Annotated in this window: 54 protein-coding genes, 2 tRNA genes and 1 pseudogene (1 of these 57 running past the window's edge); 27 read left to right on the plus strand and 30 right to left on the minus strand. The window is 74.6% G+C overall.

From position 1 onward, the window contains the following. Positions 1 to 139: 139 nt before the first annotated feature. Positions 140 to 790: an amino acid ABC transporter permease gene (locus tag AC4OR8_RS00005; RefSeq protein WP_492163518.1), complete on the plus strand. Its 651-nt coding sequence runs from the start codon at positions 140 to 142 to the stop codon at positions 788 to 790. After that, complete coding sequence (locus AC4OR8_RS00010; RefSeq protein ID WP_492163519.1) at positions 787 to 1,653, plus strand: amino acid ABC transporter permease; 867 nt, start codon at positions 787 to 789, stop codon at positions 1,651 to 1,653. The genes AC4OR8_RS00005 and AC4OR8_RS00010 overlap by 4 nt, the downstream gene beginning before the upstream one ends. 12 nt (positions 1,654 to 1,665) lie before the next feature. On the opposite strand, the gene AC4OR8_RS00015 is transcribed toward AC4OR8_RS00010, so the two are convergent. The 3 genes from AC4OR8_RS00015 to AC4OR8_RS00025 form a co-directional block, all read right to left on the minus strand. Then, a complete protein-coding gene (locus tag AC4OR8_RS00015) occupies positions 1,666 to 2,142 on the minus strand; it encodes a hotdog fold domain-containing protein (RefSeq protein WP_492163520.1) in 477 nt (158 codons plus the stop codon). Positions 2,143 to 2,398: 256 nt separating this feature from the next. After that, positions 2,399 to 2,791, minus strand: coding sequence for a VOC family protein (locus AC4OR8_RS00020; protein ID WP_492163521.1), 393 nt, complete (start codon positions 2,789 to 2,791; stop codon positions 2,399 to 2,401). Next, the gene (locus AC4OR8_RS00025; protein ID WP_492163522.1) at positions 2,788 to 3,576 is read right to left on the minus strand and encodes a methyltransferase domain-containing protein; all 789 of its coding nucleotides are present in this window, start codon (positions 3,574 to 3,576) and stop codon (positions 2,788 to 2,790) included. The genes AC4OR8_RS00020 and AC4OR8_RS00025 overlap by 4 nt, the downstream gene beginning before the upstream one ends. A gap of 109 nt (positions 3,577 to 3,685) precedes the next feature. On the opposite strand from AC4OR8_RS00025, the gene AC4OR8_RS00030 reads away from it, so the two are divergent. Next, positions 3,686 to 4,171, plus strand: coding sequence for a MarR family winged helix-turn-helix transcriptional regulator (locus tag AC4OR8_RS00030; RefSeq protein ID WP_492163523.1), 486 nt, complete (start codon positions 3,686 to 3,688; stop codon positions 4,169 to 4,171). Positions 4,172 to 4,188: 17 nt separating this feature from the next. Here the strand turns inward: AC4OR8_RS00030 and AC4OR8_RS00035 are convergent, their stop codons facing one another. The 7 genes from AC4OR8_RS00035 to rsmI all read right to left on the minus strand — a co-directional run bounded on the left by AC4OR8_RS00035 (position 4,189) and on the right by rsmI (position 12,117). Then, the gene (locus tag AC4OR8_RS00035; protein ID WP_492163524.1) at positions 4,189 to 5,964 is read right to left on the minus strand and encodes an ABC-F family ATP-binding cassette domain-containing protein; all 1,776 of its coding nucleotides are present in this window, start codon (positions 5,962 to 5,964) and stop codon (positions 4,189 to 4,191) included. 1 nt (position 5,965) lies between these two features. After that, complete coding sequence (locus AC4OR8_RS00040) at positions 5,966 to 6,937, minus strand: 4-(cytidine 5'-diphospho)-2-C-methyl-D-erythritol kinase (protein ID WP_492163525.1); 972 nt, start codon at positions 6,935 to 6,937, stop codon at positions 5,966 to 5,968. After that, positions 6,934 to 7,818, minus strand: coding sequence for a 16S rRNA (adenine(1518)-N(6)/adenine(1519)-N(6))-dimethyltransferase RsmA (gene rsmA, locus AC4OR8_RS00045; RefSeq protein WP_492163526.1), 885 nt, complete (start codon positions 7,816 to 7,818; stop codon positions 6,934 to 6,936). The genes AC4OR8_RS00040 and rsmA overlap by 4 nt, the downstream gene beginning before the upstream one ends. 71 nt (positions 7,819 to 7,889) lie before the next feature. After that, complete coding sequence (locus AC4OR8_RS00050) at positions 7,890 to 9,056, minus strand: resuscitation-promoting factor (RefSeq protein WP_492163527.1); 1,167 nt, start codon at positions 9,054 to 9,056, stop codon at positions 7,890 to 7,892. Positions 9,057 to 9,443: 387 nt separating this feature from the next. Beyond that, on the minus strand, positions 9,444 to 10,430 hold the full coding sequence (locus tag AC4OR8_RS00055) for a TatD family hydrolase (RefSeq protein WP_492163528.1): 987 nt from the start codon (positions 10,428 to 10,430) through the stop codon (positions 9,444 to 9,446). Further along, a complete protein-coding gene (locus AC4OR8_RS00060) occupies positions 10,427 to 11,296 on the minus strand; it encodes an alpha/beta fold hydrolase (protein ID WP_492163529.1) in 870 nt (289 codons plus the stop codon). The genes AC4OR8_RS00055 and AC4OR8_RS00060 overlap by 4 nt, the downstream gene beginning before the upstream one ends. Further along, positions 11,293 to 12,117, minus strand: coding sequence for a 16S rRNA (cytidine(1402)-2'-O)-methyltransferase (gene rsmI / locus AC4OR8_RS00065; protein ID WP_492164452.1), 825 nt, complete (start codon positions 12,115 to 12,117; stop codon positions 11,293 to 11,295). The genes AC4OR8_RS00060 and rsmI overlap by 4 nt, the downstream gene beginning before the upstream one ends. Positions 12,118 to 12,291: 174 nt before the next feature. Between rsmI and AC4OR8_RS00070 the strand changes: the two genes are divergently transcribed. Then, positions 12,292 to 14,022 (plus strand): dolichyl-phosphate-mannose--protein mannosyltransferase, encoded by a 1,731-nt coding sequence (locus AC4OR8_RS00070; RefSeq protein ID WP_492163530.1) that lies wholly within the window; start codon positions 12,292 to 12,294, stop codon positions 14,020 to 14,022. 95 nt (positions 14,023 to 14,117) lie between these two features. Beyond that, positions 14,118 to 14,552, plus strand: coding sequence for a pyridoxamine 5'-phosphate oxidase family protein (locus tag AC4OR8_RS00075; protein ID WP_492163531.1), 435 nt, complete (start codon positions 14,118 to 14,120; stop codon positions 14,550 to 14,552). Positions 14,553 to 14,561: 9 nt separating this feature from the next. On the opposite strand, the gene AC4OR8_RS00080 is transcribed toward AC4OR8_RS00075, so the two are convergent. Then, positions 14,562 to 15,380, minus strand: a complete 819-nt coding sequence (locus AC4OR8_RS00080) for an alpha/beta hydrolase family protein (protein ID WP_492163532.1) — start codon at positions 15,378 to 15,380, stop codon at positions 14,562 to 14,564. A 249-nt stretch (positions 15,381 to 15,629) separates the two neighbouring features. On the opposite strand from AC4OR8_RS00080, the gene AC4OR8_RS00085 reads away from it, so the two are divergent. Further along, entirely contained in the window at positions 15,630 to 16,733 is a 1,104-nt protein-coding gene (locus AC4OR8_RS00085; protein WP_492163533.1) for a hypothetical protein, read from the plus strand. Between the two features lie 40 nt (positions 16,734 to 16,773). Here the strand turns inward: AC4OR8_RS00085 and AC4OR8_RS00090 are convergent, their stop codons facing one another. Then, on the minus strand, positions 16,774 to 18,900 hold the full coding sequence (locus AC4OR8_RS00090) for a DEAD/DEAH box helicase (RefSeq protein ID WP_492163534.1): 2,127 nt from the start codon (positions 18,898 to 18,900) through the stop codon (positions 16,774 to 16,776). 630 nt (positions 18,901 to 19,530) lie between these two features. Between AC4OR8_RS00090 and AC4OR8_RS00095 the strand changes: the two genes are divergently transcribed. After that, the gene (locus AC4OR8_RS00095) at positions 19,531 to 19,824 is read left to right on the plus strand and encodes a YiaA/YiaB family inner membrane protein (protein ID WP_492163535.1); all 294 of its coding nucleotides are present in this window, start codon (positions 19,531 to 19,533) and stop codon (positions 19,822 to 19,824) included. A 51-nt stretch (positions 19,825 to 19,875) separates the two neighbouring features. On the opposite strand, the gene AC4OR8_RS00100 is transcribed toward AC4OR8_RS00095, so the two are convergent. The 7 genes from AC4OR8_RS00100 to AC4OR8_RS00130 form a co-directional block, all read right to left on the minus strand. Next, a tRNA-Ala gene (locus AC4OR8_RS00100) sits at positions 19,876 to 19,948 on the minus strand. A 119-nt stretch (positions 19,949 to 20,067) separates the two neighbouring features. Next, positions 20,068 to 21,099, minus strand: coding sequence for a divisome protein SepX/GlpR (gene sepX, locus AC4OR8_RS00105; RefSeq protein ID WP_492163536.1), 1,032 nt, complete (start codon positions 21,097 to 21,099; stop codon positions 20,068 to 20,070). A gap of 194 nt (positions 21,100 to 21,293) precedes the next feature. After that, positions 21,294 to 21,905, minus strand: a complete 612-nt coding sequence (locus AC4OR8_RS00110; protein ID WP_492163537.1) for a GNAT family N-acetyltransferase — start codon at positions 21,903 to 21,905, stop codon at positions 21,294 to 21,296. Beyond that, complete coding sequence (locus AC4OR8_RS00115) at positions 21,902 to 22,390, minus strand: MogA/MoaB family molybdenum cofactor biosynthesis protein (RefSeq protein ID WP_492163538.1); 489 nt, start codon at positions 22,388 to 22,390, stop codon at positions 21,902 to 21,904. The genes AC4OR8_RS00110 and AC4OR8_RS00115 overlap by 4 nt, the downstream gene beginning before the upstream one ends. Continuing rightward, positions 22,383 to 22,883, minus strand: coding sequence for a cyclic pyranopterin monophosphate synthase MoaC (gene moaC / locus AC4OR8_RS00120; protein WP_492163539.1), 501 nt, complete (start codon positions 22,881 to 22,883; stop codon positions 22,383 to 22,385). The genes AC4OR8_RS00115 and moaC overlap by 8 nt, the downstream gene beginning before the upstream one ends. After that, positions 22,883 to 24,112, minus strand: coding sequence for a molybdotransferase-like divisome protein Glp (gene glp, locus AC4OR8_RS00125; RefSeq protein ID WP_492163540.1), 1,230 nt, complete (start codon positions 24,110 to 24,112; stop codon positions 22,883 to 22,885). Before glp ends, moaC begins: the two co-directional genes overlap by 1 nt. Then, positions 24,105 to 25,505: a UTP--glucose-1-phosphate uridylyltransferase gene (locus tag AC4OR8_RS00130; protein WP_492163541.1), complete on the minus strand. Its 1,401-nt coding sequence runs from the start codon at positions 25,503 to 25,505 to the stop codon at positions 24,105 to 24,107. The genes glp and AC4OR8_RS00130 overlap by 8 nt, the downstream gene beginning before the upstream one ends. Before the next feature lie 23 nt (positions 25,506 to 25,528). Between AC4OR8_RS00130 and AC4OR8_RS00135 the strand changes: the two genes are divergently transcribed. Then, positions 25,529 to 26,140, plus strand: coding sequence for a 5-formyltetrahydrofolate cyclo-ligase (locus tag AC4OR8_RS00135; protein ID WP_492163542.1), 612 nt, complete (start codon positions 25,529 to 25,531; stop codon positions 26,138 to 26,140). A gap of 1 nt (position 26,141) precedes the next feature. On the opposite strand, the gene AC4OR8_RS00140 is transcribed toward AC4OR8_RS00135, so the two are convergent. Then, on the minus strand, positions 26,142 to 28,841 hold the full coding sequence (locus AC4OR8_RS00140) for a penicillin acylase family protein (RefSeq protein ID WP_492163543.1): 2,700 nt from the start codon (positions 28,839 to 28,841) through the stop codon (positions 26,142 to 26,144). 98 nt (positions 28,842 to 28,939) lie between these two features. Between AC4OR8_RS00140 and AC4OR8_RS00145 the strand changes: the two genes are divergently transcribed. From AC4OR8_RS00145 to AC4OR8_RS00155, 3 genes are all read left to right on the plus strand, one after another. After that, the gene (locus AC4OR8_RS00145; protein WP_492163544.1) at positions 28,940 to 29,296 is read left to right on the plus strand and encodes an FmdB family zinc ribbon protein; all 357 of its coding nucleotides are present in this window, start codon (positions 28,940 to 28,942) and stop codon (positions 29,294 to 29,296) included. Positions 29,297 to 29,364: 68 nt separating this feature from the next. Continuing rightward, entirely contained in the window at positions 29,365 to 30,060 is a 696-nt protein-coding gene (locus AC4OR8_RS00150) for an SAF domain-containing protein (protein ID WP_492163545.1), read from the plus strand. A gap of 41 nt (positions 30,061 to 30,101) precedes the next feature. Then, entirely contained in the window at positions 30,102 to 30,491 is a 390-nt protein-coding gene (locus AC4OR8_RS00155) for an MscL family protein (protein ID WP_492163546.1), read from the plus strand. A gap of 10 nt (positions 30,492 to 30,501) precedes the next feature. On the opposite strand, the gene AC4OR8_RS00160 is transcribed toward AC4OR8_RS00155, so the two are convergent. Next, positions 30,502 to 30,696 carry a hypothetical protein gene (locus tag AC4OR8_RS00160; RefSeq protein ID WP_492163547.1) on the minus strand — a complete coding sequence of 65 codons (195 nt, stop codon included), beginning with the start codon at positions 30,694 to 30,696 and terminating at the stop codon, positions 30,502 to 30,504. After that, positions 30,693 to 31,910, minus strand: a complete 1,218-nt coding sequence (locus tag AC4OR8_RS00165) for an LCP family protein (RefSeq protein WP_492163548.1) — start codon at positions 31,908 to 31,910, stop codon at positions 30,693 to 30,695. The genes AC4OR8_RS00160 and AC4OR8_RS00165 overlap by 4 nt, the downstream gene beginning before the upstream one ends. A gap of 181 nt (positions 31,911 to 32,091) precedes the next feature. Here AC4OR8_RS00165 and AC4OR8_RS00170 point away from each other — a divergent pair. After that, positions 32,092 to 32,164: transfer RNA gene (locus tag AC4OR8_RS00170), tRNA-Arg, on the plus strand. Between the two features lie 622 nt (positions 32,165 to 32,786). After that, positions 32,787 to 34,658 (plus strand): M48 family metallopeptidase, encoded by a 1,872-nt coding sequence (locus AC4OR8_RS00175; protein ID WP_492163549.1) that lies wholly within the window; start codon positions 32,787 to 32,789, stop codon positions 34,656 to 34,658. 319 nt (positions 34,659 to 34,977) lie between these two features. On the opposite strand, the gene AC4OR8_RS00180 is transcribed toward AC4OR8_RS00175, so the two are convergent. Next, positions 34,978 to 35,316: a MarR family winged helix-turn-helix transcriptional regulator gene (locus tag AC4OR8_RS00180; protein ID WP_492163550.1), complete on the minus strand. Its 339-nt coding sequence runs from the start codon at positions 35,314 to 35,316 to the stop codon at positions 34,978 to 34,980. Between AC4OR8_RS00180 and AC4OR8_RS00185 the strand changes: the two genes are divergently transcribed. From AC4OR8_RS00185 to AC4OR8_RS00200, 4 genes and pseudogenes are all read left to right on the plus strand, one after another. After that, positions 35,292 to 35,456: a hypothetical protein gene (locus AC4OR8_RS00185; RefSeq protein ID WP_492163551.1), complete on the plus strand. Its 165-nt coding sequence runs from the start codon at positions 35,292 to 35,294 to the stop codon at positions 35,454 to 35,456. The two genes, AC4OR8_RS00180 and AC4OR8_RS00185, sit on opposite strands and share 25 nt — an antisense overlap. 283 nt (positions 35,457 to 35,739) lie before the next feature. Further along, complete coding sequence (locus AC4OR8_RS00190) at positions 35,740 to 36,084, plus strand: VOC family protein (RefSeq protein ID WP_492163552.1); 345 nt, start codon at positions 35,740 to 35,742, stop codon at positions 36,082 to 36,084. A 74-nt stretch (positions 36,085 to 36,158) separates the two neighbouring features. After that, positions 36,159 to 36,668: pseudogene (locus AC4OR8_RS00195) on the plus strand (mycothiol transferase). A gap of 56 nt (positions 36,669 to 36,724) precedes the next feature. Continuing rightward, positions 36,725 to 37,345: a maleylpyruvate isomerase family mycothiol-dependent enzyme gene (locus AC4OR8_RS00200; protein WP_492163553.1), complete on the plus strand. Its 621-nt coding sequence runs from the start codon at positions 36,725 to 36,727 to the stop codon at positions 37,343 to 37,345. A gap of 9 nt (positions 37,346 to 37,354) precedes the next feature. Here AC4OR8_RS00200 and AC4OR8_RS00205 read toward each other — a convergent pair whose 3' ends face one another. Both AC4OR8_RS00205 and AC4OR8_RS00210 read right to left on the minus strand, forming a co-directional pair. Next, positions 37,355 to 37,852: a hypothetical protein gene (locus tag AC4OR8_RS00205; RefSeq protein WP_492163554.1), complete on the minus strand. Its 498-nt coding sequence runs from the start codon at positions 37,850 to 37,852 to the stop codon at positions 37,355 to 37,357. Positions 37,853 to 37,913: 61 nt separating this feature from the next. Then, complete coding sequence (locus AC4OR8_RS00210) at positions 37,914 to 39,089, minus strand: saccharopine dehydrogenase family protein (protein WP_492163555.1); 1,176 nt, start codon at positions 39,087 to 39,089, stop codon at positions 37,914 to 37,916. Between the two features lie 55 nt (positions 39,090 to 39,144). Here AC4OR8_RS00210 and AC4OR8_RS00215 point away from each other — a divergent pair, with 55 nt between their 5' ends. From AC4OR8_RS00215 to AC4OR8_RS00225, 3 genes are read left to right on the plus strand one after another with little or no spacing between them, the layout of a single operon-like run. Further along, positions 39,145 to 41,088, plus strand: coding sequence for a beta-propeller domain-containing protein (locus AC4OR8_RS00215; RefSeq protein ID WP_492163556.1), 1,944 nt, complete (start codon positions 39,145 to 39,147; stop codon positions 41,086 to 41,088). 60 nt (positions 41,089 to 41,148) lie between these two features. Next, positions 41,149 to 41,418: a DUF2277 domain-containing protein gene (locus AC4OR8_RS00220; protein WP_492163557.1), complete on the plus strand. Its 270-nt coding sequence runs from the start codon at positions 41,149 to 41,151 to the stop codon at positions 41,416 to 41,418. Next, a complete protein-coding gene (locus AC4OR8_RS00225) occupies positions 41,415 to 42,314 on the plus strand; it encodes an NAD-dependent protein deacetylase (protein ID WP_492163558.1) in 900 nt (299 codons plus the stop codon). The genes AC4OR8_RS00220 and AC4OR8_RS00225 overlap by 4 nt, the downstream gene beginning before the upstream one ends. A gap of 55 nt (positions 42,315 to 42,369) precedes the next feature. Here the strand turns inward: AC4OR8_RS00225 and AC4OR8_RS00230 are convergent, their stop codons facing one another. Beyond that, entirely contained in the window at positions 42,370 to 43,056 is a 687-nt protein-coding gene (locus AC4OR8_RS00230; protein WP_492163559.1) for an iron-dependent transcriptional repressor DtxR, read from the minus strand. A gap of 123 nt (positions 43,057 to 43,179) precedes the next feature. Here AC4OR8_RS00230 and AC4OR8_RS00235 point away from each other — a divergent pair, with 123 nt between their 5' ends. The 3 genes from AC4OR8_RS00235 to AC4OR8_RS00245 all read left to right on the plus strand — a co-directional run bounded on the left by AC4OR8_RS00235 (position 43,180) and on the right by AC4OR8_RS00245 (position 47,047). Next, the gene (locus AC4OR8_RS00235; protein WP_492163560.1) at positions 43,180 to 44,538 is read left to right on the plus strand and encodes a cryptochrome/photolyase family protein; all 1,359 of its coding nucleotides are present in this window, start codon (positions 43,180 to 43,182) and stop codon (positions 44,536 to 44,538) included. A gap of 4 nt (positions 44,539 to 44,542) precedes the next feature. After that, the gene (locus tag AC4OR8_RS00240; protein WP_492163561.1) at positions 44,543 to 45,358 is read left to right on the plus strand and encodes a hypothetical protein; all 816 of its coding nucleotides are present in this window, start codon (positions 44,543 to 44,545) and stop codon (positions 45,356 to 45,358) included. A gap of 69 nt (positions 45,359 to 45,427) precedes the next feature. Beyond that, positions 45,428 to 47,047 (plus strand): glycoside hydrolase family 13 protein, encoded by a 1,620-nt coding sequence (locus AC4OR8_RS00245; RefSeq protein ID WP_492163562.1) that lies wholly within the window; start codon positions 45,428 to 45,430, stop codon positions 47,045 to 47,047. 27 nt (positions 47,048 to 47,074) lie between these two features. Here AC4OR8_RS00245 and AC4OR8_RS00250 read toward each other — a convergent pair whose 3' ends face one another. The 3 genes from AC4OR8_RS00250 to AC4OR8_RS00260 form a co-directional block, all read right to left on the minus strand. After that, entirely contained in the window at positions 47,075 to 47,530 is a 456-nt protein-coding gene (locus AC4OR8_RS00250; protein ID WP_492163563.1) for a MarR family winged helix-turn-helix transcriptional regulator, read from the minus strand. Then, positions 47,527 to 49,077 carry an MFS transporter gene (locus AC4OR8_RS00255; RefSeq protein WP_492163564.1) on the minus strand — a complete coding sequence of 517 codons (1,551 nt, stop codon included), beginning with the start codon at positions 49,075 to 49,077 and terminating at the stop codon, positions 47,527 to 47,529. The genes AC4OR8_RS00250 and AC4OR8_RS00255 overlap by 4 nt, the downstream gene beginning before the upstream one ends. Before the next feature lie 154 nt (positions 49,078 to 49,231). Beyond that, positions 49,232 to 50,506 (minus strand): NAD(P)/FAD-dependent oxidoreductase, encoded by a 1,275-nt coding sequence (locus tag AC4OR8_RS00260; protein ID WP_492163565.1) that lies wholly within the window; start codon positions 50,504 to 50,506, stop codon positions 49,232 to 49,234. A 238-nt stretch (positions 50,507 to 50,744) separates the two neighbouring features. Between AC4OR8_RS00260 and AC4OR8_RS00265 the strand changes: the two genes are divergently transcribed. The 3 genes from AC4OR8_RS00265 to AC4OR8_RS00275 all read left to right on the plus strand — a co-directional run bounded on the left by AC4OR8_RS00265 (position 50,745) and on the right by AC4OR8_RS00275 (position 53,846). Next, positions 50,745 to 50,924 carry a hypothetical protein gene (locus AC4OR8_RS00265; RefSeq protein ID WP_492163566.1) on the plus strand — a complete coding sequence of 60 codons (180 nt, stop codon included), beginning with the start codon at positions 50,745 to 50,747 and terminating at the stop codon, positions 50,922 to 50,924. A 1,051-nt stretch (positions 50,925 to 51,975) separates the two neighbouring features. Next, a complete protein-coding gene (locus tag AC4OR8_RS00270) occupies positions 51,976 to 53,043 on the plus strand; it encodes an ATP-binding cassette domain-containing protein (protein WP_492163567.1) in 1,068 nt (355 codons plus the stop codon). Next, complete coding sequence (locus AC4OR8_RS00275; protein ID WP_492163568.1) at positions 53,040 to 53,846, plus strand: ABC transporter permease; 807 nt, start codon at positions 53,040 to 53,042, stop codon at positions 53,844 to 53,846. Before AC4OR8_RS00270 ends, AC4OR8_RS00275 begins: the two co-directional genes overlap by 4 nt. Positions 53,847 to 53,879: 33 nt before the next feature. Here the strand turns inward: AC4OR8_RS00275 and AC4OR8_RS00280 are convergent, their stop codons facing one another. Next, entirely contained in the window at positions 53,880 to 54,311 is a 432-nt protein-coding gene (locus tag AC4OR8_RS00280; protein ID WP_492163569.1) for a ribonuclease H family protein, read from the minus strand. Between the two features lie 217 nt (positions 54,312 to 54,528). Here AC4OR8_RS00280 and AC4OR8_RS00285 point away from each other — a divergent pair, with 217 nt between their 5' ends. Continuing rightward, positions 54,529 to 55,529 carry the 5' portion of a glycosyltransferase family protein gene (locus AC4OR8_RS00285; RefSeq protein ID WP_492163570.1) on the plus strand. The gene runs 199 nt beyond the window's last position, so 1,001 of the gene's 1,200 nt are visible here — the first part of the coding sequence; its start codon is at positions 54,529 to 54,531; the stop codon falls past the right edge of the window.

Genomic DNA, 55,529 nt, shown 5'->3' on the forward strand with positions numbered 1-55,529 from the left:
GGGGGGGGGGGGGGGGGGGGGGGGGGGGGGGGGGGGGGGGGGGGGGGGGGGGGGGGCCCCCCCCCCCCCCCGCGACCGCACGACCCCGCACGACCCAGCCGCCACCCCGCCCGCCGACCGGCCGACCCCGAGGACCCGCGTGGACGACATCACCTCCCAGCCCGACCTGGTGCTGCAGGCCTTCTGGCTGACCCTCCAGCTCACCCTGATCGCGGGCCTGACCTCGCTGGTCCTCGGCACGGTGCTGGCCGCGATGCGCGTCGGGCCGGTGGCGGTGCTGCGGAAGGCCGCGGCGACGTACGTGAGCGTCGTGCGCAACACCCCGCTGCTGATCGTCTTCGTGTTCGTCTTCGTGGCGTTCCCCAACATGGGGCTCTTCGTCGACACCCCGTTCCTGCTCAAGGGCGTCATCGCCCTCACCTTCTACACCGCGGCGTTCGTCGCCGAGGCGCTGCGCGCCGGCGTCAACGCGGTGCCGCTGGGCCAGGCCGAGGCGGCCCGCGCGATCGGGCTGACCTTCGGGCAGAACATGACCAACGTCGTGCTGCCGCAGGCCTTCCGTGCGGTCGTGCCGCCGATGGCCAGCGTGCTGATCGCGCTGACCAAGAACACCTCGGTCGCGGCGGTCTTCGGCATCCTGGAGGCCACCGCACGCATGCGGACCTTCACCAACAACAGCGCCGACGACACCGTGATCTTCCTCGTCTTCGCCCTCGGCTACATCGTCATCGTCGAGGCCATCTCCGCCGGGGCCTGGGGCCTCGAGCGTCGCTGGAGGGTGGCGCGATGACCAGCGTCCTGTTCGACGTCCCGGGCCCGCGCACCCGCGCACGCCACCGCGTCTACACCGTCGTCGCCCTGCTGGGGCTGCTCGGGCTGCTGGCGGCGTTCGGCTGGCTGCTGGCCGACCAGGGCGAGCTCGAGTACGAGCTGTGGGAGCCGTTCCTCACCCCCGACTACCTCCGGGTGCTGCTCGTCGACGGGCTGCTGAAGACCCTGCAGATGGCCGCCACCGCGATCCTGCTCGCGGTCGTGCTGGGCGTGCTCCTGGGCGTGGGCAAGCTGTCGGAGCACCGCGCGCTGCGCTGGCCCTGCTGGCTGGTCGTGGAGTTCTTCCGCGCGGTGCCGCTGCTGCTGCTGATCGTCTTCATCTTCTTCACCTACGGCACCGGCGACGGCATCGGCTCCTACTGGTCGGTGGTCATCGGCCTCGCGCTCTACAACGGGGCCGTGCTCGCCGAGATCTTCCGTGCCGGGGTGCTGGCGCTGCCGTCGGGCCAGGCCGAGGCGGCGTACGCCCTCGGGATGCGCAAGACGCAGGTGATGACGCAGGTGCTGCTGCCGCAGGCGGTCAAGATCATGCTGCCGGCGATCATCAGCCAGTGCGTGGTGGCGCTGAAGGACACCAGCCTGGGCTTCTACGTGCTCGCGCCCGGGCTCACCACCGTCGGCCGCGCCGTCTGGGGCGAGTTCGGCAACCAGCTGCAGACCGCGGTCGTGCTGGCGGCGCTCTACATCGTGGTCAACCTGCTGCTCTCGGGTGTGGCCACGCTCGTGCAGCGGCGGCTGGTCGGCGAGCACAGCCCGCTCGACCTCACCCGCGTCGGGAACATGGACGGCGGGCAGAACGCCGGCGGGGCCGCCGGGACCTGACCGGCCGGACCCCTACTTCTTGGGGGTGACGTGCAGGTGGATGACGCCCTGGATCACCACGGTGCCGTCGTCGCGCACGCCGCGCACCCGCACGGGCAGCGCGGGGTCCTCGGAGGTCCACTGCTCGGGGTCGGTCTCGGCGACGCAGGTGATGTCGCTGGTGGCCTTGGCGGTGTAGGACACCTCCATTCCCTTCGGGATCCAGCGCTTGTCGGCGGGGATCGTGGCCTCGGCGAGCGCACCCATCGCCGCCTCGAGGCCGTTGCAGAGCGCGATCGCGTGCACGGTGCCGAGGTGGTTGTGCACGGCACGCCGCTTCGGGATGACCAGCTCGGCGCGGTTGGGCTCGAGCACCGTGAAGCGGGGGCGGATGGTGGCGAAGTACGGCGCCTTCTGCCCGAACAGCACGGAGAACACGCGGGTGCCGACGGCCTGGCCGATGACCGGCAGGGTGCTGGTGGTGCGCCACAAGGAGAGGACCTGACTCATGGCGCGCACATTACTCTGGAGTAACTTGAGGCGCCACCCGCGTCTCTCCCCCACGCCCTCCACGCCGCGCCACGGCCGGATGCGGTCGCGGCCGATCGTGGCGCCCGGCCCCGCCGGTGCTAGCGTTGTGGCACCGCCTCGTCGCGGCGCCCGCACCTGGCGGCGCCGGCCGTGGACGGCCCCTCGGGACGTGCTCCCCCCGCTCGGCTCGAGGGGTCGCCCTCGGCCGGCGCTCCTGCGCGGCCGAGGCGCCCGGTCACCGGCTCGCCAGCAGCTCCACCCGGTTGCCCGCGGCGTCGCGCACGTGCACCCGCCGGTAGCCCGGAAAGGTGTCCTCCTCACGCCGGTCGACCTCGTGGCCCAGCGCCTCGAGCCGCTGCGCCGCCGCCGTCAGCGCGGCGTCGTCGTCGAGCAGCAGGGCCGGGTGGGCACGGCGCGCCGGCACCGTCTCGGCCTCCGCGCCGACGTGCACCTCGGCGGTGACGGCGCCGGCGTCGTCCAGGGCGCGGAACCACGCCCCACCGCGGGCGCGCAGCGCCGGCGGCTTGTCCACCTCGACCAGGCCGAGCCCGTCGACCCAGAAGCGGCGCGCGGCGTCCTCGCCCCCGGGCGGACAGGACAGCTGCACGTGGTGCAGCCGGGCGCTCACGCCGCCCTCCGGGCCACCGCGAAGACCCGGCGGAACGGCAGCAGCACGCTGCCGTCGGCGCGCCGGGGGTAGGCGAGGTCGAGGCGGCGGCGCAGCTCGGCCTCGAAGTCGGGGCGCAGCGCGTCGGGCAGCGCCTGCAGCGTCGGGCGCGCGCCGGTGGCGGAGATCCAGGTGAAGACCGGGTCGTCGCCGGTGAGCACGTGCACGTAGGTGGTCTCCCACGCGTCGACCTCGACGCACCCCGCCCCCGCCAGGGCGTCGAGGTAGGTGACGGCGTCGTGGCTGGCGGGGGCGGCCACGTCGCGCAGGTGCGCGGCGTACGGCGCCTCGCCCGCCAGCTCGCGGCGCAGCTCGTGGCTCGGCTCGCCCATGTTGCCCGGCACCTGCAGGGCCAGCCAGCCGCCGGGGCGCACGGTGTCGACCAGCGCCGGCAGCAGGTCGAGGTGTCCGGGCACCCACTGGAGCGTGGCGTTGCTCAGCAGCACGTCGACCTCGCCGGGCGGGGCGGCGGTCACCCAGTCGCGCAGGTCGGCCACCCGGTGCTCCACGCCGGGCGTGGCCCGGGCGGTGCCCGCCGCGACCATCTCCGCGCTGGAGTCGACGCCGACCACGCGGGCCTGCGGCCAGCGCCGGGCGAGGAGGTCGGTGAGGGTGCCGGGCCCGGCACCGAGGTCGACGACCAGCCGCGGTGCGTCGGCGCCGACCCGGGCGAGCAGCTCGACGAAGGGCCGGCCGCGCTGGTCGGCGTAGGTGAGGTAGTGCTCGGGGTCCCAGGTGTGGGTCATCGCGGCTCCAAGTGTCTTGACGTCAAGACAGTTTGTCCTGCGGTCCGTCCAGCGGCAAGGGGCTCGACCTCTTGACATCAAGATTCTCGATCTGCCCTATCCTGGGAGGGTGCGGGACGAGGTGGACGAGCTGATCGAGGCGTGGGCGCGCGAGCGCAGCGACCTCGACCTCGCACCCGTCGCCGTCTTCAGCCGCATCTCGCGGCTCGCCCGCCACCTCGACCTCGCCCGCCGGGCCGCGTTCACCGCCGCCGAGGTGGAGCCGTGGGAGTTCGACGTGCTGGCCGCGCTGCGTCGCGCCGGGGCGCCGTACGAGCTGTCCCCCGGCCGGCTGCTGCGCGAGACGCTGGTGACCAGCGGCACGATGACCAACCGGGTCGACCGGCTGGTCGCGCGCGGCCTGGTGGAGCGCTATCCCGACCCCGCCGACCGGCGCGGGGTGATCGTGCGGCTGACGCCCCAGGGCGGCACGGCGGTCGACACCGCCTTCTCCGCGCTGCTCGCCGCCGAGCACGAGCTGCTCGCCGACCTGCCCACCCGCGAGCGCGAGCAGCTGGCGCGCTTGCTGCGCACCCTGCTCGTGCCCTTCTCCTGACCGCTCCGGCCCCTGGGCTACTCCAGCAGCTCTGCGGCCTCGAGCCACTCCAGCTCGAGCTCCTCGCGCTCCGCGGCGAGGGCGTGCAGCGACGCCGACAGCGTGGCCAGGCGCTCGTAGTCCTGGGCGTGCTGCACCACCTCGGCGTTCAGGGTGGCCTCCTGCTCGCTGATGCGCGCCAGCCGCTTCTCGATGCGCGCCACCGACTTGCGGGCGGTGCGCTCCTCGGCGCTGCCCGCCTTCGCCCCGCCCGAGGGCGCGGACGCCGACGCGGGGGTGCCGGTGGCCATCGGCACGTCGAGGGAGCGGGCGCGCCGCTCCAGGTACTCGTCGACCCCGCGGGGCAGCATCGAGATCTGGCCGTCGCCCAGCAGCGCCCACACCGTGTCGGTGACCCGCTCCAGGAAGTACCGGTCGTGCGAGACCACCACCAGCGTGCCGGGCCAGCCGTCGAGGAAGTCCTCGAGCACGTTGAGGGTGTCGATGTCGAGGTCGTTGGTGGGCTCGTCGAGCAGCAGCACGTTGGGCTCGGTGAGCAGCAGCCGCAGCAGCTGGAAGCGTCGCGCCTCGCCACCGGACAGGTCGCCGATGCGGGCGGTGAGCTTGTCACCGGTGAAGCCGAAGCGCTCCAGCATCGAGGTGGCGGTCAGCTCGGCGCCGTCGAGGGTCTTCGCGACGCGACGGATCGCCTCCACGGTGGGCAGCACCCGCCCGTCGGGGTCGAGGTCGTCGAGCTGCTGGGTGAGGTGCTGCAGCGCCACGGTGCGCCCGTGCTTGACCTTGCCGCCCGCCGGGGCGAGGTCCCCGGAGAGCAGCGAGAGCACCGAGGTCTTGCCGGCGCCGTTGACGCCGACGATGCCGACCCGGTCGCCGGGGCCCAGGCGCCAGGTGGCGTGCTGCAGCAGCCGCCGCTCGCCGCGCACCAGGTCGACGTCCTCGAGGTCGATCACGTCCTTGCCCAGGCGCTGGGTGGCGAAGCGCTGCAGCTCGAGGCGGTCGCGCGGGGCCGGCACGTCCTCGATCAGTGCGTTGGCGGCGTCGATGCGGAACTGCGGCTTCGACGTGCGCGCCGGCGGGCCGCGTCGCAGCCAGGCCAGCTCCTTGCGGGCGAGGTTGGCGCGGCGGCTCTCGCTGGCCGCGGCCTGGCGGGAGCGCTCCGCCTTGGCGAGCACGAACGCGGCGTAGCCGCCCTCGTAGGCGTCGACCTGGCCGTCGTGGACCTCCCAGGTGAACTGGCAGACCTCGTCGAGGAACCACCGGTCGTGGGTGACCACGACCATCGCCGAGGAGCGCTGGCGCAGGTGGGCCGCCAGCCACGCCACGGCCTCGACGTCGAGGTGGTTGGTGGGCTCGTCGAGCACCACCAGGTCGTGGTCGCCGAGCAGCAGCGCCGCGAGGGAGCACCGGCGCCGCTCGCCGCCGGACAGGCCGAGGACGGGCCGGTCGAGGGCGACCCCGGCCAGCAGCACCTCCACGACCTCGCGGGTGCGGGAGTCGGCGGCCCACTCGTGGTCGGAGCGACCGGTGAGCACCGCCTCGCGCACGGTGTGGGTGTCGTCGAGCTCGTCGCCCTGGTGGAGGTAGCCGACCAGCAGCCCGCGCTGGCGCGAGACGCGGCCGGTGTCGGGCGCCTCGAGGCCGGTCATCACCTCGAGCAGGGTGGTCTTGCCGTCGCCGTTGCGGCCCACGATGCCGATGCGCTCGCCGGCACTGATGCCGAGGGAGACCTCGGTGAGCAGGGGGCGCACGCCGTAGGACTTCGAGACGCGCTCGAGGTTCAGGAGGTTGGCCATGTCAGGCGTATTCGACCACGTGGGCGCCCGAGACCGGACCGGGGGCCGTCAGCACGGCGGCGCGACCGCCGGTGCCCGGGGACCCGTCGGGGGCGTCGTCGGGGTGCTCCTCGAGGTGGGTGGCCAGCCGGGCGGTCACCTCCTGGGCGTGCTGCCTGTCGTCGCACAGCATCAGCACCGTGGGGCCGGAGCCCGACAGCAGCGAGCCCAGCGCGCCGGCCTCCGCGCCGGCGGCGAACACCCCGGCGAGGTCGGGGCGCAGGTCGAGCGCGGGATCCTGCAGGTCGTTGGCCAGTGCCTCGGCCAGGCGGACCGGGTCGCCCTGCTCGAGCGCGGCCACCAGTGCGGCGGGCACCACCGGGTCGGGCAGCGCCGCACCCTCGGGGACCCGGGCGGCCAGCCGCTCGTCGAAGCGCCGGTAGACCGCCGGTGTGGACAGCCCGCGACCGCTGACCACCGCCACCCACCACCAGGACCCGCGGTCGGCCAGCGGGCTCACCCGCTCGCCGTGGCCCAGGCCGAGGGCGGTGCCCCCGAGCAGCGCGAACGGCACGTCGCTGCCCAGGCGCGCGGCGAGGGCGAGCAGGTCGTCGTCGGAGGTCTGCAGGTCCCAGAGCCGGTCGAGGGCCACCAGCGTGGCGGCGGCGTCGGCCGACCCGCCCGCCATGCCGCCGGCCACCGGGATGCCCTTGTGGATGTCGATGCGCGCCGCCCGCCGCAGGCCGTGGTGGGCCAGCAGCGCGCGGCCCGCGCGCACGGCGATGTTGTCGTCGTCGCCGGGCACGTCGCCCACGGCGACGTGGCGCTCGGCCTGCACCGTCACCGACCAGGTGTCGGCCTCGCTCACCGTGACGTCGTCGTAGAGCCCGATGGCCTGGTAGACGGTGGCCAGGGGGTGGAAGCCGTCGTCGGCCAAGGACCCGACGCCGAGGTGGAGGTTGACCTTCGCCGGCGCCCGCACGGTGACGCTCATGCGACGCCCACCCCGTGCAGCGCCTCGGTGACCCGCACGAACTCGTCGACGCCGAGCTGCTCGCCGCGCGCCATCGGGTCGACGCCGGCCGCCTCCAGGGCGGCGGTGGCGGCCTCCGCCGAGCCGGCCAGCCCGCGCAGCACCCCGCGCAGGGCCTTGCGCCGCTGCGCGAACGCGGCGTCGACGACCGCGAAGACCTGCTCGCGGCTCACCGGGGTCACCGGCGGCTCGCGCCGGGTCCAGGCCACCAGCCCCGAGTCGACGTTGGGCGCGGGCCAGAACACGTTGCGGCCCACGGCGCCCGCGCGGCGCACGTCGGCGTACCAGGACGCCTTCACCGACGGCACGCCGTACACCTTGGAGCCGGGGCCGGCGGCGAGCCGGTCGGCCACCTCGGCCTGCACCATCACCAGCCCGCGCTCGAGGCTGGGCAGCAGGGCCAGCAGGTGCAGCAGCACCGGCACCGACACGTTGTAGGGCAGGTTGGCCACCAGCGCGGTGGGGGCGGGGCCGGGCAGCGCGGTCACCCGCATCGCGTCGGCGAGCACGACCTCGCAGCGCGCGGCCTGCGCCGGGGCGTACGTCGCGATGGTCCGGGGCAGGCGGGTGGCCAGGGCCTCGTCGACCTCCACGGCCACGACCCGGCCCGCCACCTCGAGCAGCGCCAGCGTCAGGGAGCCCAGCCCGGGGCCGACCTCCAGCACGGTGTCGGCGGGCCCGACCTGCGCGGCCCGGACGATGCGGCGCACGGTGTTGGCATCGATGACGAAGTTCTGCCCGCGCTGCTTGGTGGGTCGCAGGTCGAGCTCGGCCGCGAGCAGACGCACCTCCGCCGGCCCGAGCAGTCGCGGGACTGCGGGGCCGGCGGTGGTGTCAGACATGCTGACCAGCGTAGTGGGCGGCACGGAGCCGCCCGGCCCACCGGCCGGGGTCGACCGGGGGGCGGCGGTGCTCAGGTGGGCAGGCCCAGCGAGGCCGCGCAGCCCGGCCAGGCGCCGTAGCCGCCGGAGGCGTCGCGCAGCTTGGTCGCGATCGCGATCTGGGTCTCGCGGGAGGCCTCGCTCGGCAGGCCGGGGCCGCCGTAGGCCTGCCACGTGCCGAGGCTGAACTGCAGGCCGCCGTAGTAGCCGTTGCCGGTGTTGATGGCCCAGTTGCCACCCGACTCGCACTGCGCGAGGGAGTCCCAGACGGTGCTGCCGCCGGAGAAGTCGGCGGCCGGGGCGGGCGCCGGCTCGGGCTCCGGCTCCGGCTCGGGGCGGGCCTTGGTGCCGACCTGCACGACGCGGTCGAGCGGGTTCAGCGTGATCGTGGCGCGCAGCTCCTTGCGGCTCACCTCGGCGCCGTTGCGCAGCACGACGGCGTAGGTCACGGTGCGGCGACCGGTGCGACCCTCCTGGGCCACGGCGGTCTCGCCGACGAAGAGCGAGGAGTCGTCACGCTCGACGGTGCCGAAGCCGATGGCCTGGCCCTTCACGGTGCGCTCGACGCGGCGCACGTCGGTGAACACGATGCGGTCGCCGTCGGTGACCTCGCGGCCGAGGCCGGGGCGCACCTGGTCGCGGTCGTGCACCTTCACACCGATCTCGGCGAGCGCGTCGCCCACGGTGAGGGCGGTGAGCTGACGCTCGACGGGCTTCTTGCCGGCCAGCGCCAGCGTGAGCCGCTTGGGCGTCACCACGGTGAGCGAGGCACCGCTGCGGTCGATGCTTCCACCGCGGCTGAGCGAGAGGTCGGCGTCGGTGAACCCGCGACCGATCTGGTCGAGCGCGCCGGCCACGTCGGTGGCGGTCACCCAGTAGGTCTGCTGCACGCCGTCGACCTCGACCTCGAGGGGCCGGCCGTAGCGGACGCTGATCGCGCTGCCGTCCTCGACGTCGTCGCCGAGCTCGGGCACGACCTCGTCGTGCTCGCCGACCTCGATGCCCTCGGCGGCCAGCACCTCCCCCACGGTGCCCGCGCGCGAGGTGACCTCGCGCGGCTGGCCGTCGAGGGAGACGGTGACGGACTTGCTCATCGAGGCGTAGCCGAGGGTGGTGCCCCCGACGGCCAGGACCACGAGGGCGACGAGACCGACCATGAGGGCGCGGCTGCGGCTGGCTCCGGCGAGGCGAGCGCCCACCCGGTGGGCGAGGCTGCGTCGAGTCTGGGAAGGCACACTGCTCCGAACGTCGTGCTGTCCGGTCCTCGGGGAGCCCGACCCGCCCGCACGGACGCCCTCCCCGGTGAGGGCGCAGGCCGCGCGGACGACGTCGCGGGCGACGTCGCGTGGGTCCGGCCGGATCGTCCCGATCCCGGCTTTCAGTCCCCCACCTGAACAGCCGAGCCCCGCCCGGCGCAAACCTCCGTCCACATCCCGGGGCCGACGTGAGCAGGCTCTCAGCACTGAGGGGGCCCGTTGAGGAGCCCTCTCAGTCGCCCTGACCTGCGCAGACGCCGCGACGCGCCGACGGTCGCCCCGTGCACGGCAAAATCGCGGCCACGGGTGCCGGCCGAGCGCCGCCGCGGCTCACCAGGCTCCGCCGAAGGCCTCCTCGGTGGTGGCGTCGATGATGGCGCACAGCTCGCCGAGGTCGTCGCCGCGCACCTGCGCCATCGCCCGCACGGTGTGCGGCACCAGGTAGCTGGCGTTGGGGCGCCCGCGCCACGGCACGGGGGTCAGGAAGGGGGCGTCGGTCTCCACCAGCAGCCGGTCGCGCGGCACCACCACGAGGGCCTCGCGCAGCGGGGCGGCGTTGGAGAAGGTGACGGTGCCGGCGAAGGACAGGTAGGCGCCGCGGTCGAGGCAGGCCCGGGCGAACGCCGCGTCTCCCGAGAAGCAGTGCACCACCCAGCGCTCGGGCACGCCCTCCTCGTCGAGCACGCGCAGCACCTCGTCGTGGGCGTCGCGGTCGTGGATGACCAGGGTCTTGTCGAGGCGCTTGGCGAGGTCGACGTGACGACGGAACGACTCCACCTGCGCGGCCCGCCCGTCCTCGCCGGTGCGGAAGTGGTCGAGGCCGGTCTCCCCGACCGCGCGGACCTTGTCGTGGGCGCCGGCCAGCCGCTCGATCTCCGCCATCGCCTCGTCGAGGCGGCCCTCCGCGGCCAGGCGTGGCGCCTCGTTGGGGTGCAGCGCCACCCCGGCCACGATCGGGGCGTACGCCGCGGCGGCCTGCACCGCCCAGCGGGCACCGGGCAGGTCGCAGCCGATCTGCACGATGCGGGGCACCCCCACCGCCGTGGACGCCGCCAGCGCGTCCTCCACCCCGAACCAGCCCGCCCCTGTCGGCTCCTGGGCGGCGTCCTGGGCGGCGTCCTGGGCGGCGTCGGCCGTCGCCACGGCGTCGGCGATGTCGAGGTGGCAGTGGTTGTCGACCACGGGGTGCGGCAGCGGCTCGGGCGCCGGCGGCCGCTCCCGGTTGCGCCGGCTGCCGCGCTCGTCGGTGGCCGACCGGGCGCGGGTGGGCCCGTCGGGCCGGGCGGGCTGCTCCCCCGGCGGCGAGCTCGGGCTCACGACGCCGCGACGCGGGCCAGCACGGCGGCGGCGGCCTGCTCGGGGGCCTGCGTGGGGATCCAGTGGGTGACGCCGGGCAGCACGACGAGCCGGTAGGGCGCGTCGACGTGGCGCCCGCACCGCTCGGCCGCGCGCCGGTCGACGAACGAGTCGCCGTCGCTCCACACCATCGTGGTCGGCACGGTCACGTCGCGGCGGGCCGCGGCGCGGTCGGTGAAGGGCAGCGCGCGGTACCACGCCAGGCCGCCGGGCAGGGCGCCCGCGTCGACGATCTCCCGCTGGAAGCGCGCGACGTCGTCGTCGGTCATGCCGCCGTCGCGCAGCAGCCGCGCGAACACCCCGCGCCGGGCGAGCAGCTCGGCACCGCCCGGCACCTGGAAGGCTCCGACGTACCAGCTGCGCAGGCCCTGGCGCGAGCCGAGCAGCGCGCTGACGAACGCCGCGGGGTGGGGCACCGAGAACGCGGTGAGGGAGCGCACGAGGTCGGGGCGGGTGGTGGCGAGGTGCCAGGCGACGACGGCGCCCCAGTCGTGGCCCACGACGTGCACCTTGCTCTCCTGGCCGCGCACTCCGCCGCGGCCGGGCTCGCCGACCAGCTGCTCGACCAGCGCGGCGACGTCGTCCGACAGCTCACCGACGCGGTAGGCGCGGCGCCCCGAGGGACGCGCGCCCGGGGAGTAGCCGCGCTGGTCGAGGGCGTAGGTGCGCAGGCCCTGGGCGTGCAGCAGCGGCGCGACGTGGCGCCAGCTGGTGGCGCGCTCGGGGAACCCGTGGAGCAGCACGACGGGGTCGCCGTCGAGGGGGCCCTCGTCGACCACGTCGAGCACGAGCCCGTCGCGGGTGAGCTGCGTCAGCCGCCCGCTCACGGCTTGTGCACCAGGTCGTACACCTCGCGCTTGGGCACTCCGGCTATGCGGGCCACCTCCACGATCGCCTCCTTGCGGCTGGTCCCGGCGGCCTCGCGGTCCGCGACGGCGGCGCGCAGGCTCTCGGGGTCGTTGTCGAGCGCCATCGTCGCAGCCGCCCCCGACACCACGATGGTGACCTCGCCGCGCACGCCCTCGCCGGCCCACTCGACGAGCTCGCCGAGCGGTCCGCGGCGCACCTCCTCGTGGGTCTTGGTCAGCTCGCGGCACACCGCGGCGGCCCGGTCGTCGCCCCAGGCCTGCGCCATCGCGGCCAGCGCCGCCGCCGTGCGGTGGGGCGCCTCGAAGAACACCATCGTGCGCTCCTCGGTGCCGAGCCCCGCCAGCCGGCGGGCGCGCTCGCCGGCCTTGCGCGGCAGGAACCCCTCGAAGCAGAACCGGTCGACCGGCAGCCCGCTGACCGCGAGGGCGGTGAGCACCGCGCTGGGTCCGGGCACGGCGGTGACCAGCACGCCGGCCTCCACCGCCGCCGCGACCAGGCGGTAGCCGGGGTCGGAGACGCTGGGCATGCCGGCGTCGGTCACCAGCAGCACCCGCTCGCCCGCGAGCAGCGCCTCCAGCAGCTGGGGCGTGCGGGCGGTCTCGTTGCCCTCGAAGTACGACACCACGCGCCCGCGCAGCGTCACCTCGAGGTCGGTCGTCAGGCGCCGCAGCCGGCGGGTGTCCTCGGCGGCCACCACGTCGGCGCCCGCGAGCTCGGCGGCGAGGCGGGGCGAGGCGTCGCCCACCCGGCCGATCGGGGTGCCGGCCAGGACCAGCACACCGGGGCCGTCGGGGGCGTCGCGGCCCGCGGGGCCGTCGGCCGCGGGGCGGGGGGCGGCGGCGGGGTCGGGGTCGGGCATGCGCCGATCATGTCAGCCCGGGCGCCCCGACCGGGGTCGCGGAGGGCTCGACGCGGGAGGCCGGTGGGGCGCCGCGACGTAGAGTCCAGCCCCGTGACGACCACGCAGGCGCCACCCGGGCCGCTGCCGGGCCCGCCCGGCGCCTCCGGGGCGTCGCCCGCCCCTGCGGCGCCGAGCGCCTGGGCGCGCGCACGCGGCCGGCTGCGGGCCGAGGACCCGTTCGTCGGGTGGTCGGCGGCGGTCGGGCTGACCCTGCTCGCGCTGTTCCTGCGGGTGTGGCGGCTGGGCTCGCCGGCGGAGTTCGAGTTCGACGAGACCTACTACGCCAAGGACGCCTGGTCGCTGGCCCACCACGGCTACGTCCGCGACTACGTGGAGGGCGCCGACGGCGAGATCCTCGCCGGCACGACCCGCGGGCTCTGGCAGGACGACCCGTCGATGATCGTGCACCCCGAGGTCGGCAAGTGGCTGATCGCGCTGGGCGAGAAGGCGTTCGGGATGACCCCCTTCGGGTGGCGCATCTCCGCCGCGGTGGTGGGCGCGCTGATGGTGCTGGTGATGTGCCGCCTGGCCCGCCGGGTCACCGGCTCCACCCTCCTCGGCCTGGTCGCGGGCCTCCTGCTGATGCTCGACGGGCTGCACTTCGTGCTGTCCCGGCTGGCGCTGCTCGACATCTTCCTGGCCTTCTTCGCGCTGTGCGCGGTGGCCTGCGTGGTCAACGACCGCGACCAGCACCGCACCCGGCTGGCCCGCCGGCTCGACGTCCCGGTGACCGACCCCCGCTCGTGGGGTCCGGTGCGCGGGCTGCTGCTGCGGCCGTGGCTGCTGCTCGGCGGCGTCTGCGCGGGCCTGGCGGTCGGCACCAAGTGGACCGCGCTCTACCTGCTGGCCGCGCTCGGGCTGCTGGTCTGGGCGTGGAGCGCCGGCGCCCGGCGCTCGTTCGGCGTGCGCCTGCCGGTGCTGCGCTCGGCGCTCACCGACGGCGTCGCGGCGTTCGTCCAGCTGGTCGCGGTGGCCGGCCTGGTCTACACCGCCAGCTGGGGCGGCTGGCTGGCCCACGCCGACCGCTACGAGGACGCCCTGTCGTCGACGCAGTACACCCAGTACGCCGGCCAGGGCCACTGCGAGGGCGAGTCGTACGTCTCCGACGACCCCGACACCGACGCGCGCTGGCCCACGGCCACCGAGCCCGACGCGAGCGGCCCGGGCGAGCTGGTGCAGTCGCTGCGCTCGCTCTGGTACTACCACCAGGACGTCTACACCTTCCACACCAGCTTCCTGAACTGCTCCGAGCACACCTACGCCTCCAAGCCGTCGGGCTGGCCCCTGCTCAACCGCCCCGTCGGGGTCGCCGCCGACACCGGTATCGAGCCCGGCACCCGCGGGTGCACGGCGCCCGAGGGCAGCGACTGCCTGCGCCAGGTGCTGCTGATCGGCACCCCGGTGATCTGGTGGGGCGGCCTGGTGGCGCTGCTGTTCTCGGTGGTGGTGTGGCTGGGGGCGCGCGACTGGCGTCACGGGCTGGTCGTGGTCGGTGCGGCCGCCACCTGGCTGCCGTGGCTGCTCTACGACGACCGCCCGATCTTCTCCTTCTACGCCGTGATGATGCTGCCGTTCGTCGTGCTGTCGCTGACGCTGGCCATCGGTGCGCTGATCGGCACGTCGCGGGCGCCGACGACCCGGCGCACCGTCGGCGTCGTGGTCGCGGGGGCGTTCGTGGTGCTGGCGATGCTCAACTACGCCTGGTTCTGGCCGGTGTTCACCAACGGGCTGCTCACCCACGACGCGTGGCTGCAGCGGGTGTGGTTCGACCGCTGGATCTAGGCCGGGCCGGTGCGCTCGGCGCCCTCGGCGGGCGGGTCCTCGGCGGCGGTGCCTAGGCTCGGGGCCATGACCTCCCGCGCCACCACGGCGGCCCGATGAGCAGCGTCGTCCCGGGCTGGGACACGCTCCCGGCCCCGCTGCTCGACTTCTGGACCGAGCGCCACCTGTGCACGCTGACCACCCTGCGTCCCGACGGCCGGCCCCACGTCGTGCCGGTCGGGGTCGCTCTCGACGTCGAGCGCCGCTGCGCCTGGGTGATCACCTCCCCCACCAGCCGCAAGGCGCGCAACCTCCTCGCCGAGCCCGGTGACCGCAGGGTGGCGGCGTGCCAGGTGGACGGCGCCCGCTGGGCCACCCTCGAGGGCACCGCGCAGGTGCACGACGACCCCGCCGACGTGGCGCGCGCCGTTGAGCGGTACGCCGCGCGCTACCGCCAGCCGCGGGAGAACCCCACCCGGGTGGCCCTGCGCCTCGAGGTCGACCGGTTCGTGTTCGGCCCCGGCCTGCTGCGCGAGCCCGCCGCCGGCTGACCGGCGGCGCTACACGCAGGTGTTGGCGAACCGCACGAGGTCGAAGGCGCTGTAGTGCGACGGGTCGTCGTGCGGACCCTGCACGCCGCGCACCGACACGTCGACGCCGCGGTCGCGCAGCGCGTCGGCCAGCGCGGTGGTGTTGCTGGCGAACGGCACGTAGGGGTCGCTGGGCGAGGCCACGAAGCGGTAGCGGACGTCGTCGGGCAGCCGCGAGGCGTTGTCGACGGGGTTGCGGTCGACCGGGGGCGGGCCGGCGTACGCCGTGCGGATGAAGCCGTTCGCGCCCGGCACGTTCGACATCGTGCCCATGTCGACGGCCGCCTTGACGCCGTACCAGCAGCGGGGGCCGCCCTTGCCGTGGAGCATCGCGTTGAGGGAGGTGGTGGCGCCCATCGAGGTGCCGACGAACAGCTTGACCGGGGCGCCGCCCTGCTCGGAGGCCCACTCCATCAGCCGCTCGGTGTCGGCGGTGGAGTCGGGGTTGCCCCACGACTCGCGGTGGAACAGCGACGACGCCACGACCCAGCCGTCGCGGCGCAGCGCGTCGAGCCAGGGCCCGTCCATCTTGTCGTTGACGTTGCCGCCCTGGCCGTGGAAGAAGACCGCGACGCCCTTCGGCTCGCTGGTCGGCGGCAGGTTGACCCGGGCGGGCTGGCCGGCGAGCAGCTGCTCGACCTGCTCCCCGGGGTGCTCGCCGCTGGCGCCCGTGGTGGCCAGCACCAGGCCCAGCGCCAGGACACCGGCGACGAGCAGCTGACCGACCCGCTTCGGCACGCCGGAGCGGCGGGAGCCGAGCACCGGCGAGGTGGGTCGCGACGAGGACATGGGGACGATTATCGGCACAGCACGCGGCTGCTGGCACATCGTTCGCGGAACTGGTCACCGTGCCCCGCCGGCAGGCCCCCCGGGTCACCTCCGCGGCCGCCTCCGCGGGCCGCCGGGGATCGAGACCGGATCGTGATGGCTGCGGGCTGGGACGACCCGGCCCCGGCCACGGCCCACCGGGTAGACAGGGCCGACGACGTGGGAGCGGCTCGGCGCCCCCGGTCGACCAGACGGACGGCGGTGGGTGCGGTGGGGTCGCGACGAGGGCGCACCACCGGGGGGCGCCGCCGCAGGGGCGGGCCGCTGCGCGCCGTGCTGCTGGTCGCCGTGCTCGCCGCACCCGCCGCGCTGACCGCCTGCGGCGAGGCCGGCGGCCCCGCGACGTCCGGCGCGGTCGAGCTCTCGCTGCCCGTCGGCAGCCCGGCGTACGACGCCGCCGCGCCGGCCTGGGCGATCGGCACCTCGGTGCACGTCGGCGACGTCGAGGTCACCGCCCGCCCCGCCCCGGAGGCGTTCGTGGTGACGACCTCCGGCCTGTACTACCTCGCCCGCGAGCGGCTGTGGTTCACCGCCGGCACCGCCGAGGCCGTGGAGGTGGCCGAGGTCGGCGCCACCGACGGCCGGCTGGCGCTCTCCCCCGACGGGCGTCACCTCGGGCTCCTCGACGCCTCCGGCGGCCCCACCGACGACGCCGGCACCCCCGTGGCCGTTCCGGTCGTGCTCGACGTGACCACCGGGCGCCAGGTCGTGCGTGCCGACCCCGCCGGCCCCGACGACCCGGCGGACGGCGAGGTCGCCGAGCGCCAGGCCGCGCGGCCCCCGGCGTTCCTCGGCTTCGACGTCGCCCACGCCTACGCCTACGACCCGTGGCGCGGCTCGACGGTGCGGGTGCGCCTCGACGGCACCGGCGAGGTCGAGGAGGTCGACGCCGCAGCGCGGGTCGCAGGACCCGGCGGCGCGGTCGTGGACGCCGCCGTCACCGCGCGCGACCGGCTGCGCCTGCCCCGGGACGCCGAGCCCGCCCCGCGCACCGCGCTGCTCTCCCCCGCGGGGGACCTGCTGCTCGACGCCGCCACCAGCGACCGGCGGCAGGTGCACGACAGCCGCAGCGGACGGGCCACGTCGTTCGACCCCGGGGAGCGCTGGTTCAGCGTGGGCGGGTGGCTCGACCGCGACACCTTCTACGGCGCCGCCAGCGCCCAGGGCTCGCCGGAGGGCCCCACCGGGCGCACCGTGGTGGTGTCGTGCGAGGTGCGCAGCGGTCGCTGCGACCCCGTGGGCGCCGAGGTGCAGCTGCCCGACCGGCCCACCCTGCTGTTCCCCGACGGGCAGCCCGCCGGCGTCCCGCGCTGACCCGGCGCCGGGCCGGCTCCGGGTCAGCGTGGGCAGCGGGTCAGCCGCGCGCCTCCAGCGCCTCGGTGAGCAGCGCGACCAGTGCCTCGAGCTGCACGTCGACCGACGACGAGACCTCCTCGTCGGAGCCGTCGAGCGCCCGGGCGGCCAGGCCGGCCTTGGAGTCGATCAGCTCGGCGACCTTCGTGTCGATGGTCTGCGCGGCGATGATGCGCCACGCCGTGACCGGCTGGTCCTGCCCGATGCGGTGGATGCGGTCGATGGCCTGGGTCTGCTCGGCGTCGGTCCACGACAGCTCGGCCAGCACCAGGTTGGAGGCCACCTGCAGGTTGAGGCCCACGCCCGCGGCCATCAGCGAGCAGACCACCACCTGCACCTCGGGGTCCTCGACGAAGGCGTCGATGTTCTTCTGCCGGGTGCGCGGGGTCTGGTCGCCGCGGATCGAGGCGTAGCGGATGCCGCGCTTGGCGAAGGTCTCCTCCGCGACGTCCATGACGTCGAGGTGCTTGGCGAAGAAGACGACCTTCCCGACGCTGCGCGCGAGCTGGGCGGCGTAGTCGGCGGCCAGGCCCGACTTGGCCTGCCCGATGCGGCGCATCATCGAGAAGACGTTCTCGTCGGTCTTCTGCGTCGTGGTGTCCTCGCGCTCCCACGTGGCGACGCGACGCACGAGCTCGTGGTCGATCCCCCGCACGGTGCGGCCGGAGGTGCGGGTGGTCAGCGCGGTGTCGTAGCGGTCGACCATCCGGCGGGCCAGCTCGCGCTCGGCCTCGCGGATGGAGCGGCCGATCTCGTCGTCCAGCTCGACGGGCAGGTCGGCGATGCGGCGGGCCGGGATGTCGGCGGCGACGTCGATCTTGCGCCGGCGCACGATGCCCATGTCGACCACCGCGGTGCGCGCGGCGGGGTAGAACGCCGGCTCGGCCGGGGTCAACCCGGTCTCCTCCAGCTTCTCCATCAGCCGCGCCCGGGGCGTCTTGTCGTCGGTCCAGCCGAGGAACTGCCAGATGGCGCGGAAGTCCTCGATGTCGTTGATCAGCGGCGTGCCGGTGAGCGCCATCAGCAGCGGACGGGCCACCAGCGTGCGGATGCGCTCAGACAGCTGCAGCACGTGCTGGGAGCGCTGCGAGGTCTTGTTCTTGATGAAGTGGGCCTCGTCGACGACCATCCCGCGGAAGCCGAGGTCGCCCAGCCAGCCGACGTGGCGGTCGAGGATCTCGTAGTTGACCACGACGATGTCGGCGAAGCCGTCGACGTCGGCGCCGTTGCCGTGCACCACGGTCACCGGGTGGTTCGGGGTCCACCGCTCGGCCTCGCGGGCCCAGTTGGTCTTCACCACGTTCGGGACGACGACCAGCAGCGGGAACGCGCCGGCGGCCTGCGCGGCCAGCAGGGCCTGCGCGGTCTTGCCGAGCCCGGGCTCGTCGGCCAGCAGGAACGTGCGGTGGCCCTCGGCGGCGGCCTGCACGACCTGCGCCTGGTGGTGCATCAGCTCCAGGCGGCCCGGGGCGCGCAGCGACTGCGGCTCCGGCAGCGGCATGCAGGCGGAGTGACCGCCGGCGTACTCGAAGGAGCGCAGCAGCGGGCCGATCAGCTCCCAGCCGGCCAGACGGCGCGGGCGCGGCTCGGTGGGCTCGGCGTTGGCGAAGTCGGGGACCAGGAACGGGTTGGCCAGCTTGCGCGAGACCACCGACTGCGGGACGACGCGGCGCTCGGTGAGCGCGGCCACCGCCGTCGACTCCTCGGGGTCGGCGCGCACGACGGCCTCGATGCCGGCGGCCTCGAGCATCTCGCGCTTCAGCAGCGCCGCCGACTCCGACAGCCTGGCGTCCTCGGCGAGCAGCACCAGCAGCGTGGTGTCGCGGGCCGCGGACTTGGCCAGGATGGTGGCGACGCCGTCGAGGCGCTTGAGCTGCTCGGTGCGCTCGGCCTCGGTGACGCTCTCGTCGGCCTTGACCCGGGAGCGCTCCTCGCGCACCAGGATCGCGACGACCTGGAACTTGGTGCGCAGCGACGAGGCCTCGGAGCCGCGGGCGACGCCGTTCTCCACCTCGCGCACGGCGCGCGCGAGCACCGGGATGATGCCCTCGTTGTCGAGGTCGCGCGCACGTCGCTGACGTGTCGCGGTGCGGGACCCACCACCACGGCGCTGGTCTCGTCGAGCCACGTACTCCTCCTCCGGAGCGCCCGGCGTGCACGACCCGGCCGGTGCGGCCCCTGCGCCCGAACGCAGCGACGGCGACCGGCTCGGACGCGGCGGGCCGGGTGGGCCGCTGCGTCGCGTGTCCATCGCGTGTCTCGGCCCCCTGCGACCGCGAGGGGACGCAGCGCCGAGTCGACCCGGCTGCTGCGGGTCTCGGCACGGGGCCGCGGCCACCGGGTGGTGACCGCCTGACCGACCTCCCGCGCAGGGCACCCGGCACGGGCGCCGACGCACCGGGGTGGGTGGCCGCTTCCATGGTAGCCACACACCCCACCCGCGCCACGACTCCCCCGCCGCGTCGGCATCCTCGGGCCGGGGCTTGCGTCATCCGAACCGTGGATGCGACTCCACGCGACGTATGACGTCCGACCCCGCCACCAGCCTCCACCCCGGGGCGGGCCCTTGCGTCATACGAACCGTGGAGGCGACCCCACGATCCGCATGACGTCCGCCCCGCCACCCAGTCACAGACCCGGGGCCGGGTGAGCACGCCGCCGAGCCAGGTTGAGCACGCGCACTCAGGCGCCGGGGGCCCGACGGCGCCAGGCTGGGCACGAGCCCGCCGGGGACACCCGGCCCGACCAGGAGGACACCATGACCGCGTCGAACCCCGCCACCACCCGCAACACCCCGGCCTTCTTCCTGCAGGCGGCCCTGTCGTTCGGCCTGGCCCTCGGCGGCCTGGTCATCGCCGTGCTCTACCTGCCGGTCGACCCGTGGGTGCGTGCGTTCCTCGCGATGACCACGCTCTTCCTGGTGTCGTCGTCGTTCACCCTGGCCAAGGTCATCCGCGACAACCAGGAGAACGCCGCGGTCACCCACCGCCTCGACCAGGCCCGCGTCGACAAGATCCTCGCCGAGCACGACCCGTTCCGCGCCGTCTCCTGACCGACGACAGAGGCCCCTCACCCGAACCGGGTGAGGGGCCTCCTGCGTCGGTGGAGCTGAGGGGATTCGAACCCCTGGCCTTCTCATTGCGAACGAGACGCGCTACCAACTGCGCCACAGCCCCAACGCAAGGACGCCACCGCGGCGGCGTCCGATGCAGACCGGAACGTTAGCACCGAAGCCGCGGCTCACGAACTCCAGGGCCGTGGACGCCGGGACGGGGCCGGAACCGGCGAGGGGTGGTCAGGAGCCGGTGCGTCGCGAGCCGTCGGCGTCGCGGGCGCCCTTCGCGTCGCGCTCCTGCTGCTCGGCCTCGCGGGCCAGGGCGGAGTCGGACTCCGAGCGGCCCGAGCTCCACACGCCGGTGGCGTCGAGGTCGATGGTGCGCACGGTGCGGCGGGCCGCGGCCGGCTTCGAGACGTACGTCGGGAGCGTCACCGGCACGGGGTCCCAGAGCGTCGGGTCGACCGCGACCTCGGGCTCGGCGGGGACGACCGCGCTGACCTCCTCGGTCACCTCGACCGGCAGCTCGTGGCCCTGCGGGCGGGTGTCGGGGTCGGCCTCGGTGGGGCCGGCGGCCAGGGCGACGTCGAGGGCGACCTCGGAGACGAAGACGGCCGTCGTGCCCGGGACGGTCTGGGCGGCAGTGCTTCCGTCGGCGCCGGCCGTGCTCGGGCGGCGCAGCGACGGGCGGCCCAGGCCACGCTCGCTGCGCACCATCAGCCGGCAGGCCACCAGCCAGGCGACGAGCAGGCCGGCCGGGGCGAGCAGGGCCCACCACGACACCACCGAGGTGGCGGCGAGCACGCCCACGACGACCGCGGCGAGCAGGAGGACGGCGAGCACGCGGCGACGACGTCGCGCGGCGCGGTTGGCCGCCTCGCGGCGGGCGGCGGGCGGCGGGGCGACCGCGGTCGAGCCCGACCCGGTCACGGCGCGCGGGCCGGGGTCGGCGACGACCTGGTCGGCACCCACCGGACCGGCACCCACCGGACTGGCCCCGGACAGCTCCGCGGCGAGGTCACCCGCGGGGCCGGCGGCGGCCCCGCCCTTGGTGGCCACGACGGGGCCCGACGGCGCACGACCGGGCTGCACGACCAGTCGCGCCTCGCGGCGGGAGACCGGCTCCCGACGTGCGAGGACCCGCATGCTCTGGGAGAACTTCTCGACCGAGCGGTTGCGGTGCACCTCGTCGTGGTGCCGCAGGGCCTTGGGGACCAGGTAGACGGCCCACGCGACGGCGAGAGCCAGGAAGATCAGTGCGCTGAGGTCCACCCCCGCAGACTAGGTTCGCCGACGCGGGGCCCCGCGGACGTGCCCCCGTGTGTCGGGCGTCGTGTCGGGCGTTCGTCGGGTCCGGGCACCCGGTCGCCCACCCGGTCCGGTGCGGTGGTGCCGGTCTGGTGCGGTGGTGCAGCACCGCACCAGCACCGCACCAGCACCGTGGGCACCGCGTGACGACGGGGGCCTCAGCGGCGCGCGACGCGGGTGAGCATCCCCTCGGGGCACTCCTCGGCGGTCACGGCGTACAGGCGGTGGTCGCGCCAGCGTCCGTCGATGTGCAGGTAGCGCGGGGCGTAGCCGACCTCGCGGATGCCGAGCTTCTCGACGACGCGCAGCGAGTTGGAGTTCTCGGGGCGGATGGCGACCTCGATGCGGTGCAGGCCGAGACCGGTGAAGCAGTGGTCGATGACCATGGCCACCGCCACCGGCATCACGCCGCGCCCGGCCACCGCGCGGTCGAGCCAGTAGCCCACCGAGGCGAACAGCGCCGATCCCCGCACGACGTTGTTGACCGTCACCTGGCCGGCGAAGCGCCCGTCGACCTCCACCACGAAGGCGTACGTCGTGTCGTCGCGGGCCTGCTGGTCGAGGCGGCGCACGAGCGCGCGGAACGTCGTGGGCCGGGAGTCACCGCCGGGCGGCACCGTGGCGTCCCACGGCAGCAGCCAGGCACTGTTGCGCTGCCGCGCGGAGCGCCACGCGTCGGCGTCGCCGCGGCGCAGCGGGCGCAGCACGACGTCCTCGTGGCGCAGCCGCACCGGCCAGGCGCCGGCCGGGCGGCCCGGTGCTCGGCTCAATGGTCGCTCCCGACGACCTGCTCGGCGGCGTGCACCAGCACCGGGGCGAGCACGGCCAGGCCGTCCTTCACCCCGCCGCGCGAGCCGGGCAGGTTGACCACCAGCGTGGTGCCGACGACGCCGGCGATCCCGCGCGAGAGCATCGCGGTCGGCACGCCGGCCGCCAGGCCCTGGGCGCGGACGGCCTCGGCGATGCCGGGCACCTCGTGGTCGAGCAGCGCCCGGGTGACCTCGGGCGTGCGGTCGGTGGGGGTGAGCCCGGTGCCGCCGGTGGTCAGCACGACGCGGGCCCCGGCGGCCGCCGCGGCGGCGATCGCCGCGCCCACGGGCGCCCCGTCGGGCACGACCGCGGCCGGGCCGACGGTGAACCCCAGCCCGGTCAGCGCGTCGACGATGAGCGGGCCGGTGGTGTCGGCGTACACGCCGGCCGCGGCGCGGTTGGACGCCACGACCACGGCGGCGGGCAGCCCGCCGGCGTCAGCCACGGGAGCCTCCGTCACGGGCCCACTCCCCCGACCGGCCACCGGTCTTGGTCTCCACGCGCACGTCGGTGATCACCGCGGCCTTGTCGACGGCCTTGACCATGTCGACCACCGTGAGGGCGGCCACCGACACCGCGGTCAGCGCCTCCATCTCGACGCCGGTGCGGTCGGTCGTGCGCACGGTGGCGGCGATCTCCACGGCGTCGTCGGCCACGACGAGGTCGACGCTCACCCCCGACACGCTGAGCGGGTGGCACAGCGGCACCAGCGTCGGCGTCTGCTTGGCGCCCATGATGCCGGCGATGCGGGCCACCGCGAGCGCGTCGCCCTTCGGCACGCCCTCGCCGCGCAGCAGCGCCACGACCTCGGCGGAGACCAGCACGCGCCCCGACGCGGTGGCGGTGCGGGCGGTGACCTCCTTGGCCGACACGTCGACCATCCGGGCGGCGCCGGAGGCGTCGACGTGGGTGAGCCCGGAGGGCTTCTCGTCGCTCATCAGAACGCCTCGTCGAGCCGGATCACGCCGACCTGCTCACCGGCGGCGACCGCCGTCGTGTCCTCGGGCACCACGACGAGGCAGTCGGCGGCAGCGAGGTCGCCCACGAGGTGGGAGCCCGCACCGCCGACCGGGCGGACGCTCGGACGACCGGAGCCGGCGTCGTAGCGAGCGCGCAGGTACTGCCGGCGTCCTGCCGGCGAGGTGACGGCCTGGGTGAGTTGCGCCTGCACGACCGGGCGCGAGCGCGGCGTCATGCCCATCATCGCCCGCAGCGCGGGCACGACGAACAGCTCGAAGGAGAGGTACGACGAGACCGGGTTGCCGGGCAGGCAGAAGATCGGGGTGTCGTCGTCGCCCACGGTGCCGAAGCCCTGCGGCTTGCCGGGCTGCATCGCGACCGGGCCGAACCAGACCGACCCCAGCGGGCGCAGCGCCTCCTTGACCACGTCGAAGTCGCCCATCGAGACCCCGCCGGAGGTCACCACGACGTCGGCGCGCACGAGCTGGTCGGCGAGGGCGTCGAGGAAGGCCTGCGGCTGGTCGGGCACGATGCCGACGCGGTAGGCCAGCGCACCGGCGCGGCGCGCGGACGCGGCGAGCAGGTAGGAGTTGCCGTCGTAGATCGAGTCGTGGCCCAACGCCTGGCCCGGCTCGCGCAGCTCGGAGCCGGTGGACAGCACGACCACCCGCGGCCGCGGGCGCGAGGCGATGCTGGCCCGGCCCACCGAGGCGAGCAGCCCGAGGTGGCGCGGGCCCAGGACGGTGCCCTCCTCGAGGAGCAGGTCGCCCACCTGCACGTCGTCGCCCTGCGGACGCACGTGCTGGCCGAGCGCCGGGGCGCGCTCCACGCGCACGCGGGTGGCGCCGTGGTCGGTCCACTCGTAGGGCACCACGCAGTCGGCGCCGGTCGGCACGGGCGCGCCGGTCATGATCTTCGCGGCCGTGCCGGGGGCCAGCGCGAGCAGCTGGGCGTTGCCCGCACCGATCTCGCCCACCACGGGCAGGTCGACGGGACTCTCGGCGCTGGCGCCCTCGACGTCGGCGAGGCGCACGGCGTAGCCGTCCATCGAGGAGTTGTCGAACGGCGGGAGCTGCACGGTCGAGGTCACGCTCTCGGCGGCGGCGAGGCCGAGCGCGTCCATGATCGGCTGCTGGAACGCCGGCAGCGGCGACACCGCGGCCAGCACCCGCTCGAGGTGCTGCTCGACGCTGACCGCGTCAGCCACCCTGGGTGCCGTTCGCGCCGCCGGTGAGGACCTCGCCACCGGGCAGGCGCTGGGCGGAGCGCGCCGACAGCTCGACGTCGCCGACGACCTCGACGCCCTTGCCGAACGTCCAGTCGCCGGCCACGGTCAGCGACGAGGCGTTGCGCATCGACGGCGCACCCTCGGGGAAGCGCTTGTCGAACTCGCCGACCAGCTTGTAGAAGTCGCCGTCGAGGTCGACGAACGGGATCGCGTCGGCGGCCTGGTCGAGCACGAAGTCGGTGCCGAGCTCGTAGACGTCGGAGCGCAGCACCAGCAGGTCGTTGGTGGTCTTGACCGGCACGAACCGGTCGCGGCCGACCTCGATGAGCTGCGAGCCCTGGAACACCTCGACGGCCGCGCCCATCGCGGTCTCCACCTGGATGACCTCCTCGGTGCGCTTGTCACCGGGGTCGACGTGCTTGACGTTGCGGATCATCGGCAGGCCGAGGATGCCGTCGCGCTGGTCGAGGGCGTCCTTCATCGCGACGAGGTCGAACCACAGGTTGTTGGTGGAGCAGTAGCGGTGCCGGTCGAGGTCGGCGAGGGCCGCCTTGTCCTTGTCAAGGGTCTGCGCGGTCTCGCGCAGCACGATGCGCCCGTCCGACCTGCGCCGGGCGAAGTGGCCGCCCTTGCGGTCGGAGGCCGTGCGCCGCACGGCCTCGATCGCGAACGGCGCACCGGTGGAGGCGAACCAGCCGGCCACCCGCGCGTCGGGCACCGCGCCGAGGTTGTCGGAGTTGGACACGAACACCCGCTGGTAGCCGGCCTCGATGAGCTGGTCGAGCAGGCCGCTGCCGCGCAGCGCGGTGTACAGGTCGCCGTGGCCGGGCGGGCACCACTCGAGGTCGGGGTCCTTCGGGTAGTCGACCGGTGACAGGTCGGCCACGCGCAGCTTGGGCTCCTTGTTCTGCAGGAACTCCAGCGGCAGGCCCGCGACGGGCAGGTCGGTGTAACGCGCCAGCGCCGCCATGGTGTCGGCGGAGGTGCGGAAGGAGTCCATGAAGATCAGCGGCAGCGGGGCGCCGTACTGCGTGCGCAGGTGCAGCACCTGGCGCGCGATGATGTCGAGGAACGACAGCCCGCGGCGCACGCACAGCAGCGACTTGGCGCGGTCCATGCCCATCGAGGTGCCGAGGCCGCCGTTGAGCTTGATCACCGCGGTGGTGCGGATCGCAGCCGCCGCGACGTCGTCGTCGACCTCCACGTCGGCCAGCGACTCCATCTCCACCGGCTCGATCGCGGCCTCCGGGATCATCCCCGTCTCGCCGTGCTCGAGGAGCCGGTAGTAGTGGGCGAAGGTGTCGATGGCGACCTCGTCGACGCCGGCTGCTGCCATCTTGTCCCGCGCCTTGCGCAGACCTGGGGAACCCATGTGACCGATCGTAGGCTTCCCGGGTGGTGCACCCGCAACCTCCACCCCCGCACGAGGGGGTCTCGGGGGCGAAGACGGCGCTGCGCGACCGGCTGGTGACCGCCCGCCGCCGCCGGCCGCTGCTCGAGCGCGCCGCCGTCGCCCGCGCGGTCGCCGACCACCTGCTGGCCGCCCCCGAGCTGCGCGGGGCCGCCACCGTCACGGCGTACGTCGCCGTCGGTGACGAGCCCGGCACGGCTCCCCTGCTCGACGCGCTCATCGCCCGCGGCCGGCGGGTGCTGCTGCCGGTGCTGCTGCCCGACGACGACCTCGACTGGGCGGCGTACGCCGGGCCCGCCTCGCTGGTCGCCGCGCGCCGGGGCCTGCTGGAGCCGGTGGGTGCGCGGCTCGGCGTCGACGCGGTGGCCACCGCCGACGTGGTGCTGGTGCCGGGCCTCGCGGTCTCCCCCACCGGCGACCGGCTCGGGCGCGGCGGCGGCTCCTACGACCGCGCCCTCGGCCGGGTGCCGCGCGGCACGTTCACCTGCGTGCTGCTGCACGACGAGGAGGTCGGCCTCGCCGTGCCCGTCGCTCCGCACGACCGTCCCGTCCTCGCCGCCGCCAGCCCCTCCGGCGTCGTGCGCCTCTGTCCCTGACTCAGTCGGCAGGCGTGAGGACCAGCGTGTCCTCGGCGGCGGCGTGCACGGCGTCGGCGGTGAACGCCCAGGGGAGGGTCTCGCCGCGGGCCCACAGGTCGGTCTGGTCGGTGTAGTGCTCGTGGAACGGGTGGCCCGAGACACCGGTGAGGTTGATCCACCGCGACTCGTCGAGGTCGGCCAGCGACACGACCATGCGCATCGACGGCGCCGCGGTCACCTCGTAGCCCTCGGCGGCGTCCCACGACGTGGCGTCGACCGCGGAGCCACCGCCACCGACCTCCCAGCCGTCGCGGTTGACCAGCCACTCCACGGCCCCGATGCCGGAGTCGCCGAGCGTGGGCTCGCGCAGGTCGAGGCGGTGCACCTGGCCCCAGGTCCAGTCCTCGGCGTCGTGGGCCTGCAGGCGGGTCAGCTCGTCGCGGGCGTCGAGCAGCGCGCGGCGCAGGACGTCGTCGCGGGTCTCCACCACGTCCTCGGTGGTGACGTCGTCCCACCACGGGTCGTCGGGGGTCTCCAGCAGCGCGGTCACCACGGCCCACCACCGCTGCCCGCCGTCGGGCCACGACGCCTCCGACAGCTCGTCGTGGAAGGTGCCCGACAGCACGTGGCGCCACACCGCGTTGAAGTACGCCGCGGCTGCGCTGCCCGGGCCGTCGGCGGGCTGGTCGAAGTCCCAGCCGCGCAGCTGGCGCTGGCCGGCGCCGTAGTAGCCACCGGGCAGCCGCGCCTCGAGCAGGTACGGCGTCAGCACCGGCCCCAGCGCGGAGGCGGTGTCGAGCTGGAGGTCGACCATGTCGTCGACCGACAGCGCGCGGCCCTCGTCGATGGCGCCCTCGATCAGGTCGCGGATGCGCTGGGCGCGGTAGCCGCGGTCCCAGTCGTCGGTGAGGAAGTAGGGGTAGTCCTCACCCACGACCGCCTGGTTGGCGGTGACGACGAACCCCTCGTCGGGGTCGCTCACGCTGGGCAGGCCCTCGAACGGCACGTAGTCGCCGGTCCAGTCGTTCTCCGAGCGCCAGCCGGCCGCGGGCTGCCTGCCGTCGTTGCCCGACTTGCGGATCGGGATGCGCCCGGGCGCCTGGTAGCCGATCGTGCCCTCGCGGTCGGCGTAGACGAGGTTCTGCGCCGGCACGGCGAACGACGACGCCGCGGCGCGGAACGAGTCCCAGTCGGTGGCGCGGTTCAGCTGCAGCAGCGCGTCGGCGGTGGGGGCGGGGGTCAGCGCGGTCCACTGCAGCGACACCGCGACCTCCTCGCCGTCGCGTGCGCCTCCGGCGAGCGGGGTCGCGGCGGCGACGTCGCCCACCTCGCCGTTGACGTCGGAGAGGATCGGGCCGTGGGCGGTGGAGCGCACCACGGTCGTCACGTCCTCCCCGCCGTTGACCTCGATGGTCTCGGTGCGGGTGCGCAGCGGGCGCAGCTCGCCGTCCTGCACCCAGCTGTCGCCGCGGATGCGCTCGACGTACAGGTCGGTGACGTCGGGGCCGAGGTTGGTGAAGCCCCAGGCGATGTCGGCGTTGTGGCCGATGACCACGCCCGGCACGCCGGAGAAGGTGAAGCCGGCGACGTCGAGGGGGCAGTCCTCGGAGACGGTGCGGCAGTGCAGGCCCATCTGCATCCACACCCCGGGCAGCCCCACACCGAGGTGGGGGTCGTTGGCCAGCAGCGGTGCGCCGCTGGTGGTGTGCTCGCCCGAGACGACCCACGAGTTGCTGCCGATGCCGTCGCCGCGCCCCAGCCAGGCCGGCAGCGCGGTCAGCCGCTCCCCCACCTCGCCGAGGGCGTCGACCTGGTCGGCGGTCCACGAGGGGCGTAGCGGCACGCGGGTGCCGCCCTGCTCGGCGTCGGGCTCGAAGACGCCGTCGACCACCGCGCCCTGCCCGACGATCGGGGCGTGCTCGTCGTAGGGGTAGTCGGGCCACAGCTGGGCGGCGCGCTCGGGCCCGACGTCGGCGGCGGCCAGCACCCGCCCGATCTCGTCACCCATGTTGCCGCGCAGGTCCCAGGCCATCGCCTTGAGCCACGACAGGGAGTCGACGGGCGTCCAGTCGGCCGGCCGGTAGTCGAGGCCGCCGAGGTCGAGCAGCGTGTACTCCAGGGCGATCTCGGAGGGCTCGTGCTGGTCGAGGTAGGCGTTGACGCCCTCGCTGTAGGCCTCCAGCGCGCTGCGCGTCTCGGGCTGGAGCAGCCCGAGCTCCTCCTCCGCCACCCGGCGCCAGCCCATCGTGCGCACCGTGAGGTCGCTCTCCACGGCGGCCTCGCCGAACAGCTCGGCCAGCCGCCCCGCGGTGGCGTGCCGGCGCACGTCCATCTCGTAGAACCGCTCCTGGGCCTGCACGTAGCCCTGCGCGCGCACCAGGTCGTCGATCGAGTCGCCGTAGAGCTGGGGGACGCCGTGCTCGTCGCGCACGACCTCCACGTCGCCGACCAGTCCCGGCAGCGCCGCCGACCCGCTGGTCTGCGGGAACGGTCGGCGCACCACCACGGTGGCCGTGACGAGCCCGGCCAGCAGCACCAGCACGAGCGCCACGACGGCGTACGACGTGAACCGCAGCGGGCGGGGCAGGCCCCGGAAGCCCGACCAGGTGGCGCGCCAGGCACGACGGGCCCGGGCGCCCGGTCCGGGGCCGGCGCCGGGGCCGGCGGCCTGGGCGCCGCCCGCGGTCGAGGCGGTGGGGGCGGGCGAGGCGTCGGTCATGGTGGGCCTCATTGTGCCTTGGCGTAGCATTGGCAGTCGCCGGGTCGGAGTGCCAACACCTCCAGCCCGGAGCCGTCCGCGTCCGACCGGGGAGAATCGTGCCGACCTACCAGTACGCCTGCACCGAGTGCGGGCACGCCTTCGAGCAGTTCCAGAGCTTCTCCGACGCCTCGCTGACCGAGTGCCCGCAGTGCTCGGGACGGCTGCGCAAGGTCTTCAACGCCGTCGGCGTGGTCTTCAAGGGCTCGGGCTTCTACCGCACCGACAGCCGCACGGCGCCCGCCTCGGCCGACGCCGGGTCGTCGTCGGGCTCCTCCGACTCGGGCTCTGGCGCCAAGGGCTCCGGCTCGACCGACTCGGGGTCGAAGGGCTCGGGTGGCAAGGACTCCGGCACGTCGGGCACGTCGACGCCCGCCCCCGCCAAGGCCGCCCCCGCGAAGACCGCCGGCAGCTGACCCTCCGCCCCACCGGGGCCTGTGGAGGGACGCCGACGCCGTGGGCCGGACCCGCCTAGCGTCGGCGCATGCGATCCAGCGAGCACCCCGACCCGGGCCTGCGGCACGACGCCGAGCGCCCGCGGCGCGAGCGGCTCGGCGACGCCGTCCGGGCCGTGCGGCGCGCCGTGCTGTCCCGGCGGCGGCTGCTGGCGGCCGTGCTGACCGCGGTGGCGGTGGCATCCGGGCTGCAGGCCGCGGCCGCGCCCCCACCGCCCACCGTCGACGTGCTGGTGGCCGCGCACGACCTGCCCGGCGGCGCCGCGATCACCGCCGACGACCTGGTGACGGTGCCCCAGGCGCCCGGGGCCGTGCCGGCGGCACTGGCCGCCGACCCCGTCGGGCGGGTGCTGGCCGCTCCGCTGCGTCGCGGCGAGCCGGTGACCGACGTCCGGCTGGTCGGCCCGGGCCTCGCACCGCAGGGGCTCACCGCGGTGCCGGTGCGGCTGCCCGACGCCGAGATGGCTGGGCTGCTGCAGGTGGGCGACCGCATCGACCTGGTCGCCACCGACCCCCAGGGCGGAGAGCCGCGCGTGGTGGGCGAGGGGGTGCAGGTGCTGGCGCTCCCGGCCGCCACCACGGCCGCCGGGTCCACGGCGAGCGGCACCGCGGGCGGGCTCGGGGTGAGCGGGCGGGTCGTGGTCGTCGGCGTGCCCGAGGTGGGCGTGGCGCCGCTGGCCGACGCCGCGGTGCGCGCCTTCCTCACCTGGGCGTGGGACCGCTAGCGTGCGCGGCTGACCGACCACCCACCTGCGAAGGACCACCCGTGCTCAGTGGCTTCAAGAACTTCCTGCTCCGCGGCAACCTGGTCGAGCTGGCCACCGCGTTCATCATGGCCGCGGCGTTCGCCGCCGTCGTCACCGCCACCGTCGACGTGCTGATGGACCTGATCGGCAAGGTCGGCGGCACCCCGAACTTCTCCGGCTACCAGCCGGGAGGCGTGTCGGTCGGCGCCTGGCTCACCGCGCTGATCTCGTTCGTCATCATGGCGGCGGTCGTCTACTTCCTGGTCGTCACGCCGTTCACCAAGGCCAAGGAGCGCTACTTCCCCAGCCCGCCCCCCGGCACCCCGGAGGACACCGAGCTGCTGCGCGAGATCCGCGACCTGCTGCGCACCCAGCAGTCCCCGGAGCACTCGCAGTCGCCGCAGGTCTGAGCCGGGCCGACTACGACCCGTGGTGGGGCGGCACCTGCTCGCGCAGCCAGGTGTCGCCGTCCCCGCCACCGCGCTCGCCCGAGGTCTCCCGCTCGTCGCGGGTGGTCTCGGGCAGCGCGTCGCCGAAGATCTCCGCCAGCCGCTTGCGGCGCTGCCACGCGGTCTCGGGCACGGCCTCGGCCTCGGGCGGCTCCGGGTCGCTCATGCGCACAGCCCGGCGGCGCGCAGCTCGTCGTCGCTGCCACCGTCCTTGCCGGCCCCGCTGGCCCCGCTCGTGCCGGGCACGTTGCCGGCGCTGATCGCGTCGGTGGTCAGCTTCTTCGTGAGGGGCTCGTCGTGGCGCAGCGCGTTCCACACGGCGTCGGCCTGCGCGGTCCAGACCAGCCGGTTGGCGTCGCTGGGGTCGACGGTGTTGGGGATGGTCAGGAACTGCACCTTGTCGAGGCCGATGTCGCGGAACTCGTAGCCCAGGCGGGCGATCTGGGCGAGGCTGCCCATGTCGGCGTCGAGGGTGAGCGACTCCGTGGCGGCCTCCAGGAAGCCGAGGAGCCTCGCGGGGTTGGCGAGGGTGTTCGCGGAGACCACGGTGTGGGCCATCGACGCGACGAACGCCTGCTGGCGCTTCATCCGGCCCAGGTCGGAGCCGCCGGAGACGGCGTACCGCTCGCGCACGTAGCTCAGCGCCTCGCGCCCGGCGAGCTCGCGGGTGCCGGCCTCGAGGTAGATGCCGTGCTCGCGGTCGTCGATGGTCTCGGGGATGCACATCTCGACGCCGCCGATGGCGTCGACCATGGCCTCGAAGCCCTTGAAGTCGACGACGACGAAGTGGTCGAGGCGGATGTCGGTGAGGTGCTCGAACTGCTGCACGGTGCAGGCGGGCCCGGCGAGCTGGAAGGCGAGGTTCCACATCTGGTACGACGCGGCCGGCAGCAGCTCGCCGTCCTCGGTGCGGCAGGCGGCACGGTCGACCATCGAGTCGCGCGGGATGCTGACGCCGTAGGCGCGCTCCCGGTCGGCCGAGAGGTGCAGGAAGATCGTGGTGTCGGAGCGCTCGCCGTCACCGGTGAGGCCGTCGATGTTGTTGCCCTCGCCCTCGCGGGTGTCGGAGCCCATCACCAGGATGTTGAGCGGCTCGGCCTCCCCCTCCACCTCGACGGTGTCGGGCCGCTCACCGACGATGCGGTCGTCGATGTCGAGCACCGTGAGGTTGCCGTTGAGGTGTCGGTAGAGGTAGGTCGCCGACAGCGCCGAGACCATCCCCAGCACCAGCAGCGTCGACAGCACCACGGTGGCGACCCTGCGGGAGCGGCGCGGCCGCGCCCGCCGCTTGCCGGTGCGGGTCACGCCGGGCGCGGGGGTCGCGAGCTCCGGTCGCCCGGTGGGCGCGGACGGGGCGGGGTCGTGGTCGGGCACGGTCACCTCTGGAGTCGGGGATGCGGACTCGACGGGAGTCGCCCCAGTGTGCGGCGGCCTCCGCACCGCCCCCAAATCAGACCGGCTCCCGGCTCCCGGCTCCCGACTCCCGCCTCCCGGCGCCGTCGGCCCGGACGTGCCCGGACGGGCACCCCAGGCCCGCGTGACAGGATGTGCGGCGCACATCGCCCCAGTAGCTCAGCGGATAGAGCAGCCGCCTCCTAAGCGAAAGGTCGCAGGTTCGACTCCTGCCTGGGGCACAGTTCACGCTCGTCACCTCGCGACGAGACATCGTCCGAACCGGCACTCCCCACTTTCCTCCCTACTTTGAACCTTCGACTGCCCAGTTACGTAGTTCATCGACAGGCCGTGTCCTCAAGGCCAGGGAAACTGGAGAGGGGCGCCAGCCCCGGGCCGGTGGGAACCCGCGCCGCCGGGGGCGGCGGTGGGTAGGGTCGCCGTAAGGCGAACGAGAGGCGGGTGAGGACATGGCGGTGGACACCTTCGCCCGTCACCCCAACGCTTCTTGACTGGAGCCTCGGCCAGGATGGGCGTTCGCGCTCCAACATCGCCGATGCGCTGAAGGTCAAACGCGCAGACATCGAAGAGTGGGCCGCTGGCGAGCCCCAACCGCGGGTCGGGCAAGTCACTGATCTTGCTCGAGTACTGCATGGGTCTGCTGCACCATCTCCCCATCGTGGATCGGCTCGCGGGGAGCGGGGGCGTCGAGGATCGGACCTCGCCGTCAGCCCCGGCCTCGAGCAGGAATCGGATCACCGCGGTAGAGATCCTCGATCCGGGTCGGTGTGGGTTCGCTTGAAGCGGGTGTGGCGTAGCCCTGTCTCGTCAAGGATGGGCGCCCTGCCTGCCTCGGGAGCCTCCATGACGTTCATCGCCCGCGCCGTCGTCGCCGTCGCGCTGCTGCTCGGCGTCTACGTGCTCGCCGGAGGCGTGCTCGTCCTCCTCGGCTGGGCCGTCTACCAAGGCTTCGAGCAAGGCTTTGCCGGATACTTCCTCGGCAGGGGCCTCGGGTTCCTGCTCGTCCTTGTCCTCGTCCTGGGGCAGGCCCTCAAGGCCGTACGTCGTGTGCACAACGACCCCCCTCAGGGGTTGTCGCTGCGGGAGGAGGACCACCCGGATCTGTGGTCGGAGGTCAGGCGCATCGCGGAGACCATCGGCACCCGAGCCCCCGAAGAGATCGTGCTGCAGCCGCAGGTCAACGCAGTGGTCTGGGAGGGATCGCAATTCCTGGGCCTCGTCCCTGGCCGACGCGTGATGGTTCTCGGGTCCCCGCTGCTCCTGGGGATGACACGTCAGCAGCTGCGATCCGTCCTAGCCCACGAAATTGGTCACTTCAGCCACCGCGACACCGCGCTCTCCCCCGTCGTCTACCGCGGGCATCTCACGCTGGCCCACATCGTGGACTCCCTCGGCGGTTGGCTCGGTCGAGTGTTCAGCGCATACCTGCGGCTCTACCAGCGGGTGTCCAGCGCGGTGACTCGTCGTCAAGAACAGCAGGCCGACGCATGGTCGCACCGGGTCGCTGGTCGTGTGGCCGCCGCCCAGGCGATGCGGGAGGTCGTCGCCCTTGGCGGCCTGTGGAAGCACTTCCTCGACGACTATGCCTTCAGCACTCCCGGTGTTCGACCCAACGCGCTCCACGCCGGCTTCGTCCAGCTCCTGCAGAGCCCGGTACGACAGGCGCAGATGGACGAGGTCCGCACGGACCTGCCAGCGGAGCCCACCGGACCGTTCGACACCCACCCAGCCACCAGGTTGCGGGTCGCCTACTTCGAGTCGCTGCCCGATGACGGCGTCGCCGACGATGCTGTACCAGCCCTCGGCCTGCTCACCGACGCCGAGGACACCCTGCTGCGGCTCGAGGCCCATCTCTTCGCTGGATCCGCTCGTCAGCCCCAGTCCTGGGACCTGATCGCCGAACACGCCGGCGCCGATCACGCCCGTCGTCACGCAGCGTGGATCATGCGGGCCGCCGGTGAGCCCGGCAGCGGCGCGTCGACGCTGGCGGAGGCCCTCGACGCGCTGGCTCGCGGACGGGGCCGTGCCCTCGTGCGCCCCTACACCTCGGTCGACACGGATCCGGGCGACGTCGACGCCGCAGCAGAGACCATGGTGCGCAACCTCGTCGCGAGTGCTCTCGTCGACCGCGCGGGCGCTCGCTTCCCCTGCGACTGGGACGGTGCCAGCACGCTGGTCGACGAGTCCGGACGGACCATCGACGTAGCCGGACTGGTGTCCGGTGTCATAGAGCAGGGCTCAGCGCGTTGGTTGCTCGACGCCCTTGCCGGCGAGGGCGTCTCCCCGTCCTACACGATCGACGTGGCCGCCCTCGACGCCGAGGATCTGCGCGATCGTAAGCCGGTCGTCCAGTCCGTTGCCTCGTGCATCCACTGGCGCAGGCTGCGCATCGTGGTGGTCGCGGAGAACGCACTTGTCGTCAAGCGACTGGGGTGGGGTGAGGCGTTCAGGGCAGCCGGCCGCCACCAGCACGGAGACGCCTACCGCACCGGCGCGGCCTACGTGGCGAGCCTTACCGTCTCGGAGCTGCTCGAGGACGACCGAGCCACGGTCTACGACTGGGACCGGGTGGGCGCAGCACGGCTCACCCGCGGAAGGTTGGTGCTCGCGCTGGACGGTCGCACGCACCGACTGCGCGTGAAGCGCTCAGCCGTCGTAGGCGACCTCGACGAATCGTTGCGCCAGCACCTAGGCGATCGGCTCGTCTGTGCGTGACACGGCCCGCACAGCGACAAGGCGATCCCGGTCCAGGACCGGCAGGTCCGAGACAAGCAGGCCCTTGGTGACTGCGACTGACCTGCTTCGAGAGCCGATCGCGTACTGGCACGCTCCGCGAGCCGATCCTGTACTGACACGCTTCCCAGAACTGATCCCTTGCCGATGAGTTGCGTCAGCCGCCTGCAATGAAGCACTGCGCAGGCCCGGGATGGGCGGGTGTCCGCGCAGACCCGCTACGGGAGCGGGACCGGCTCGGTCTTCTCGTCGCCGCTCCTCAGACGCCGAGCCCCTCGACCAGACGGACGACGCTCGGGGTCTAGTCGGCCGACAGCGCCGACAGCGCCGACAACAGCTGCGACAGCTGCGCTTGCGCCGTTGCGGGCAGCCTGTCGATGCGTTCACGCGGGAAGGCGAAGGCGGCTCGGGCAGCGGCGTCGAGCTCGGCCCCGGCGGGGGTGATGACGACCTCGCGTGAGCGGCGATCCACGGCGCCGGGCTGGCGGCGGACGAGGCCTTTGGCCTCGAGGCGGGTGACGAGCTGGGTGACGTTCGAGGCGTCGCACAACAACTGGGTCGCAATCTCCCCCATTGCGCACGGGCCGTCGGCGACGGCCTTCAGCAGGCAGGCCTGTGCACTGCTCAGGCCGACTAGCACTTCTCGACAAGGGTCAGTGGACGGTTTTGCAGCAGGCCCTCGATCTCAGGAACCAGTGCGGGCATCCGTCGGCTTACAAGCCGGGACCGAAGAGAGTCGGCGCGCTGATCGAGGATTTGATCGGCATCGTTTTCGCCTAGCACCTGACAGGTAGACCACGATTCGACCACCTGTAGGGCGTGGTCTGGCACGGTCAGCCGTGGTCTGCGCCTCACCCCGATTCGGCTTTCGACCTGCCGAAACACCGTCTGACCTGGGCAAACGCTCAGACCACCGTCGCCCTCCTAAGCGAAAGGTCGCAGGTTCGACTCCTGCCTGGGGCACGGTCACGCCGGATGTGGGCGTCCGGGCGGAGCCCGCCGGACGACACGGGCGGGTCCGCGTCCCTGGACCGCTGGTCCTCGGGCGGACCAGACTGACCAGGTGGAGATCGAGCGCATCGTTCCCGACCTCACCGTCACCGACCTCCGCGAGGCGGTTCGCCAGCACACCACGATCCTCGGGCTCCGGGTGCTGATGGACCTCGGCTGGATCGTCACCCTCGGCGACGACGCCGGCCACCAGCTGACCCTGATGACCGCTGACGCCTCCGCCGCGACCAACCCCGACGTGTCCGTGTTCGTCGACGACGTCCATGCCGCACACGAGGCAGCGGTGTCCTCGGGCGTGGAGATCGTGCACCCCCTGACCGCGGAGGAGTGGGGCGTGACCAGGTTCTTCTACCGTGACCACTCGGGTCGCGTGGTCAACGTGGGAGCCCACACCTGACTGCGCGGGTGGGGAGCCGCCCGCTCGTCGCCCGGGCGCTGGGCAGACGAGACGGGTTCGGGTTGACTGCTGCGATGGACACGAGCCCGGAGGCGACCGTCAAGCGCGAGCTGCTGGGGTGGCTCGACGCCCAGCGCGCCCACGTCGCGGACCAGGTCAGGGCGATGCCACCCGCGGCCCGCCGACGCCCCGTCGTCGGGTCGGGCTGGACACCGCGAGGCCTCCTCAGGCACCTGACGCTGGACGTCGAGCGCGTGTAGTTCCGCGCCGTGATGGCCGGCGAGCGGGTGGACCTCCCCGAGGGCTATGACGGCTGGACCGCGCCCGACTCCCAGAGCGACGAGGAGCTGCTCGAGCAGTACGCCGACGAGTGCCGGCTGGCCACGGCGGCGATCGACGACCTGGGCTTGGCCGCGGCACCGGCGTGGTGGTTCGACGGCGCGGGAGACCCGCCGCACTCCTCGCTGCGGGAGGTCCTGCTGCACGTCGTCGTCGGGACCGCGACCCATGCCGGGCACCTCGACGTCTGTCGCGAGCTGGCCGACGGCGGGCAGTTCCTCGTCCTGGACGAGCCGCCGACCTGACCCACCGGGCGGTCAGGACCGTGGTGGAGGCACGGCTGCTCTGCCAAGGTCGTCGCATGGACCTGATGCTCGAGGCGGAGCGCGACCGTGCCGAGCTCGCCGACCTGCTCGCGGAGCTGTCGCCGCAGGAGTGGGAGACGCCGTCGCTCTGCGCGGGCTGGACGGTGCGCGACGTCGTCACCCACGTGCTCAGCTACGAGGGGCTCGCGCTGCGCGACGTGGCCGTCCACGTGGTGCGGGGGCGGCTCCGGTTCGACCGGATGAACGCCTCGGCGCTCGCCGCCAGTCCCGCCTCCGCTCCTGAGGAGCTCCTGCAGCGGCTCCGGGACCACCCGCGCCCCACCGGTCTCACGGCCGCCATGGGCGGCGCGATCGGCCTGGTCGACGGACTCATCCACCAGCAGGACGTGCGGCGCCCCCTCGGCAGGCCGCGCCGGATCGACGCCGACCGCCTGCGGTTCGCGCTGAGGTTCGCCCTCACGTCACCGCCCCTGCGCGGGTTCTGGACGGTGCGCGGGGTGCGGGTCGTCGCGAGCGACGTCGACTGGTCGTTCGGGCGGGGGCCGGAGGCGCGCGGCCCGGGCGAGGCCGTGCTGATGGCGCTCGCCGGGCGACGCGGCGCGGCCGCCGACCTCGACGGGCCGGGCAGCACCGTCCTCCGGCAGCGCCTCGGCTAGCCGGCCGGCTCAGCCGTTGCGGTCGTTGCGGTCGTTGCGGTCGTCGCGGTCGTCGCGGTCGTCCCGGTCGCCTCGGTCGCCTCGGTTGTCTCGGTTGTCTCGGTTGTCTCGGTTGTCGCGGTCGTCCCGGTCGTCGCGGTCGTCCCGGTCGTCCCGGTCGCCTCGGTCGCCTCGGTCGTCTCGGTCGTCCCGGCTGTCGCGGTCGTCGCGGTCGTCCCGGTCATCGCGGTCATCGCGGTCATCGCGGTCGTCGCGGTCGTCCCGGTCGTCCCGGTCGTCCCGGTCGTCGCGGTCGTCCCCGGCGTCGTCAGCGTCGTCCACCTCGTCGGAGGCGTCCTGCGCGGCCTGGCTCGGCTGGTCGTCGTCCGTGGGGACGGACTGCTGGGTCTGCTCGGTCGGCTCGCTCCGGGCCGGCTCCTCCGTGCCGCCCCCGCCGCACGCCGCAGCGCCGGTGAGGGTGAGGGCGGTGAGGGTGGCGCCGATGACTCGTCTGGTTCGCAGGTTCATGCACCGATCGTGACCGCCCGAGATGAGGCGCGCGTGAGGCGTCGATGAGCGACCTCTCACGTCAGTCGACGACCTCGAACGTCATCCCGGCGGCGGAGAGGCGGGCGAGCAGGGCGTCGCCCATGGCCTGGGCGGTGGTGACGCAGCCGGAGGTGGGCGGGTTCTCGTCGAGCAGGAGGCACAGCGCCGACTCCGCGACCATCTTGGCGGTCTCGGTGTAGCCGGGGTCGCCCCCGGACACGCGGGTGCGCAGGGTGCGTCCACCGCCCTCGGCGACGAAGTCGACGGTGAACCACGACTTCTCGCGACGGCCCGGGTCGGGGCCGTCGCCCTGCTTCACGCGCGACAGCAGGGCGTTGCGCAGCGGCGCCACCTGCGCGGCCACGCCGATCCCGCCGACGCCGGCCGCGCCGACGGCGGCCATCCGCAGGGTCTTCGTGCCGGCGTAGTGGGAGTAGCGGAACTTCGGGCCGTACGCCTCGAGCGCGGCGCCGCTGCGGGCGACGACCTGGGGGTCGATGGTCGGCAGGGGCAGCAGCCAGTAGCCCAGCACCTTGTCGCGGCCCGGCTTGCCGGCCACGGCACGCGAGGAGCGGCCCTCGGGTCGCGGCTCTGCGCGGCGGCGGGCCTTCAGCGCCTCGCTCATCTGCTTCGCGCGGGCGAACGCGCCGATGGCGGAGTGGAAGGTGCCGCCGGAGAAGGTGCCGCTGGCGCGCACGACGCCGCGCAGGGTGACCGGGCCGTCGGCGCGCAGCTGCTGCACGGTGTAGAGGGCGCCGAGGTCGTGCGGGATCGAGTCGAAGCCGCACGCGTGCACGATGCGCGCGCCGGTGCGCTGGGCGGTGGCGTGGTGGGCGACGTACATCCGGTCGACGAACTCCGGCTCGCCGGTGAGGTCGACGTAGTCGGTGCCGGCCTCGGCGCAGGCGCGCACCAGCGGCTCGCCGTGCTGCAGGTAGGGCCCCACGGTGGTGATCACGACCTTGGTGCGCGCGGCCATCGCGGCCAGCCCGGCGTCGTCGGTGACGTCGACGACCACGAGCGGCAGCTCGGCCAGCGCGGTGTCGATGGCGGCCAGCCGCTCGCGCACCCGCTCCAGCTTGTCGCGGCTGCGCCCGGCCAGCGCCCAGCGCAGGCCGTTCGGGGCGTGGTGGGCGAGGTACTCCGCGGTCAGCGCGCCGGTGAAGCCGGTGGCGCCGAGGAGGACGAGGTCGAGCTCGCGGGGTGAGTCGGGCATGCGCCCCATCCTCGCACCGCGGGAACCGCACGCGGCGACCCGGCGTCGTACCCCCGTGCCCGACACCGCCGCCACCGCCGCCGCCCCGTCCCACCTCCGCCGCCGCGCGGGCACCGCGCTGCTCGCGGTCGGGCTGGCGGGCGCGCTCGCCGGCTGCGGCGGCCCCGCGGCCCCCACGACGTCGGGCGCGACCGCCGCCGGCTCGGCGGTGGGGGCTGCGCCGTCGACAGGGGCGGCGCAGGCCACCTGGCGGGGCGGCGACCTGGCCCCGGCGGCGTCGTGCGTGACGCTCGCCCGGGCCTACGCCGACCAGGCCACCGACCTCGTCGGCCCGTGGGGGTGGGAGCACTCCTACACCTACGACGGCGCCCTCGAGCTCCAGGCCTTCAGGCGCACCAGCGACGCGTTGACGGCCCTCCCCGCCGCGGCCGGGATGACGCGCGCCGACCCGAGCGCCACCGGCACCACCGTTCAGGAGGCCGGCGTCGACGAGCCCGACACCGTGAAGACCGACGGCGCGCTGCTGGTGCGGGTGGAGGACGGCGACCTGGTCGCCTACGACGTCACCGGGGAGACGGTGCGCCGCACCGGCTCCGTCGCGCTGGACGACGTGCGCCGCCCCGAGCTGCTGCTGGCCGGCGACAGCGTCGTGGTCGTCGGCGACGACCGCGGGCGGCCCGGCACCCGCGCGACCACCGTCGACGTGTCAGACCCCGCCGCCCCGGTGGTCACCGCGTCGGTGTCGTACGACGCGGGCCTCGTCTCGGCGACCCAGCACGGCACGGTGGTGCGCCTCGTGCTCGCCTCCGCCCTGCCCGACCTCGACTTCACCGATCCGCGCGAGGCCGGGGGTCGCACCGCCGCCACCCAGGCCAACCTCGAGGCCGTGCGGGCCGCGACTGCGCAGGACTGGCTGCCGGCCTCCACCACCGACGAGGGCGGGGGCCGCTCCACCACCGCGCCGGTGGCGGGCTGCGACGAGGTCGCGGTGCCCGACGACCCCGCCGGCGTCGGCACCCTCGCCGTGCTCGGCCTCGACGCCGCCACCCCCGCGCAGGCCGCCGCGGGCCTGCGCGCGCCCACCGCCTCGGCCCTGGTGGCCGACACCGAGCTCGCCTACACCTCCACCGACCGGCTGTACGTCGCCACCTCGGCCGGGGCCGACCCGTGGGCCGTGCGCGGGTTCGGCGTCCTGCCGCGCAGCACCGCCCCGGCCCGCACCACCGTGCACGGCTTCGACCTGACCGGCACGGCCACGGCGTACGCCGCCTCGGGCGAGGTGCTCGGTGCGGTGGCCGACCGCTGGTCGATGGACGAGGTCGACGGCGACCTGCGGCTCGCGCTGGGCCCGGCCGCCGGCACCGGTCGCGCCAACGCCGTCGCCGTGCTCCGCACCGAGGGCGAGCGTCTGGTCGAGGTCGGCCGGGTCGACGGGCTCGGCCCGGGCGAGCAGATCGAGTCGGTGCGGTGGTTCGCCGACCTCGCCATCGTGGTGACGTTCCGCCGCATCGACCCCCTGCACACCGTCGACCTGTCCGACCCCGAGCGACCGCGCCTGCTCGGCACGCTGAAGGTGCCCGGGTTCTCCTCCTACCTGCACCCCCTCGGCCCACGGCGCCTGCTGGGCGTCGGCGAGGGCCCGACCGCGCCGCGCGGGCGGGGATGGGGCGCCCAGGTGGGCCTCTTCGACGTCGCCGACCTCCGCGACCCGCGCCGCCTCGGCGTGCACGACTTCGCGACCGGCACGAGGCTCGGTGCCGCCGACGCCCCCCGCCGGCTGACCTGGGTGCCGGGCACCCGCACGGCGCTCACGTCCCTCTACCGTCCGCGCCAGGGCACCGGGCTCGCGGTGGTCGACCTGGACGACGGCGCCGTGCGGGGCCGGGTGGTCGGCCTGCCCGCCGGCACCCGGCCCGACGACGTGCGCACCGTGCTGCTGCCTGGTCGCCGGGTGGTCCTGCTCACCGACGACGCCACCCGGTTCCTCGACCTCGGCTGACCCCGGAGACCGCCCACGCGAGACGGCGACGACCGCGCGCGGCGTCCGTAGACTCGGGGCATGTGCCGCAACATCCGCCCGCTGAACAACTTCGCGCCGCCGGCGACGTCGGAGGAGGTCTCCGCGGCGGCCCTGCAGTACGTGCGCAAGGTCAGCGGGACCACCGCGCCGTCGCAGGCCAACCGGGAGGCCTTCGACCGCGCCGTGCGCGAGATCGCCCACACCACCGAGCACCTGCTCGCCGAGCTGGTGACCGCCGCCCCGCCGAAGGACCGCGAGGTGGAGGCCGCGAAGGCCAAGGCCCGCGCGGCGCTGCGGTACGCCCGGTGACGGTGCTGCCCGCGGCCCCGGCCGCCCGCACGCCCGACACCACCCCCGGCGCACCCCGGCCCGCGGGAGCGCCCGCCCGCAGCCCCGAGGCCCACGCCGCCGCGCTGGCGCTGCTGGCGCACCGGCCGTTGGTCGTCCTCACCGGCGCCGGGCTGTCCACCGACTCCGGCATCCCCGACTACCGCGGACCGCAGGCCCCGGCCCGCACGCCGATGACCTACCAGGAGTTCGTGGCCACCCCGCAGGCCCGGCAGCGCTACTGGGCGCGCAGCCACCTCGGGTGGGGCCGGATGCGCCACGCCGAGCCCAACGCCGGCCACCGCGCCCTGGCGGCACTGGCCCCCGACCTGCTCGTCACCCAGAACGTCGACGGCCTGCACGAGCGCGCCGGCACCCCGCGCCTGGTCGCCCTGCACGGACGCATCGCCGACGTCGTGTGCCTGGCGTGCCGGCGCACCTCGTCGCGGGCGGCGCTGCACGAGCGGCTCACTGCGCTCAACCCCGACTTCGCCGGCGCCCACCGCGACGCCGAGACCCGCCCCGACGGCGACGTCGAGCTCGACGACACCGACGGCTTCGTCGTCCCGGCCTGCGACTGCGGCGGGCTGCTGAAGCCCGACGTGGTGTTCTTCGGCGAGAACGTGCCGGCTCCCCGCGTGGAGCGCTGCTTCGCGGCTGTCGACGCGTTGGCGGCGAACGGCGGTGCGCTGCTGGTCGTCGGCTCGAGCCTGACGGTGATGAGCGGCTTCCGGTTCGTGCGACGGGCCGCGAAGGCCGGCACCCCGGTGGTGGTCGTCAACCGCGGCGCCACCCGCGGCGACGCGCTGGCCACGCACGCGGTGGAGGCCGGCTGCACCGACTTCCTCGGCGACCTGCGCGAGGCGCGCGGCGCCTGACGCCGCGTCGGGACCTGTCGACCGGCGGGCCGACCGGCAGGCCGACCGGCGGGGCTCAGAGGCGGCGGACGAAGATGTGGTCGGCGGCGTCGAGGACGATCTCGGCGGTCTCGCCGCCGGAGCCGACCAGCACGCCCGCGGAGGTCTGCACCACGGTGACGGTCTTGTCGGGCAGTGCGCCGACGCGCCGCAGGGCGCTCATCAGCGACTCGTCCTTCTGCATCTCCTCGGAGATGCGGCGCACCAGCACCCGGCCCTCGTCACCGGAGGCGACGTCGGCCAGCGACTCGACGCCGGTCATGAACTCCTCGCCCACCTGGTCCTGGCCCAGCTCGTGCAGCCCGGGAATGGGGTTGCCGTACGGCGACTCGGTCGGGTGGTCGAGCAGGTCGAGGAGGCGGCGCTCGACGGTCTCCGACATCACGTGCTCCCAGCGGCAGGCCTCCTCGTGCACCAGCTCCCAGTCGAGGCCGATCACGTCGGTGAGCAGCCGCTCGGCGAGCCGGTGCTTGCGCATCACCCGGGTCGCCAGTCGCAGGCCCTCGTCGGTGAGCTCGAGGTGGCGGTCGCCCTGCACGGTGAGCAGGCCGTCGCGCTCCATGCGGGCCACGGTCTGCGAGACGGTGGGGCCGCTCTGGTGCAGCCGCTCCGCGATCCGGGCGCGCAGGGGCACGATGCCCTCCTCGACCAGCTCGTAGATCGTGCGCAGGTACATCTCGGTGGTGTCGATCAGGTCGCTCACGCTCCTAGTCTCCCCCATCGGCGCACACGCTCCGCCCACGCCGCCCGCGGCGGGCACGCCCGGCCCGCCACGCAGGCCCGAGGGGGGAGGTGGCACCGCCCCGACGGTGCCAGGGTGCGTGGGGTGACCGACGCCCCCAGCTCCGTGATGTGGTTCCGCCGCGACCTCCGACTGGCCGACAACCCCGCGCTCCTCGACGCCGTCGGCGAGGGCGCGGTGCTGCCGCTGTTCGTCCTCGACCCGCGCCTGTGGGACCCCGCGGGCCCGAGCCGTCGGGCCTACCTCGCGGCCTCGCTGCGCTCCCTCGACGCCGCGCTGCGCGAGCGCGGGGGGCGCCTCGCGGTGGTGCACGGCGACCCGGTGGAGCAGGTGGTGGCCGCGGCACGGGCCGTCGGGGCCACCCGGGTGCACGTCGCCGCCGACTTCGGCCCCTACGGCCAGGAGCGCGACGAGCTGGTGGAGCAGGCGCTGGGCGCCCACGACGTCGAGCTCGCCCGCACCGGCTCGCCGTACGCCGTGGCGCCCGGCCGGGTGGTCAACGGCTCCGGCAAGGCCTACCAGGTGTTCACGCCGTTCTCCCGCGCCTGGGGCGAGCACGGCTGGCGCGAGCCGGTGGCCGCACCCACCGGTGGGTCGTGGCTGACCCTGGACGACGGCACGGTCGACCTGCCCGACCCCGAGGTGCCCGAGGGCCTGGAGCTGCCCGAGGCCGGCGAGGACGCCGCCCGCGCGCGCTGGACGGCGTTCCTGGAGCAGGTGGACGACTACGGCGAGCAGCGCGACCTCCCCGCGGTGGCCGGCACCAGCCGGCTCTCGGTGCACCTGAAGTACGGCGAGCTGCACCCCCGCACGCTGCTGGCCGACCTCGCCCAGCGCCGGTCGGCGGGCGCACGGACCTACCGCACCGAGCTCGCCTGGCGTGAGTTCTACGCCGACGTCCTGGCCCGGCGCCCGGAGACGGCGCGGGAGTACCTGCGCCCGGAGTTCGCCCGGATGGCCTACGACCGCCCCGGCGAGCAGCTCACCGCCTGGCAGGAGGGCCGCACCGGCTTCCCGATCGTCGACGCCGGGATGCGCCAGCTGCGCGGCATGGCCTGGATGCACAACCGGGTGCGGATGATCACCGCCAGCTTCCTGGTGAAGGACCTCCACCTCGAGTGGCAGCTCGGCGCCCGGCACTTCCTGCAGTGGCTGGTCGACGGCGACCTCGCCTCGAACAACCACGGCTGGCAGTGGGTGGCCGGCAGCGGCACCGACGCCTCGCCGTTCTTCCGGGTCTTCAACCCCACCACCCAGGGCCGCAAGTTCGACCCCGACGCCGCCTACATCAGGCGCTGGGTGCCCGAGCTCGCCGACGTCGACGACCCGCACGAGCCGTCGGCGGCTGACCGCGAGCGGGTGGGCTACCCCGCTCCGGTCGTCGACCACAAGGCCGAGCGGCAGGAGGCGCTGGACCGCTACGCCGCGATCAAGGAAGGCTGAGGGGATGACGCCCTTCCCCGCCCACCTCGTCGTCCCCGGCCGCTTCTGCGGGCCGCCGCGCTCGGGCAACGGCGGGGTCACCGCCGGGCTGCTCGCGGGGGCGCTGCTGGACGGCGCGCTCCTGGACGACACCGACGCGCAGCCGGGCGGCGGGGGCGCCCCGGCCGTCGAGGTGTCGCTGCGCCGTCCGCCCCCGCTCGACCGGCGGCTTCTCCTCGAGCCCCTGCCGGGCGACGCCGGCCGGGCGCCCGGCCTGCGGGTCACCGACGCCGGGGAGACCGTGGCCGAGGCGCGCCCGGGGTCCGCGCCGCTGGAGGCCGTGCCGGGGGTCGACGCGGCGACGGCGCGGGCCGCGCAGGCGGCGTACGCCGGGCTGGTGCACCACCCGTTCCCGACCTGCGTGGCGTGCGGGCCGGACCGCGAGCCCGGCGACGGCCTGCGGGTGTTCCCCGGCCGGGTCGACGACCACGACGGGCGGATGCGGGTGGCGGCCACCTGGACGCCGCACGCCGGCGCCGCCCGGGCCGGTGACGAGCCGGTCGACGACGACCGCGCGTCGCGCGCGGTGACCTGGGCCGCCGTCGACTGCATCGGCGGCTGGGCCGGCGACATCGGCGCGCGCCCGATGGTGCTGGCCCGGATGAGCGCGCAGGCGCTGCGGGCGCCCCGCCTGGGCGAGGAGCACGTCGTGGTGGGCGTCCACCGCCGCACCGAGGGCCGCAAGACGCTGACCGCGGCCACCCTGCGCGACGCCGACGGTGCCGTGGTGGCCACCGCCGAGCACCTGTGGGTGCGCGTCGACCCGACCGCGTTCGCCTGAGCCGGCTCGCCGGCCGGGCACCCCCGCGGGGGCTGGCAGCGCCCCGGCGCGTGTGGTGGACTCAGCGCCATGACTTTGAACGATCCAACGACGCCCGAGGCCGCCGAGTGGTGGCGCCACGCCGTCATCTACCAGGTCTACCCGCGCTCGTTCGCCGACAGCGACGGCGACGGCGTCGGTGACCTGCCCGGCATCACCGCACGGCTGCCCCACCTCGCCGCACTCGGGGTCGACGCCCTCTGGATCTCGCCGTTCTACACCTCCCCGCAGAAGGACCACGGCTACGACGTCGCCGACTACCGCGACATCGACCCCCTCTTCGGCACGCTCGCCGACGCCGACGCGCTCCTCGCCCGGGCCCACGAGCTCGGCCTGCGGGTGGTCGTCGACCTGGTGCCCAACCACACCTCCGACGCCCACGTCTGGTTCCAGGCCGCGCTGGCCGCCGGGCCGGGCAGCCCCGAGCGGGCGCGCTACCTGTTCCGCGAGGGCCGCGGCGTCGACGGCTTCGAGCCGCCGAACAACTGGCACTCCGTCTTCGGCGGTCCCGCCTGGACCCGCGTCGACGACGGCCAGTGGTACCTGCACCTCTTCGACTCCTCCCAGCCCGACCTCGACTGGCGCAACCCCGAGGTCGGCGACATGTTCGTCGACGTGCTGCGCTTCTGGCTCGACCGCGGCGTCGACGGCTTCCGGGTCGACGTGGCCCACGGCCTGGTCAAGGAGGAGTCGCTGCGCGACCAGCTGGTCGACGACGGCGGCGCCCCCGCCAGCGGCGAGATCAACCCGCAGGCGGTCTCCAGCATGGTCGAGCGCACCATGCGCGACGAGCCGATGTGGGACCAGCCCGAGGTGCACGACGTCTACCGCCGCTGGCGCACGGTGCTGGAGGCCTACGACGGCGACCGGATGCTGGTCGCTGAGGCGTGGACCCAGTCGCCGGAGTCGATGGCGCGCTTCGTGCGACCCGACGAGATGCACCAGTCGTTCAACTTCTCCTGGCTGCTCGCGCCGTGGTCGGCGCAGGAGTTCGCCTCGGTGGTCACCGGCACCCTCGCCGCCCTCGCGGGCGTGGGCGCGAGCCCCACCTGGGTGCTGAGCAACCACGACGTCGTGCGCCACGCCACCCGGTACGGCGGCGGCGAGGTCGGCCTGGCCCGCGCCCGCGCCGCCACCCTGGCGATGCTCGCGCTGCCGGGCTCCTCCTACCTCTACCAGGGCGAGGAGCTGGGCCTCGAGCAGGTCGACGTCGCCCCCGAGCACCGGCAGGACCCCTCGTGGCTGCGCACCGGCGAGGTCGGCCGCGACGGCTGCCGGGTGCCGGTGCCGTGGTCCGGCGAGGCACCGCCGTACGGCTTCGGGCCCGGCGAGTCGCAGCCGTGGCTGCCGCAGCCGGCCGGCTGGGGACCGCTCGCGGCGTCGGCGCAGGAGGGCCGTGCCGGCTCGACGCTGGAGTTCTACCGCGAGGCGCTGGCCGCGCGACGGGCGTACGCCGAGACGGCCGGTGACCAGGTGGAGGTGCTCGACCTCGGCCCCGACGTGCTCGGCCTGCGCCGCGGGCCGCTGACCGTGGTGGTCAACTGCGGCGACACCGCCGTGACGCTGCCCGCCGGCGACGTGGTGGTCGCCAGCGGGCCGGTCACCGACCGGCTGCCGCCCGACACCGCCGCCTGGCTGACCGGGGCCTGACGGCCGGGCCGGCGCCGGCCGGTCCGGCTACCGGTCGCCGGGCTGGTTCAGCGCGGCGTTGTAGCGGTGGAGGACGGCGACGAAGTCGGCCAGCTCGTCGTCGTCCCAGTCCACCAGCCGCTCGTCGAGGAACCTGCGGCGGTGGTCGGTGACGTCGGCCAGGCGGCGCACGGCGTCGTCGGTCGCGCTGACCAGCGCGGCCCGGCGGTCCTCCGGGTCGGGCTCGCGCACGAGCAGGCCGAGGTCGACGAGGTGCTGCACCTGGCGGCTGATCGCGCCCTTGTCGAGGTGGAAGGCATCGGCCATCGCCGAGGACCGCATCGGGCCGTGCTCGGCGAGGTAGCTCAGCATCAGGTAGGAGGCCGGCTGCATCTCCTCGTGCACGGCGTGGGCGCGCTCGCCGATCACCCGCTTCACGCGGCGGATCAACACGCCCACCTCCTGCTCGAGGTGCATCAGGTGCTCGGTGCGCTGCGCCTTCACGGCGTCACCGCCGCGGCGTCGTGCTCGGCGTCCCGCTCGGCCTCGCTGGGCACGAGGTCGTTGGTGGTGCGCAGCGGCACCTCCTTGATGAACAGCACGCACACCAGGGCCAGCACCGCGAACGGCGTCGCCACGAGGAACAGGTGGCCGAACGACTCACCGAACGCGCTCTGGAACACCTCGCGCACGGGCGCGGGAAGCGTGTCGAGGTCGGGGATGGTGTGGCTCGCGGCGTCCCCGCCACCACTCACGCCGATCGCGGCCAGGCCGCTGGCGACCTTGTCGGCCACCTGCGTGCTGAGCAGGGCGCCCAGCGCCGAGACGCCGACCGAGCCGCCGAGGGAGCGGAAGAACGCCACGACCGAGCTGGCCGCGCCCATGTCCGCCAGCGACACGTTGTTCTGCACCGCCAGCACCAGGTTCTGCATGGTGGCGCCGAGGCCGACGCCGAGCACGGCCATGAACGCACCGACCACGACCAGGCTGGTGGTGTCGTCGATGGTGCCGAGCAGGGCGAGGGCCACCACGACGAGCACCATGCCCCCGACCAGCCAGCGCTTCCACAGACCGGTGTCGGAGATGATGCGGCCGGTGACGATGCTCGAGACGAGCAGGCCGCCGACCATGGCGATCGACATGAGGCCGGCCTCGGTGGGGGTCATCCCCCGGGCGACCTGGAAGTACTGGCTGAGGTAGACCGTCGAGCCGAACATCGCGACGCCGATGAGCGCGGAGGCCACGGTGGCCAGCGCCGTCGTCCGGTCGCGGAAGAGCCGCAGCGGGATGATCGGCTCGGCGGCGACGCGGGCCTCGACGTACAGGGCGGCGGCGATGACGAGCACACCGGCGGCGATCATGACCGCAGTGGTGACCGAGGCCCAGGCGAACTGGTTGCCGGCGAGGCTGACCCAGATCAGCAGGATGCTGACGCCGGCCATGATCAGGGTGGCGCCGAGGTAGTCGATCGACACCTGGCGGCGCACGACGGGCAGGTGCAGCGTCTTCTGCAGCAGCACGAAGGCGACGGCGGCCACCGGCAGGCCGACGAAGAAGCAGCCGCGCCAGCCGAGGGGCGAGTCGACGACGAGACCGCCGATGAGCGGGCCGCTGACGGTGGCCAGGGCGAACGTCGCGCCGATGTAGCCGGAGTAGCGACCGCGCTCGCGGGGGGTGACCATGCTGGCGATCACGACCTGCACCAACGCGGTGAGGCCGCCCACGCCGAGGCCCTGCACGACGCGGGCGCCGATCAGCACCTCCATGGAGGGCGCGACCACCGCGACGAGCGAGCCGACGGAGTAGATCACCAGCGCCAGCTGGACGAGCAGCTTCTTGCTGAACAGGTCGGAGAGCTTGCCCCAGATGGGGGTGGTGGCGGTCATCGCCAGGAGGGTCGCGACGACCACCCAGGTGTAGCCGGTCTGGGTGCCGTCGAGGTCGGCCACGATCACCGGCAGCGCGTTGGTCACCACGGTGCTGCTGAGCATCGCCACGAACATCGCCAGCAGCAGCCCGCTCATCGCCTCGAGGACCTGGCGGTGCGTCATCGGCGCGGCGGTGCCGTCCGGGGCGGGTGCGGAGGGGGGTGGTGCCTGGGTCGTCGTCACGGTGCCTGCTCGTCTCATGCGGGATAGAAGGTTGCCATCGGCAACCATATTCCCCGGTGGGCCGCCCCGGCAAGCAGGCCGGGCGTGGGCCCGGTCACCCGCCGTCCGCCACCCGAGCCGCCCTGGCCGCCTTGGCGGCCGCCGCCTCGCGCCGGGCCTCGGCGTGCACGAGCGCCTCGTCCCAGCCGGCGCCGCGGGCGACGAGCGCGCGGTACTTCATCGTCTCGGTGCGGGCGTCGACGCACAGCGCGCCGATCAGCCGCTCGCCGCGCCGGTAGAGCGCGACCCAGCGCCCGGGCACGGTGGGGTCGCCCTCGACGATGCGCACCTCGTCGGCCACCGGCGAGCCGACGACCTGGATCCAGGTGCCGTACCAGTCCGACCACGAGTAGGGCACGGTGCCGTACGGCGTCGCCCGCTCGGGGTCGAGGGCGTTGCGCACCGCTGCGGCGCCCTGGTCGGCGGCGGCGGTCCAGTTCTCGCTGCGCTGGCGCTCCCCCATCGTCGGGTTGGGCCACGACGCGACGTCGCCGGCCGCCCAGACGCCGGGCACCCCGGTCCACAGCGTCTCGTCGCACACCACGCCGTCGCCCAGGTCGAGCCCGGAGCCGGCGAGCCAGCCGGTGGTCGGGGTGATCCCGATGCCCACCACGACCAGGTCGGCGGGGAGCGTCGTGCCGTCGTCGAGCAGCACCCGCTCCACCCGACCGCCGGCTCCCTCGACGGCGCGCACGCCGGTGCCGGTGCGCAACGTGGTGCCGTGGCGGTGGTGCAGCACCGAGAGCGCGGCGCCCATCTCCTCGCCCAGGGCCCGCACCAGCGGCGTGGACGCCGCCTCGACGAGCGTCACGTCGACGCCGTGCGCACGGGCGCTGGACGCCACCTCGGAGCCGATGAACCCGGCGCCGACCACGACGGTGCGGGCGCCGGCGGTGAGCGCCGAGCGCACCTCGCGGGCGTCGTCGAGGGTGCGCAGCGCGTGGACGCCGGCGAGGTGGTCGGTCCCGGGCAGGGTGCGCGCGGCCGAGCCGGTCGCCACCACGACGGCGTCGTACGGCACCTCGCGCCCGCCGACCGCGACCACGCGCTCGCGGGGGTCGAGGCCGGTGGCGGGGCTGCCGAGCACCAGCTCGACGTCGAGGTCGTCGAGCACCTCGCGCTCGCGGTGGTACGGCGGCGCCACCGGCTCGCCGTCCGGCCCCGGCGCGAGGAACTCCTTCGACAGCGGCGGCCGGTCGTAGGGCAGGTGCACCTCGTCGCCCACGAGCGTCACCGACCCGGTGAAGCCCTGCTCGCGTGCGGTCTCCACCGCGCGGAGGCCGGCGAGGGAGGCGCCGACGACGACCAGGCGCCCGGTGCTCGGGTCCACGGCTGCTCAGGCCCCGAGCCGGGCTGCGTCGTGGTCGGTGGTCGTCGTCATCGCGGGCCTCTCGTCGGACGCACGCCCGTCGTGCGCACCGTCACGGTGCCAGACACCTCCGCACCGCACGGCCCGGGGGCATGGGACAGGTCACGGGGCGGTCACCCTTCCGTGGGGGGAACCGACGACGCGGGCGTGGCACGGTGGGGGTGTGCGGCGGGAACGGCCCGCCCCCGTGGACGGAGGCATGATGGCCGAGGACGACAAGCCGAAGAGGGCACGGTGGATCGTGCCGGCTGCCGTGCTGTTCCTGCTCCTCCTCGTGGGAGGCACGATCCTGCTCATCGGGATCATCCAGGGCGACGACACCGACCTCGAGGACCAGCCGCCTGCCGGGGACAACTCCAGCAGCACCAACATCGGCTGACGCACCAGCCCGGCTCCGGTCGGCCGCGAGGAGCATCAGCGGCCACCGCGGGCCGGGAGCAGCGGCCGTGCCGGGGACTGCGTAAGCCCGCGTACGGAGCCGTTCCGGCCACTGCGATGGCCGCTGTTCTCCAGCATCCCCGGGTCGACGTGTCGGGGCCCACACCCCCGCGGGTGAACACCCCCTGCGGGAGCGCTCCCCGGGACCACGCGGCCGGTCGGCCGGACCGGCCCGGGGCAGGTACGGACGCGGGCGTCCGGGGTTTCGACACGGGCGCTGCGCGCCCTGCTCGACCGACGAGGGGGCCGCGCTGCGCGCCCTGCTCGACCGACGAAGGAGCCGGGCCGCCCTTCGGTGGTCGAGTGCCGAGGAGCGCCAGCGACGAGGTGTATCGAGACCACGCAACCGTCGGCGTGGACCCGCCGAGGCAGCTACCAGCGCGGGCGTCCGGGGTTTCGACACGGGCGCTGCGCGCCCGTGTCGACACGGGCGCTGCGCGCCCTGCTCAACCAACGAGGGGGCCGCTCGCTGCGCGCCCTGCTCGACCGACGAAGGAGCCGGCCGCCCGTCGGTGGTCGAGTGCCGAGGAGCGCCAGCGACGAGGTGTATCGAGACCACGCAACCGTCGGCGTGGACCCGCCGAGGCAGCTACCAGCGCGGGCGTCCGGGGTTTCGACACGGGCGCTGCGCGCCCTGCTCAACCAACGAGGGGGCCGCGCTGCGCGCCCTGCTCTCCGACGAAGGAGCCGGGCGGCCCTTCGGTGGTCGAGTGCCGAGGAGCGCCAGCGACGAGGTGTATCGAGACCACGCAACCGTCGGCGTGGACCCGCCGAGGCACCTACCAGCGCGGGCGTCCGGGGTTTCGACACGGGCGCTGCGCGCCCTGCTCAACCAACGAAGGGGCCGCGCTGCGCGCCCTGCTCGACCAACGGAGGGGGCGGCAGCGATAAGCCCTCGCGAACTGTCGGTGGTCACCGCGATGATTCCGGGTGGCGGCACCGGTCGACCTCCTCGACCACGTTGGCCCCCACGTCGCACCGAGAGGAACCCGATGGGCGAGATGATCCGCGCGACCGGACTGGTCAAGCGCTACAAGGAGGTCGTGGCCCTGCAGGGGCTCGACCTGTCGGTGCCGGAAGGCACCGTGCTGGCCCTGCTGGGGCCCAACGGAGCCGGGAAGACCACCGCCGTCCGGGTGCTGGCCACGCTGCTCAAGCCCGACGGTGGCAGCGCCGAGGTGGCCGGCGTCGACGTGGTGGGCGACCCGGAGGGCGTGCGGCGACGCATCGGCCTGTCGGGGCAGTACGCCGCTGTCGACGAGCACCTCACCGGCTACGAGAACCTCGAGATGGTCGGCCGGCTCTACGGGCTGGGCCGCGCCAGGTCACGGGTGCGCGCCCGCGAGCTGCTGGAGCGCTTCGACCTCGCCGACGCCGGCGACCGGCCGTCCAAGACCTACTCCGGCGGCATGCGCCGCCGCCTCGACCTCGCGGGCGCCCTGGTGGCCGAGCCGCCGGTGCTGATCCTCGACGAGCCCACCACCGGCCTCGACCCGCGCAGCCGCCAGCAGATGTGGGACGTCATCCGCGAGCTGGTGTCGTCGGGGTCGACCCTGCTGCTCACCACGCAGTACCTCGAGGAGGCCGACCGGCTCGCCGACGACATCGTCGTCATTGACCACGGCACCGCCATCGCCCGCGGCACCGCCGACCAGCTCAAGGCGCAGACCGGCGGCGAGCGGGTGGAGGTCGTGCTCCGCGACCCCACCCAGCGCGACGGCGCCACCCGCGTGCTCGCGGGGGTCGCCGTGGGCGAGGTGGGCGTCGGCGACAACGGCCGGGGCCTGACCGCCGCGGTCGACGGCGGCGCCGGCTCGCTGCAGCACGTGCTGGAGGGCTTCCAGCGCGAGGGGATCGGCGTGCTCGAGGTGGGCCTGCGCCGGCCCACCCTCGACGACGTGTTCCTCACCCTGACCGGGCGTCCCACCGAGGAGGTCACCGCCGACGGCGCCGCCGCCAAGGCGGGCAAGCCCGGCAAGAACAAGCCCGGCCAGACCGGCGACGGCGCGAGCCGCACCGCCGTCGGCGCCACCCCCACCCGAGCCGAGGAGGTCCGATGAGCAACACCGCCGTGCGCACCGCCACCGACGGGTGGGTCGTCGCCAAGCGCAACCTGATCAAGATCAAGCGGGTGCCGGAGGTGCTCGTCTTCGTCCTGATCTCACCGATCATGTTCGTGCTGCTGTTCGCCTACGTGTTCGGCGGCGCGATCGACACCGGAGGCGTCGACTACAAGGAGTTCCTGGTCGGCGGCATCTTCGCCCAGACGGTCGTCTTCGGGGCCACGTTCACCGGCGCGGGCCTGGCCGAGGACATGCAGAAGGGCATCATCGACCGGTTCCGGTCGCTGCCGATGTCGTCGTCGGCGGTCCTGGTGGGCCGCACGACCTCCGACGTGGTGTACAACCTGCTCTCCATCATCATCATGTCGCTGACCGGCCTGCTGGTCGGCTGGCGCATCCGCGAGGGCGTCCTCGACGCGCTGGCCGCCTTCGGCCTGCTGCTGCTGTTCGCCTACGCGATCAGCTGGGTGATGGCGTGGGTGGGGCTGCTGGTGCCGAGCGTGGAGGTCATCAACAACGCCTCGTTCATCGTGATCATGCCGCTGACGTTCGTCTCCAACGCGTTCGTCCCGCTGGAGTCGTTCAGCGGTGTGCTGCGCACCTTGGTGGAGTGGAACCCGGTGTCCACGCTCACCCAGGCGGTCCGCGAGCTCTTCGGCAACGTCGACCCGAGCGTGCGGCCCTCCGACGCCTGGTCGATGCAGCACCCCACGCTCTACACGCTGGCGTGGGTGGTGATCATCCTGGTGGTGTTCGTCCCGCTGTCGGTGCGCCAGTACCGGCTCTCCACCAGCAAGTAGGGCTCCAGCACGTAGGGCTCCAGCGAGTAGGGCTCAGGCCTTGCTGGCGGCCACGGCGAGGCGGTCGACGAAGTCGTTCATCCGGTCACCGGAGTGGCCCTTCACCCAGCGGAAGGCGACGTCGCCACGGGCCGCGACCTCGTCGACCAGCGGCTCCCACAGGTCGCGGTTGGCCACCGGCTTCTTGGCGGCGTTGGTCCACCCGCGCTGACGCCAGCCCAGCCACCAGGCGTCGCGGAAGCAGTGCACGACGTAGGTGGAGTCGCTGACCACGACCAGCGGACCGGGGAGCGCCAGCACCGCCTCGAGCGCGGCCCGGATCTCCATGCGCTGGTTGGTGCTGGGCCGCTCCGCGCCCGAGGCGTACACCGACTCATCGAGCGCCCAGGCCCACCCCCCGGGCCCGGGGTTGCCCGAGCAGGCGCCGTCGGTGAACACCTCGCGGGCGCCGGGCGGCTCGGCCATCGGCGGCCGGGACGGGCGCTTGGCGCGAGCCGGTGACCCGGCGCGCGACGGGGCACGGGAAGGGGTGCGAGCGGGGCGGGTGGCAGTCGGCACGGGCGCCACCCTCACACAGCCCTCCCCCTTGTGGGGGAGGGGGGAGACGGGGGGCCCCCGTAGGGGTGGGGCGGGGGGGCTCTGGGGGCCCGTAGAACGGAGGTCCACGAGGAGAAGGAGCCCCATGCCCGCAGTGGACCAGGCCGCCAGGACCGCGCCGCCGACGACCCCGGGTGTCGACACCGACACCAGCTCGTCGAGCCCGGCGACCCCGGCGACCGCTCGTGGGTCCGCCCGGCAGGACGACCGGATCACGGTGGCCTCGGTCCCGCGGGGCCACGTCTACGTGCGCCACCTCGAGCGCGAGGACGGCCGGGACGCCGTACGCCGCCTCGACGACCCGCACCCCGACGACCCGAGCCGGACCGCGGGGCAGCGCTGGTGGCCGCCGGTCATGCTCGACGCCGCCTGGGTGCGCGACGCGCCCCGCGACGCCTTCGACGTCCTGCACCTGCAGTTCGGGTTCGACTCCCGCTCCCCCGCCGAGCTGGCCGAGCTCGTCGCCGCGCTGCGCGACCGCGGCACCCCGCTGGTCCACACCGTGCACGACCTGCGCAACCCCCACCACCGCGACCGCACCGAGCACGACGCCCAGCTCGACGTGCTGGTGCCGGCCGCCGACGCGGTCGTCACGCTGACCCCCGGCGCGGCCGCCGAGATCGCCCGCCGCTGGGACCGCGAGGCGCTGGTGCTGCCGCACCCCCACGTCGTGGACACCGACACGATGGGCCAGGCCCAGGACTGCCGCGCCAGACGCCGTTCCGGACCGTTCCGCGTCGGGGTGCACCTGAAGAGCCTGCGCGCGAGCATGGACCCCCTCGCGGTGCTCCCCACCCTGGTCGAGGTGGTGGCCGACCTGCCCGACGCCGTGCTGCAGGTCAACGCCCACCACGACGTGATGGACCCCTCCTTCCTGCGCCACGACCCCGCGCTGGCCGCCTACCTGGGCACCGCCGCAGTGCAGGGTCGCCTCGACCTGCAGGTGCACGACTACCTGCCCGACCAGGACCTGTGGAACCACCTCGGGTCGCTCGACGTCTCCGTGCTGCCCTACCGCTTCGGCACCCACTCGGGCTGGCTGGAGGCCTGCCGCGACCTCGGCACCACCGTGGTGGCGCCGACCTG

The sequence above is a fragment of the Nocardioides sp. FY1077 genome, assembly GCF_058681775.1.

Coding starts and splice junctions, on each gene's coding strand:
- AC4OR8_RS00035 (WP_492163524.1), bottom strand. CDS start 5,964: ATGGCCAACCTCCTGAACCTCGAGCGCGTCTCGAAGTCCTACGGCGTG.
- AC4OR8_RS00205 (WP_492163554.1), bottom strand. CDS start 37,852: ATGAACCTGCGAACCAGACGAGTCATCGGCGCCACCCTCACCGCCCTC.
- AC4OR8_RS00255 (WP_492163564.1), bottom strand. CDS start 49,077: ATGACGCACCGCCAGGTCCTCGAGGCGATGAGCGGGCTGCTGCTGGCG.
- AC4OR8_RS00025 (WP_492163522.1), bottom strand. CDS start 3,576: ATGACCCACACCTGGGACCCCGAGCACTACCTCACCTACGCCGACCAG.
- AC4OR8_RS00200 (WP_492163553.1), top strand. CDS start 36,725: ATGGACCTGATGCTCGAGGCGGAGCGCGACCGTGCCGAGCTCGCCGAC.
- AC4OR8_RS00140 (WP_492163543.1), bottom strand. CDS start 28,841: ATGACCGACGCCTCGCCCGCCCCCACCGCCTCGACCGCGGGCGGCGCC.
- AC4OR8_RS00095 (WP_492163535.1), top strand. CDS start 19,531: ATGACCGCGTCGAACCCCGCCACCACCCGCAACACCCCGGCCTTCTTC.
- AC4OR8_RS00210 (WP_492163555.1), bottom strand. CDS start 39,089: ATGCCCGACTCACCCCGCGAGCTCGACCTCGTCCTCCTCGGCGCCACC.
- AC4OR8_RS00080 (WP_492163532.1), bottom strand. CDS start 15,380: ATGTCCTCGTCGCGACCCACCTCGCCGGTGCTCGGCTCCCGCCGCTCC.
- AC4OR8_RS00270 (WP_492163567.1), top strand. CDS start 51,976: ATGGGCGAGATGATCCGCGCGACCGGACTGGTCAAGCGCTACAAGGAG.
- AC4OR8_RS00245 (WP_492163562.1), top strand. CDS start 45,428: ATGACTTTGAACGATCCAACGACGCCCGAGGCCGCCGAGTGGTGGCGC.
- AC4OR8_RS00275 (WP_492163568.1), top strand. CDS start 53,040: ATGAGCAACACCGCCGTGCGCACCGCCACCGACGGGTGGGTCGTCGCC.
- AC4OR8_RS00175 (WP_492163549.1), top strand. CDS start 32,787: ATGACGTTCATCGCCCGCGCCGTCGTCGCCGTCGCGCTGCTGCTCGGC.
- AC4OR8_RS00015 (WP_492163520.1), bottom strand. CDS start 2,142: ATGAGTCAGGTCCTCTCCTTGTGGCGCACCACCAGCACCCTGCCGGTC.
- AC4OR8_RS00265 (WP_492163566.1), top strand. CDS start 50,745: ATGATGGCCGAGGACGACAAGCCGAAGAGGGCACGGTGGATCGTGCCG.
- AC4OR8_RS00240 (WP_492163561.1), top strand. CDS start 44,543: ATGACGCCCTTCCCCGCCCACCTCGTCGTCCCCGGCCGCTTCTGCGGG.
- AC4OR8_RS00075 (WP_492163531.1), top strand. CDS start 14,118: ATGAGCAGCGTCGTCCCGGGCTGGGACACGCTCCCGGCCCCGCTGCTC.
- AC4OR8_RS00160 (WP_492163547.1), bottom strand. CDS start 30,696: ATGAGCGACCCGGAGCCGCCCGAGGCCGAGGCCGTGCCCGAGACCGCG.
- AC4OR8_RS00040 (WP_492163525.1), bottom strand. CDS start 6,937: ATGAGCGTCACCGTGCGGGCGCCGGCGAAGGTCAACCTCCACCTCGGC.
- AC4OR8_RS00150 (WP_492163545.1), top strand. CDS start 29,365: ATGCGATCCAGCGAGCACCCCGACCCGGGCCTGCGGCACGACGCCGAG.
- AC4OR8_RS00280 (WP_492163569.1), bottom strand. CDS start 54,311: ATGGCCGAGCCGCCCGGCGCCCGCGAGGTGTTCACCGACGGCGCCTGC.
- AC4OR8_RS00130 (WP_492163541.1), bottom strand. CDS start 25,505: ATGGGTTCCCCAGGTCTGCGCAAGGCGCGGGACAAGATGGCAGCAGCC.
- AC4OR8_RS00220 (WP_492163557.1), top strand. CDS start 41,149: ATGTGCCGCAACATCCGCCCGCTGAACAACTTCGCGCCGCCGGCGACG.
- moaC (WP_492163539.1), bottom strand. CDS start 22,883: ATGAGCGACGAGAAGCCCTCCGGGCTCACCCACGTCGACGCCTCCGGC.
- AC4OR8_RS00010 (WP_492163519.1), top strand. CDS start 787: ATGACCAGCGTCCTGTTCGACGTCCCGGGCCCGCGCACCCGCGCACGC.
- rsmA (WP_492163526.1), bottom strand. CDS start 7,818: ATGTCTGACACCACCGCCGGCCCCGCAGTCCCGCGACTGCTCGGGCCG.